The organism is Pseudoalteromonas sp. L23 (assembly GCF_021728455.1).
Lineage (GTDB): Bacteria > Pseudomonadota > Gammaproteobacteria > Enterobacterales > Alteromonadaceae > Pseudoalteromonas.
In genome coordinates, this window is the sequence record NZ_JAKKCW010000002.1 from 1 (window position 1) to 57,671 (window position 57,671).

General features: G+C 43.8%; 53 protein-coding genes (1 of these 53 running past the window's edge). 22 read left to right on the forward strand and 31 right to left on the reverse strand.

Features of this window, described 5'->3' with window-relative positions; genetic code table 11:
• Nucleotides 1-163: 163 nt before the first annotated feature.
• Complete coding sequence (locus tag L3V43_RS03895) at nucleotides 164-613, reverse strand: hypothetical protein (RefSeq protein ID WP_237115971.1); 450 nt, start codon at nucleotides 611-613, stop codon at nucleotides 164-166.
• Between the two features lie 116 nt (nucleotides 614-729).
• On the opposite strand from L3V43_RS03895, the gene L3V43_RS03900 reads away from it, so the two are divergent.
• Complete coding sequence (locus L3V43_RS03900; protein ID WP_237115972.1) at nucleotides 730-1,716, forward strand: hypothetical protein; 987 nt, start codon at nucleotides 730-732, stop codon at nucleotides 1,714-1,716.
• A 62-nt stretch (nucleotides 1,717-1,778) separates the two neighbouring features.
• On the opposite strand, the gene astB is transcribed toward L3V43_RS03900, so the two are convergent.
• Entirely contained in the window at nucleotides 1,779-3,119 is a 1,341-nt protein-coding gene (gene astB, locus L3V43_RS03905; RefSeq protein WP_237115973.1) for an N-succinylarginine dihydrolase, read from the reverse strand.
• Between the two features lie 344 nt (nucleotides 3,120-3,463).
• On the opposite strand from astB, the gene L3V43_RS03910 reads away from it, so the two are divergent.
• Both L3V43_RS03910 and L3V43_RS03915 read left to right on the forward strand, forming a co-directional pair.
• Nucleotides 3,464-5,359 (forward strand): DUF294 nucleotidyltransferase-like domain-containing protein, encoded by a 1,896-nt coding sequence (locus L3V43_RS03910; protein ID WP_237115974.1) that lies wholly within the window; start codon nucleotides 3,464-3,466, stop codon nucleotides 5,357-5,359.
• 9 nt (nucleotides 5,360-5,368) lie between these two features.
• Complete coding sequence (locus L3V43_RS03915; protein WP_266067922.1) at nucleotides 5,369-6,070, forward strand: 3'-5' exonuclease; 702 nt, start codon at nucleotides 5,369-5,371, stop codon at nucleotides 6,068-6,070.
• A 61-nt stretch (nucleotides 6,071-6,131) separates the two neighbouring features.
• Here the strand turns inward: L3V43_RS03915 and L3V43_RS03920 are convergent, their stop codons facing one another.
• The 9 genes from L3V43_RS03920 to L3V43_RS03960 all read right to left on the reverse strand — a co-directional run bounded on the left by L3V43_RS03920 (nucleotide 6,132) and on the right by L3V43_RS03960 (nucleotide 16,666).
• Nucleotides 6,132-7,706: a BCCT family transporter gene (locus tag L3V43_RS03920; RefSeq protein WP_237115976.1), complete on the reverse strand. Its 1,575-nt coding sequence runs from the start codon at nucleotides 7,704-7,706 to the stop codon at nucleotides 6,132-6,134.
• A gap of 697 nt (nucleotides 7,707-8,403) precedes the next feature.
• Entirely contained in the window at nucleotides 8,404-9,069 is a 666-nt protein-coding gene (locus tag L3V43_RS03925; protein ID WP_010604942.1) for a CoA transferase subunit B, read from the reverse strand.
• Between the two features lie 9 nt (nucleotides 9,070-9,078).
• Complete coding sequence (locus tag L3V43_RS03930) at nucleotides 9,079-9,777, reverse strand: CoA transferase subunit A (RefSeq protein ID WP_211857689.1); 699 nt, start codon at nucleotides 9,775-9,777, stop codon at nucleotides 9,079-9,081.
• A gap of 27 nt (nucleotides 9,778-9,804) precedes the next feature.
• Entirely contained in the window at nucleotides 9,805-10,713 is a 909-nt protein-coding gene (locus L3V43_RS03935; protein WP_237115977.1) for a hydroxymethylglutaryl-CoA lyase, read from the reverse strand.
• Nucleotides 10,713-12,656 (reverse strand): acetyl/propionyl/methylcrotonyl-CoA carboxylase subunit alpha, encoded by a 1,944-nt coding sequence (locus L3V43_RS03940; RefSeq protein ID WP_237115978.1) that lies wholly within the window; start codon nucleotides 12,654-12,656, stop codon nucleotides 10,713-10,715. Before L3V43_RS03940 ends, L3V43_RS03935 begins: the two co-directional genes overlap by 1 nt.
• Nucleotides 12,657-12,664: 8 nt before the next feature.
• Nucleotides 12,665-13,447, reverse strand: a complete 783-nt coding sequence (locus L3V43_RS03945; RefSeq protein WP_010604939.1) for an enoyl-CoA hydratase-related protein — start codon at nucleotides 13,445-13,447, stop codon at nucleotides 12,665-12,667.
• 9 nt (nucleotides 13,448-13,456) lie between these two features.
• Nucleotides 13,457-15,064 (reverse strand): carboxyl transferase domain-containing protein, encoded by a 1,608-nt coding sequence (locus L3V43_RS03950; protein ID WP_237115979.1) that lies wholly within the window; start codon nucleotides 15,062-15,064, stop codon nucleotides 13,457-13,459.
• A gap of 9 nt (nucleotides 15,065-15,073) precedes the next feature.
• Entirely contained in the window at nucleotides 15,074-16,249 is a 1,176-nt protein-coding gene (locus L3V43_RS03955; RefSeq protein WP_010378622.1) for an isovaleryl-CoA dehydrogenase, read from the reverse strand.
• 24 nt (nucleotides 16,250-16,273) lie between these two features.
• Nucleotides 16,274-16,666 carry a MerR family DNA-binding transcriptional regulator gene (locus L3V43_RS03960; protein ID WP_010378624.1) on the reverse strand — a complete coding sequence of 131 codons (393 nt, stop codon included), beginning with the start codon at nucleotides 16,664-16,666 and terminating at the stop codon, nucleotides 16,274-16,276.
• 314 nt (nucleotides 16,667-16,980) lie between these two features.
• On the opposite strand from L3V43_RS03960, the gene L3V43_RS03965 reads away from it, so the two are divergent.
• From L3V43_RS03965 to L3V43_RS04035, 15 genes are all read left to right on the forward strand, one after another.
• Nucleotides 16,981-18,159 carry an acetyl-CoA C-acyltransferase gene (locus L3V43_RS03965; RefSeq protein WP_010378626.1) on the forward strand — a complete coding sequence of 393 codons (1,179 nt, stop codon included), beginning with the start codon at nucleotides 16,981-16,983 and terminating at the stop codon, nucleotides 18,157-18,159.
• Between the two features lie 96 nt (nucleotides 18,160-18,255).
• Nucleotides 18,256-19,746 carry a CoA-acylating methylmalonate-semialdehyde dehydrogenase gene (locus L3V43_RS03970; protein ID WP_045988107.1) on the forward strand — a complete coding sequence of 497 codons (1,491 nt, stop codon included), beginning with the start codon at nucleotides 18,256-18,258 and terminating at the stop codon, nucleotides 19,744-19,746.
• A 107-nt stretch (nucleotides 19,747-19,853) separates the two neighbouring features.
• Nucleotides 19,854-21,011, forward strand: coding sequence for an acyl-CoA dehydrogenase family protein (locus L3V43_RS03975; protein WP_237115980.1), 1,158 nt, complete (start codon nucleotides 19,854-19,856; stop codon nucleotides 21,009-21,011).
• Nucleotides 21,012-21,021: 10 nt separating this feature from the next.
• Nucleotides 21,022-21,798 carry an enoyl-CoA hydratase gene (locus L3V43_RS03980; RefSeq protein WP_045988106.1) on the forward strand — a complete coding sequence of 259 codons (777 nt, stop codon included), beginning with the start codon at nucleotides 21,022-21,024 and terminating at the stop codon, nucleotides 21,796-21,798.
• On the forward strand, nucleotides 21,798-22,937 hold the full coding sequence (locus L3V43_RS03985) for an enoyl-CoA hydratase/isomerase family protein (RefSeq protein WP_235368162.1): 1,140 nt from the start codon (nucleotides 21,798-21,800) through the stop codon (nucleotides 22,935-22,937). The genes L3V43_RS03980 and L3V43_RS03985 overlap by 1 nt, the downstream gene beginning before the upstream one ends.
• Before the next feature lie 12 nt (nucleotides 22,938-22,949).
• A complete protein-coding gene (gene mmsB, locus L3V43_RS03990; protein ID WP_235368161.1) occupies nucleotides 22,950-23,837 on the forward strand; it encodes a 3-hydroxyisobutyrate dehydrogenase in 888 nt (295 codons plus the stop codon).
• 6 nt (nucleotides 23,838-23,843) lie between these two features.
• Nucleotides 23,844-24,605: an SDR family oxidoreductase gene (locus tag L3V43_RS03995; RefSeq protein ID WP_102056916.1), complete on the forward strand. Its 762-nt coding sequence runs from the start codon at nucleotides 23,844-23,846 to the stop codon at nucleotides 24,603-24,605.
• Nucleotides 24,606-24,723: 118 nt separating this feature from the next.
• Complete coding sequence (locus L3V43_RS04000) at nucleotides 24,724-25,113, forward strand: VOC family protein (RefSeq protein ID WP_010604930.1); 390 nt, start codon at nucleotides 24,724-24,726, stop codon at nucleotides 25,111-25,113.
• 25 nt (nucleotides 25,114-25,138) lie between these two features.
• Complete coding sequence (locus L3V43_RS04005; RefSeq protein ID WP_102056915.1) at nucleotides 25,139-25,435, forward strand: DUF1330 domain-containing protein; 297 nt, start codon at nucleotides 25,139-25,141, stop codon at nucleotides 25,433-25,435.
• Nucleotides 25,436-25,535: 100 nt separating this feature from the next.
• Complete coding sequence (locus tag L3V43_RS04010; protein WP_237115981.1) at nucleotides 25,536-26,933, forward strand: hypothetical protein; 1,398 nt, start codon at nucleotides 25,536-25,538, stop codon at nucleotides 26,931-26,933.
• 130 nt (nucleotides 26,934-27,063) lie between these two features.
• Nucleotides 27,064-27,603: a heme NO-binding domain-containing protein gene (locus L3V43_RS04015; RefSeq protein ID WP_010604927.1), complete on the forward strand. Its 540-nt coding sequence runs from the start codon at nucleotides 27,064-27,066 to the stop codon at nucleotides 27,601-27,603.
• A gap of 4 nt (nucleotides 27,604-27,607) precedes the next feature.
• Nucleotides 27,608-28,558 carry an ATP-binding protein gene (locus L3V43_RS04020; protein ID WP_237115982.1) on the forward strand — a complete coding sequence of 317 codons (951 nt, stop codon included), beginning with the start codon at nucleotides 27,608-27,610 and terminating at the stop codon, nucleotides 28,556-28,558.
• Between the two features lie 119 nt (nucleotides 28,559-28,677).
• Nucleotides 28,678-29,694, forward strand: coding sequence for a biotin/lipoyl-containing protein (locus tag L3V43_RS04025; protein ID WP_237115983.1), 1,017 nt, complete (start codon nucleotides 28,678-28,680; stop codon nucleotides 29,692-29,694).
• Between the two features lie 63 nt (nucleotides 29,695-29,757).
• Nucleotides 29,758-30,273, forward strand: a complete 516-nt coding sequence (locus L3V43_RS04030) for a hypothetical protein (protein WP_237115984.1) — start codon at nucleotides 29,758-29,760, stop codon at nucleotides 30,271-30,273.
• A 400-nt stretch (nucleotides 30,274-30,673) separates the two neighbouring features.
• Complete coding sequence (locus L3V43_RS04035; RefSeq protein WP_010604923.1) at nucleotides 30,674-31,123, forward strand: DUF4826 family protein; 450 nt, start codon at nucleotides 30,674-30,676, stop codon at nucleotides 31,121-31,123.
• Here the strand turns inward: L3V43_RS04035 and L3V43_RS04040 are convergent.
• From L3V43_RS04040 to cspD, 8 genes are all read right to left on the reverse strand, one after another.
• Entirely contained in the window at nucleotides 31,107-31,565 is a 459-nt protein-coding gene (locus tag L3V43_RS04040; protein WP_029215775.1) for a GNAT family acetyltransferase, read from the reverse strand. The genes L3V43_RS04035 and L3V43_RS04040 overlap by 17 nt on opposite strands.
• Nucleotides 31,566-31,698: 133 nt before the next feature.
• Entirely contained in the window at nucleotides 31,699-32,886 is a 1,188-nt protein-coding gene (locus L3V43_RS04045) for a cupin domain-containing protein (protein ID WP_237115985.1), read from the reverse strand.
• Nucleotides 32,887-32,973: 87 nt separating this feature from the next.
• A complete protein-coding gene (gene purB, locus L3V43_RS04050; RefSeq protein ID WP_102056909.1) occupies nucleotides 32,974-34,344 on the reverse strand; it encodes an adenylosuccinate lyase in 1,371 nt (456 codons plus the stop codon).
• 275 nt (nucleotides 34,345-34,619) lie between these two features.
• Nucleotides 34,620-35,222: a high frequency lysogenization protein HflD gene (gene hflD, locus L3V43_RS04055; protein WP_010604919.1), complete on the reverse strand. Its 603-nt coding sequence runs from the start codon at nucleotides 35,220-35,222 to the stop codon at nucleotides 34,620-34,622.
• Entirely contained in the window at nucleotides 35,222-36,322 is a 1,101-nt protein-coding gene (gene mnmA / locus L3V43_RS04060; RefSeq protein ID WP_010604918.1) for a tRNA 2-thiouridine(34) synthase MnmA, read from the reverse strand. Before mnmA ends, hflD begins: the two co-directional genes overlap by 1 nt.
• A 114-nt stretch (nucleotides 36,323-36,436) precedes the next feature.
• A complete protein-coding gene (locus L3V43_RS04065; protein ID WP_237115986.1) occupies nucleotides 36,437-37,105 on the reverse strand; it encodes a pseudouridine synthase in 669 nt (222 codons plus the stop codon).
• A gap of 111 nt (nucleotides 37,106-37,216) precedes the next feature.
• A complete protein-coding gene (locus tag L3V43_RS04070) occupies nucleotides 37,217-39,436 on the reverse strand; it encodes an NADP-dependent isocitrate dehydrogenase (RefSeq protein WP_237115987.1) in 2,220 nt (739 codons plus the stop codon).
• 491 nt (nucleotides 39,437-39,927) lie between these two features.
• Nucleotides 39,928-40,146 (reverse strand): cold shock domain-containing protein CspD, encoded by a 219-nt coding sequence (gene cspD / locus L3V43_RS04075; RefSeq protein ID WP_010379294.1) that lies wholly within the window; start codon nucleotides 40,144-40,146, stop codon nucleotides 39,928-39,930.
• 199 nt (nucleotides 40,147-40,345) lie between these two features.
• Here cspD and clpS point away from each other — a divergent pair, with 199 nt between their 5' ends.
• Together clpS and clpA are read left to right on the forward strand one after the other, a co-directional pair.
• Nucleotides 40,346-40,663 carry an ATP-dependent Clp protease adapter ClpS gene (gene clpS / locus L3V43_RS04080; RefSeq protein ID WP_010379297.1) on the forward strand — a complete coding sequence of 106 codons (318 nt, stop codon included), beginning with the start codon at nucleotides 40,346-40,348 and terminating at the stop codon, nucleotides 40,661-40,663.
• Between the two features lie 28 nt (nucleotides 40,664-40,691).
• A complete protein-coding gene (gene clpA, locus L3V43_RS04085) occupies nucleotides 40,692-42,956 on the forward strand; it encodes an ATP-dependent Clp protease ATP-binding subunit ClpA (RefSeq protein WP_010604915.1) in 2,265 nt (754 codons plus the stop codon).
• A 755-nt stretch (nucleotides 42,957-43,711) separates the two neighbouring features.
• Here the strand turns inward: clpA and infA are convergent.
• The 4 genes from infA to trxB all read right to left on the reverse strand — a co-directional run bounded on the left by infA (nucleotide 43,712) and on the right by trxB (nucleotide 46,718).
• Nucleotides 43,712-43,930: a translation initiation factor IF-1 gene (infA, locus tag L3V43_RS04090; protein ID WP_002962494.1), complete on the reverse strand. Its 219-nt coding sequence runs from the start codon at nucleotides 43,928-43,930 to the stop codon at nucleotides 43,712-43,714.
• Between the two features lie 304 nt (nucleotides 43,931-44,234).
• On the reverse strand, nucleotides 44,235-44,966 hold the full coding sequence (locus tag L3V43_RS04095) for an arginyltransferase (RefSeq protein ID WP_235368154.1): 732 nt from the start codon (nucleotides 44,964-44,966) through the stop codon (nucleotides 44,235-44,237).
• Nucleotides 44,959-45,675, reverse strand: a complete 717-nt coding sequence (gene aat / locus L3V43_RS04100; RefSeq protein WP_237115988.1) for a leucyl/phenylalanyl-tRNA--protein transferase — start codon at nucleotides 45,673-45,675, stop codon at nucleotides 44,959-44,961. Before aat ends, L3V43_RS04095 begins: the two co-directional genes overlap by 8 nt.
• A gap of 89 nt (nucleotides 45,676-45,764) precedes the next feature.
• Nucleotides 45,765-46,718, reverse strand: a complete 954-nt coding sequence (gene trxB, locus L3V43_RS04105; RefSeq protein WP_174168783.1) for a thioredoxin-disulfide reductase — start codon at nucleotides 46,716-46,718, stop codon at nucleotides 45,765-45,767.
• 286 nt (nucleotides 46,719-47,004) lie between these two features.
• Here trxB and pssA point away from each other — a divergent pair, with 286 nt between their 5' ends.
• Nucleotides 47,005-48,330: a CDP-diacylglycerol--serine O-phosphatidyltransferase gene (pssA, locus tag L3V43_RS04110; RefSeq protein WP_235368153.1), complete on the forward strand. Its 1,326-nt coding sequence runs from the start codon at nucleotides 47,005-47,007 to the stop codon at nucleotides 48,328-48,330.
• A gap of 52 nt (nucleotides 48,331-48,382) precedes the next feature.
• Here the strand turns inward: pssA and asnB are convergent, their stop codons facing one another.
• The 8 genes from asnB to L3V43_RS04150 form a co-directional block, all read right to left on the reverse strand.
• Entirely contained in the window at nucleotides 48,383-50,053 is a 1,671-nt protein-coding gene (gene asnB, locus L3V43_RS04115; RefSeq protein WP_237115989.1) for an asparagine synthase B, read from the reverse strand.
• 188 nt (nucleotides 50,054-50,241) lie between these two features.
• Nucleotides 50,242-50,904, reverse strand: a complete 663-nt coding sequence (pcp, locus tag L3V43_RS04120; RefSeq protein WP_237115990.1) for a pyroglutamyl-peptidase I — start codon at nucleotides 50,902-50,904, stop codon at nucleotides 50,242-50,244.
• The gene (locus L3V43_RS04125; RefSeq protein ID WP_235368151.1) at nucleotides 50,904-51,914 is read right to left on the reverse strand and encodes a DUF979 domain-containing protein; all 1,011 of its coding nucleotides are present in this window, start codon (nucleotides 51,912-51,914) and stop codon (nucleotides 50,904-50,906) included. Before L3V43_RS04125 ends, pcp begins: the two co-directional genes overlap by 1 nt.
• The gene (locus L3V43_RS04130) at nucleotides 51,911-52,669 is read right to left on the reverse strand and encodes a DUF969 domain-containing protein (RefSeq protein WP_010372454.1); all 759 of its coding nucleotides are present in this window, start codon (nucleotides 52,667-52,669) and stop codon (nucleotides 51,911-51,913) included. Before L3V43_RS04130 ends, L3V43_RS04125 begins: the two co-directional genes overlap by 4 nt.
• Nucleotides 52,662-53,600 (reverse strand): biotin-dependent carboxyltransferase family protein, encoded by a 939-nt coding sequence (locus tag L3V43_RS04135; protein WP_235368150.1) that lies wholly within the window; start codon nucleotides 53,598-53,600, stop codon nucleotides 52,662-52,664. The genes L3V43_RS04130 and L3V43_RS04135 overlap by 8 nt, the downstream gene beginning before the upstream one ends.
• Nucleotides 53,594-54,244 carry a 5-oxoprolinase subunit PxpB gene (gene pxpB, locus L3V43_RS04140; protein ID WP_266068018.1) on the reverse strand — a complete coding sequence of 217 codons (651 nt, stop codon included), beginning with the start codon at nucleotides 54,242-54,244 and terminating at the stop codon, nucleotides 53,594-53,596. Before pxpB ends, L3V43_RS04135 begins: the two co-directional genes overlap by 7 nt.
• Nucleotides 54,245-54,386: 142 nt before the next feature.
• Entirely contained in the window at nucleotides 54,387-55,901 is a 1,515-nt protein-coding gene (locus L3V43_RS04145; RefSeq protein WP_237115991.1) for a leucyl aminopeptidase, read from the reverse strand.
• An 86-nt stretch (nucleotides 55,902-55,987) separates the two neighbouring features.
• On the reverse strand, nucleotides 55,988-57,298 hold the full coding sequence (locus L3V43_RS04150) for an MFS transporter (RefSeq protein WP_237115992.1): 1,311 nt from the start codon (nucleotides 57,296-57,298) through the stop codon (nucleotides 55,988-55,990).
• Nucleotides 57,299-57,517: 219 nt separating this feature from the next.
• On the opposite strand from L3V43_RS04150, the gene msrA reads away from it, so the two are divergent.
• A protein-coding gene (gene msrA / locus L3V43_RS04155) for a peptide-methionine (S)-S-oxide reductase MsrA (RefSeq protein WP_039497723.1) crosses the window boundary here: on the forward strand, nucleotides 57,518-57,671 show its start. 1,100 nt of this gene lie beyond the right edge of the window; 154 of the gene's 1,254 nt are visible here — the first part of the coding sequence; the start codon lies at nucleotides 57,518-57,520; its stop codon lies off the right edge, out of view.

Sequence of the window (57,671 nt, forward strand, 5' to 3'; positions counted from 1 at the left end):
CCAAATCACAATAATTAGCCTAGCCAACACAAAAAAACAGCGCTGAAACTTACGGCAGAGAAAACTGCTCCAACAACTGGGAAAAATAAACCCCGCTTAAAAAAGCGGGGTTTATCATCAATCTGAAGCCCCGACAACGGGGCTTTCCTTTCTTATTCTTGAGTTAACGTGCAAAGGGGTCGGCTAGTACCTTGTCTACGTACCATTTGCCTTTTTTGCGCACCATACTGACACTACGCATGTCGTCTACTTGCTCACCGTGGAGCTGACCTGTAAAAATTAAATTAATTTTTGCGCTGTCGCCATACTGTTCGCGCAGACTTTGATTGGTCATATCAACTTCTATGGTGACTTCATCGTATTGCATATTCACTAAATTTCTGGCGAATTGCGACGCAGTACCGTAAGAGCGCATGATACGCGCGTGACGGGGAGTGGCGATTTTCATTGCAGCGTCTAGATTTTTTTTATTATAGAGTGCGTCAAAATACATTGTTGCGGCATATCCAGGAGTGTCCTTGTCACCACTGACATTATCCTCTGAGCCGCACGCTGAGAGTAAAATCATTGCGGCTAAGACAACGAAAGTTTGCTTAATAAGTGACTTTGTCATGCTAAAATACATCATATGCAGTCTAAAATTATTCACAATAAGTTAAGTTTGTCTGCTAACGGCCGATATGTAAAGCCAGTAAATGAAATAAATGTATTATGTGCTAAGGGTTTAAGATGTCTCGTTTAATATCACTAGCTTGGTTCGCTTTATTTTTAGTAGGGTGTGGATCGCAACCTGAAATTAGTAAAGGGGTAACAAGCCAGTTGACGCAAAATGGCATAATACTTGGACACTTTTCTAAAGATGGAAAGTGGAGCGTAACATTAGACAGTAAAGCTGAAATCCATATTTATGATAATGCCAATCAGTCTGTCATATTCTCAGTACCCAAAGACAAAATAAAAACACCAGTCAAAGAAGTTTTATTGTCAGATGATAAGGAAATGCTCATCGTGGCAGGTGAAAACCTTATCTCAATTTGGTCTGTTCCAAAGCAAAAGTTGATAACGAACGTACCTTTTGCTGGGGTGAGTCCACTTGCTTCAATCTCTGCTTTAGCGCTTTCCCATAACAACCAGCGTTTGCTTGTTGCGATGGATGATGGCTCACTCAATATGGCGGATCTATTCACTAAGTTAAACAATCGTTTTATGCCACATACTCGACCGATAGAGCATTTGGCGTTTGACAATAGTGGCGACTATTTTGTTACAGGCGCGCAAGATGGGTTGGTTGCCCTTTGGCAATTTGCCTCACCAGAACCTTTATATGAGCATCAATTTAGTCATCGTGTTACCAGTTTAACAGTGAGTCATGATGGCAAGCACTTATTCGTCTCAGATGGGTTGAATGCGCAACATGTACTAGACTTTGAGTCTGGAAAGCAGCTCAGTGAGCTAAAGTATATGGCGCGTTTTAAGATGTTTAGAAAGGCCAAGTTTATTTCTGACTCAGGCTTACTTGCGACATCATCGTCAAAGTCTCACCTCTCCATCTGGCGCTATGAGAGCGGGGAAGAATTAGGTACTTGGTCTATTCATACTGAGAATGAGGGGGCAACGGTAGTCGATATGTATGTCCCAAACCCAGACACCTTAGTAACGCTAAATAGCGACGGTATGCTTGAGACGTGGGCGGTTAACGTACTTGCTAAAAAGTAAGGGAGTGAAATCACTCCCTTTAAACCTCAGATTAATTGCAGTTTGACAAGCAAAACTTGAAATTAGGCGCGTTGGAAGTCATAAACGCTACCAAGATTAAGTAGTTGGGTGAGTTCATCTAGTGCAGCATAGGACTCTTGCAGTAGGCTCGGATCAGCTAAATCCTGCTCTGTGACTTTATCGCGATAGTGTTTATTGACCCACGCGCTTAGTTGAATAAATTTGTCTTCACTCATCATCACTTCTGGATTTACCGCTTTTAGCTCATCTTCATTGAGTGCTACACGTAATCGCAAACATGCAGGTCCACCACCATTTTGCATACTTTGGCGTAAGTCAAAAAAGCGTACTTGCGAAATCGGATTTTTTGCACCGAGCATATATTCGATATACGCGGCAACGTTATCATTCTTCGCACATTCCTCCGGTGCAACCAGCATCATCTCGCCTGATGGCAAGGTGATCAATTGTGAGTTAAATAGGTAGCTTTTTACTGCGTCTTCAACACTCACTGCATGCGTCGGAACTTCTACAATATGTAAAGGTTTTTCGCCGATATACGCTTGTCTAATTTTAGTTAGACTGGTGGTCTGATCGATGAAGGCTTGATCATGGCAAAACAGCACATTCTCATTGCCCACTGCAATGACGTCATTATGGAACACGCCTTGATCAATCACATTTGGGTTTTGCTGGATAAAAATTGCTTGCTTATCATCTAATTGATGTAGTCTTGCAATCGCTTGGCTTGCTTCTAATGTTTGCCGAGCAGGATATTTAGTAGGACCCTTTATATCGCTGTTAAAGCCACTTGAACCGTACACAAATAATTGTAGACCTTTACTGCCATGACTATCGGCGAGGCGAGTGTGGTTTGCCGCACCTTCATCGCCAAAAAAAGGCTGCTCAGGCAAATGCTGGTGATGTGCAAAATATTGCGCATTGGCGAACATAGCACGAAGTAAATTCGTGGTGGTTTCGGGCTCTATTGAACGGTGGAATTTGCAGTTTAAATTAGCACTTGTGAAATGTACTTTACCATCGCTGGAATCAATAGAAGGCGATACAGTCGCCGCATTAGCCGTCCACATTGCAGAGGCAGAGTAACAAGCTCGAAGCAAAATAGGGTCGTGTTTATACGCTTTTTCAAGTACCTGTGCATCGGTGCCTGAAAAGCCAACGCGGCGTAGTGGGGTTAAACTCGGGCGTGCATGAGGTGCGAATACCCCTTGTTTTAGACCAATATCATGCATTGCTTTCATCTTTTCAAGACCTTGCAATGCCGCTTCTTTTGGATTAGAGACGCTGGTAGCGTTAGAAAGTGACGCGACATTACCATAAGATAATCCGGCATAATTATGTGTTGGCCCTACTAAGCCGTCGAAATTGACTTCATAAGTCATGAGTGCGGTTCCTGTTGCGAATAGTTATAGATAACTAGTATGAGGCGGTTTTGCTGGTTTTTAAAGTGACTTAGGTCAAATTTGGCGTTTGTACTTATTTAGCTTTAGCACGCAGTCATAGTAAAATAAACTAATTAGGGATTGGAATTAACCTATTACAACGCAATTCCTCAGTTTTACTAAATTCGATTGCATCCTAGTGAGTCTTCTGCGCGTAGTGGTGAACAGCTGAAAAACTATGACTGCAGCCTTAGTTTATTACCCTAGTTAAACCAGCTTTCATTGCAAATTTATCCCTCGTTGCCCACAATAGGGTTAAATTCCTTTTTATATCAAGGCAAACCATGGAAGTTGAACATCAGGAAATTGCCAATTTTTTAGTAGCTTACCCGCCGTTTTCGGATTTGCCTCAAGAGGCACTACATAAACTCGCAAGCCAAGTTGAAGTAGGTTACTACCGAGCGGGCAGCGGCATTTTGGAATATGGAGAGCAGATCACCTACCTGTATGTGATCCGATCTGGTGCTGTCGAGCTCTATCGGCGCTCAGGTGAGTTATACAATCGTATTTCCACAGGTGGGATCTTTGGCCAGCGTGGTTTATTGATGAATCGCAAAGTTCGTTTTGGCGCTCAAAGCCTTGAAGATACACTGGTGTACTGTATTCCTGTAGGCATTTTTGATGAGTATTGCGACGTTTATGAAGCGTTTGCTGATTATTTTGAAGCAGACGATAATGCTAGACTAAAAATCACGGTTTCTGAGCAAGCCGACAGCAACGATTTGACCACGGCCAAAGTGCGTAAACTATTGCTACGCGATGTGGTATACGTTGAACGCAACGCCACGGTACAGCAGGCAGCTCAAGTGATGGCAAAAGAGCATGTGTCATCACTACTTATCTACGATCCCGAGAAACCAGTTGTCGAAGATCCAGATGAAGATGATGGTCAGGTGGTTGGCCTTATCAGTGACAGAGATCTTCGCACAAAAGTAGTCGCTGAGGGGCTGAATTATCAAACTCCGGTCTCTGAGATTATGTCGACTGACCTTATTATTGTTGACTCTAATGCCTACGTCTTCGAAGCCATGATGCTGATGCTAAGAGACAATGTGCATCACTTGCCTGTTGTTCATAAGCGTAAACCGATAGGAGTGGTCGCGCTATCCGATATTTTGCGCTATGAGTCTCAAAGCAGCCTGTTGTTTGTTAGAGGGCTAATGGACCAGCAAAGTGTTGAAGACTTGAGCAGTTACGCCAAACAGCTTCCTGCAATTTTTACGCGTATGGTGAATGAAGACGCCAATTCACACATGATTGGTTCTGCGATGTCGATTATAGGTAAAACGTTTAAACACAAGTTACTCGAACTCGCGGAAGCAAAAGTAGGTCCACCACCAATTCCTTACTGCTTTATTGCCCTTGGCTCAATGGCTCGGGATGAACAATTAATTGTGACCGATCAGGATAATGCACTGATCTTGGATGACAGTTATCAACCCGCTGAGCATGGCCCTTACTTCGAAAAGTTGGCGAAGTTTGTGTGTGATGGTCTAGCCAATTGCGGCTATAAATATTGCGATGGTGGGATCATGGCAAGCAACCCAGCTTGGCGTCTAACTTATAGTCAATGGTTAGCACAATTTGAAGACTGGATAGAAAACCCCAGTCCTGAGGCTTTGCTTAATAGTTCGATTTTCTTTGATCTGGAAGGCGTATGGGGTGAAACAAAATGGGCTGAGAAACTCACTGCTTTTATCAGTAAAAAGGCCAAAAGCACCCCTAAATTTTTGGCTGCGATGGCACATAATGCGCTAAGAAGAACACCGCCTTTGGGCTTTTTTAATGGTTTTGTCCTTGAGCAAGACGGTGAGCACAGGCGTTCGATGAACATTAAACGCCGTGGCACAGCACCGCTTTCAGACTTGGTTCGAGTGCATGCCCTTGGTGTTGGCTCTAAAAAACAAAACTCCTTTGAACGATTAGAAGATATTGATGAGGCAAATATACTGCCAAAGGGCAAAGTGTTAGATCTGCAAGCTGCCCTTGAATACATCGCCATCATGCGTATTCGTCACCAAGCATGGCAAATTGAGCAGGGCGAAAAGCCTGATAACAGCTTGCCACCAGAAACACTCTCTGATTTTGAACAGCGTAATCTTAAAGAAGCTTTTGGCGTGTTAGATAAAGCACAGAGCTTTTTAAAGTTTCGCTATCAAAACAAATCCATGATGAAGTAGCGGTGTAATATGCAAGGCGAGATTATGTCATGGCCAAATCGCTTTCAGCATTTGGTAGAAACGTCGAAAGACCCGAGAATTCAAGCATTTTACCAGCAAGGCGTGGTAGATCCTTACCAGCAATTGAGTCAGTGTGAGTTTGTTGCCCTTGATTTTGAAACTACAGGACTCGACCCAAACACCGATGATATTGTGAGCGTTGGCGTCGTACCATTTGACTTACGACGGATCCGCTTGGCTCAAGCGAAGCATTGGTTAGTGAAGCCAACCAGTCCGCTGGCTGAGGAGTCTGTGGTACTGCACCGGATCACACACTCACAAGTTGAAAGCGCGCCAGATCTGCAAGATATTCTTGAGGAAGTGTTTGCTTCGCTGCATGGTAAAGTCATAGTGGTGCACTATCAGTTTGTCGAAAAGTCATTTTTCGATTCTGCGCTAAAAGCGAGATTGGGTGAGGGTATTGAGTTTCCAGTGATTGATACGATGGAAATTGAAAAGTCAGCGATAAACAACGCCAGAAACTGGCTTGATAAGCTCAAATGTAAACCTATACCTTCGGTACGCTTAGCTGACTGTAGAAAGCGCTATGGGCTTCCCTATTATCAGCCACATCATGCCTTGTCCGATGCGTTAGCAACGGCGGAGTTATTTCAAGCTCAAGCTCAATATTGTTTAGACCCATCAGACATGGTGAAACGCTGGTGGAGCTAATCCCAAATAACAAAAAGGCGGAGCATACAGCAAGCTCCGCCTGTAATGAGATTAACGACCGTTAGCTTTTAGGCTCAGTTCTAAGTCCGAGGATCAAACTTACACACATCAGTAGTAGTACAAAAGTAAACGGTAAACCTGTTGAAATAGCACCAGCTTGCAGTGCTTCAATTGCTTCTTTACCGCCGATCCACAGTAGTGCCGCCGCAATTGCACCCTCAATACTCGCCCAGAATATACGTTGTGGTACTGGAGCGTCTATTTTACCACCAGCGGTAATACTATCGATAACCAAAGAACCAGAATCCGACGAGGTAATAAAGAAAACCAGTACAAGTACAATCGCCGTGAACGAGAGTAAATCGCTCATAGGTAGGTTTTCAAACATTTGGAACATCGCCAGTGGCACTTCAGTCAAGCCATCAGTACCTAGAGCGCCAATGCCATTTTTTACCTGATCGATAGCAAGGCCACCATAGATTGACATCCAGATCACGGTTACCAATGTCGGGATTAATAATACTGCGGTAATAAACTCGCGTATGGTGCGACCCTCAGAAACGCGTGCGATAAACATACCGACAAACGGTGACCAAGAAATCCACCATGCCCAGTAAAATACGGTCCAACCTTGGAACCATGCTTCATCATCACGACCATGCGGATTACTTAGTGGAATGATATTTTCAACGTAGGCCATCAAAGTCGTCGGAATATTACCCATGGCAATCGCAAAACCTGCAATACCAACGAATACTAATAACACAAATGCAATTAACATATTAACGTTACTAAGTATCTTTACACCGCCATCAATACCGCGAACAACCGAAATAATCGCAAGGGCAGTAACGCCCACAATCACGGCAATTTCTAGACCTAGACCTGCTTCTATGCCAAATACATGTTGGATCCCAGCACCAGCTTGCTGTGCGCCCAGACCGAGTGATGTCGCAAGGCCAAACAAGGTAGCAAGAACGGCGAGAATATCGATGATATGGCCCGGCCAACCCCAAGCTCTGTCTCCTAAAATAGGATAAAAGATTGAGCGGATCGACAGTGGTAAGCCTTTATTGTAGGCAAAGAATGCTAAAGAAAGCGCGACTACGGCGTAAATAGCCCAAGGATGCAAACCCCAATGGTACATGGTCGCACCCATAGCAAGTTCAGCCGCTTCAGGTGTGTTTGCAGCAACATTTAACGGAGTTTTGTACCAGCCAGTGTAGTAGGCGACAGGTTCCGCTACCCCCCAAAACATCAGACCAATACCCATACCTGCTGCAAATAGCATCGCTAGCCATGACGCCCGAGTATAGCTTGGTTTGGCGTTTTCACCACCTAAACGAATTTTACCGTAAGGCGATAAAACGAGCACCAAACAAAATAGCACAAAGAAATTACCAGACCACATAAATAGGGCATCAAAGTTACCTATGATATCCCACTTTATGCCGTCTAAAGTGGTTTTAGCTGTGTTTGCATCAACTAATAATACGGCGATTAAAAACGCCAGTATTAATCCTGCACTTACACCAAATACAGGGTTATGTACGTCAAACCCCCACTTTTGAACATTGTCTTGTCCAACGGTGTAGTCTGTATTATCGATGCTGTACTTATCGTGGTGATTGCCCATGATATCCTCTTGTTGTTCTCATCGTGATACGACACCAAGCTGATATACTGAATTAATCGCTAGACAATGGTTGATAACAATTCGACATAAACTAACTATGCAACAAAGCAAAATGTAATCTCGCTATTAATGCTAATCATTAGCGGCTTAGAATGACTTTATCTGCCATACAATATGCTCGCCATAAGCCACAAAAATTACTTAGTCTAGTTTAGATTATTTAGCGTATTCATTCGATTTATGCATTTCAATCACACCAGCCGAATGACTATCTAAATATATGATGGGTTTATGTTAGTTACAGCGACAGTATACTGCCTCAATACTTGTAATTAAGATAAACCAACCGAACTGTTATGCTACTAAGCTATGGTATCAATATATTGTGTCAACTTGATATTCAGTCGATGCTTCAAAGCAGCAACTTTTTAGTTTTAAGTTGTACTGACAGGTGAATATTCAATGCCAACCAAAACTATCTCTACTAGTTTAGGGGGTGAGATTGAAAAGTAAATGGCTACTGAATTTTTTATTTAAAAATCATCACATTCATCAACTAGACATAAAGAGTGATGTAAAGTAAAGAGTTTTCCTTTGATGGCATGTGAAAAAAAACCCCTCTTGCGAGGGGTTTTGGGTAACTCAGCGCCTTTGGCACTGGGAATGAGGTCGGTACATTTGTAAGTTAGGGTGTGTCTTACGACGCCTCAAACTGCATTTCGGGGATCTCACCGTCGACGATAAGCTTGCCTGCAGTTTTGCTGATTATTTCATCAACACTAACACCCGGTGCGCGTTCTAGCAAATGGAATGCGCCGTCTTTTACTTCTAACACAGCTAAATCTGTTACGATTTTCTTTACACAATTTACGCCGGTCAGTGGCAATGTGCATGATTCAAGCAATTTAGAATCGCCGTGTTTGCTAGCATGGGTCATGGTCACTATGATGTTGCGTGCACCAGCAACTAAGTCCATTGCACCACCCATGCCTTTGATTAATTTTTTCGGGATCATCCAAGACGCGATATTGCCTTGTTGATCAACTTCAAAAGCACCTAGTACCGTCAAGTCTACATGACCACCACGGATCATGGCAAAGCTTTCCGCACTATTAAAAATTGCTGCACCTGTCGCTGCTGTCACGGTTTCTTTACCCGCGTTGATCATATCGGCATCAACTTGGTCTTCAGTTGGGTAGGGACCCATACCCAACAAGCCATTTTCCGATTGCAGCATCACTTCAATGCCTTGTGGTACGTAGTTAGCCACTAAGGTTGGAATACCTATGCCTAAGTTAACGTAGTAACCGTCTTCAAGCTCTTGCGCCACGCGCATCGCAATTTGTTCACGATTTAAACCCATGATTGCCTCCTATTTGCGCGTTGTGACACGTTCAATACGTTTTTCAAAGTCACCTTTGATCACGCGATTGACATAAATACCTGGGGTGTGGATTTGACTCGGCTCAAGTTCACCCGGTTCTACGATTTCTTCAACTTCCGCGACGGTGATTTTTCCGGCTGTCGCTGCCATTGGGTTAAAGTTCATTGCTGTGTGGCGGAACACCAAGTTGCCATAGCGATCTGCTTTCCAAGCCTTAACAATAGCAAACTCACCGGTAATTGATTCTTCCAAAATATATGGTCGGCCATCAAATTCTTTTACTTCTTTACCTTCAGCAATGGGAGTACCGTACCCTGTTGCCGTGTAAAAAGCTGGGATCCCAGCGCCACCAGCGCGCATCTTCTCTGCAAGCGTACCTTGTGGTGTTAATTCAACGTCAATAATGCCATCGAGTAGTTGCTGTTCAAACAGCGCATTTTCACCAACATAAGAGGCAATGATCTTCTTAATTTGACGATCTTTAAGCAAAATACCTAAACCAAAGTCGTCGACCCCACAGTTGTTTGAAACCACGGTAAGCTCTTTTGTTTGCAGGCGCTTAATTTCTGCAATTAAGCCTTCTGGAATACCACACAAACCAAAGCCACCTGCGATGATGGTATCGCCGTCTTTAAGACCCGCCATCGCATCGCTGTAGCTTGATACGACTTTATCGAAACCGGCCATAAGCCCACTCCTAATAATGTTATTGTTTTAAGATTGACAAGTTTGTTTGAGTGCTAACGACACTTTACTGCTTGGTGTCTTACCTAGCGCATCACAAATTGTCCATCCTGCTTTTGCTAGCCTTTCTAAATCAATTCCACACTCAATGCCAAGTCCTTGCAGCAAGTAAACTACATCCTCAGTGGCAACATTTCCTGACGCGCCTTTGGCGTAAGGGCAACCACCGAGACCTGCAACGGCGCTATCAACAGTTGCGATCCCCATTTGCAGGGCCGTGTGAATATTCGTTAATGCTTGTCCGTAGGTATCATGGAAATGCACCGCAAGCTTGTCAGCAGGGATATGTTGCAGTAACAAGGTGAGCAGCTGCTGGACTTTTTTAGGCGTACCAACACCTATGGTGTCGCCTAGGCTGATTTCATAACAACCAAGTGACAACAATTGTTTACATACCGCTAAAACTTGCTCTGGTTGTACTTCACCTTGATATGGGCAACCAACCACGCAGCTAACATAACCTCTTACTTTTATGTTGTTTTTTTGTGCAAGTTCAACAACGGGACGAAAGCGTTCAATACTTTGTTCAATCGTGCAGTTGATGTTTTTTTGCGTAAATGCCTCACTGGCGGCAGTAAAAATGGCAAATTCGTCGACCTGATTTTCTAGTGCAAGCTCTGCGCCTTTAAGGTTTGGCGTTAGGGCGCTTATTTCAACGCCTTCACTACGCTCAAAGCCTTGGATCACCGCTGCAGAATCGGCCATTTGTGGCACCCATTTGGGTGACACAAACGCGCCTGCTTCAATGTGCCTGAGACCAGCGTCTTTTAATGCGTTAACCAGCGAGATTTTAGCTTCTGTGGCAACACTGACCTCATTTTGTAAGCCGTCACGTGCGCCGACTTCTACAATTTTGACGTTAGCCGGATACTGAGACATTAGTCTTGCTCCTCAACAATCGCCAGCATATCGCCATGACTGACCAGTTCGCCTTCTGCAAAGCAGTATGAAGTTAGCGTGCCATCAAATGGTGCATTGAGCGTATATTCCATCTTCATGGCTTCGATTATCACCACGGCATCGCCTTTATTGACTTGAGTACCGACGGTTAACAAATGCTTAACCACGGTGCCGTTCAATGGCGCTGCCAGCGGTGCGGCTTCGTGCTCATGATCGCTAATGTAATGCTTTGACTTGAGTTCAACGGTATGTTGATACGGGCCATACATAATGGTGATCGCGGCTTCGGTCACAATGGCACTGGCATGTACCCGTGCACCATCAATCACCACTGTCAACTGGTGTCCATTTAATTCACATTCAACTTGGTGGATTTGCTCGTTAAACGAAACCTTCCAACCACCTTGAGATTGATAGGCGCAGGCGACATGATCTGCAAATGGTAAATCCACTTTCTCGGTTTGGTTAAGCCTAAAGCCTAAGTTTCCCCACACCGTGTTTTTACATGGTTGTTGGTGGCTAAGATAGGCCGCACTTGCTAATAACACCATTTTATCCAGCGGCGTATTCGATTGAGTTAATACCTCAGTTTGCGTGTCAATAAAGTGGGTATCAGGCGCACCAGCTGTGAAAGTAGGGTGGCCTGCTAAGTGATGTAAAAATGCAATATTGGATTTTAAACCACACAGATGTACTTGCTCTAAACTCGATTTTAGCTTTAGTAACGCTTGTTCACGATTTTTGCCATGAACAATAAGCTTGGCGATCATAGGATCGTAAAATGGGCTGATCTCATCGCCTTGCTGCACGCCAGTGTCAATTCTTACGCCATCTTTGGCTTCTGGAAAGCTAAGGTGTGAAAGTACACCTGAAAACGGCATGAAGTTTTCTTCAGGGTCTTCTGCGTAAATACGCGCTTCAAAGCTATGACCAGATAACGAAACCTGCTCCTGGGTCAGCGGTAGCTGTTCACCCGCAGCAACCATCAGTTGCCACTCGACTAAATCGAGATCAGTTACCATTTCTGTCACTGGGTGCTCTACTTGCAGGCGAGTATTCATCTCCATAAAGAAGAACTCATCGCCACATAATAAGAACTCTACTGTACCTGCGCCGCGATAGTTAATCGCTTGCGCACAGCGTACTGCCGCTTCACCCATAGCTTTGCGCATAGCATCACCCAAACCTGGCGCGGGCGCTTCTTCAATCACCTTTTGGTGACGACGCTGTAGTGAACAGTCTCTATCACCTAGGTAAACACAGTTACCGTGACTATCGGCAAAAACTTGTACTTCAACGTGACGAGGCTTATCAACAAAACGCTCAAGCAGTACTAAGTCATTGCCAAAACTCGCTGCCGCTTCACGTTTAGCACCATGTAGTGCCGACAAAAACTCGCTGCTTTCTCGTACCACGCGCATCCCTTTACCACCACCGCCGTAAGCGGCTTTGATAAGTACCGGAAAGCCGATTTTTTCTGCTTCTGCTTGCAAGAAATCATCTTCTTGTTTGTCGCCATAATACCCCGGGACTAAGGGCACATTAGCGTCATGCATGATTTCCTTGGCACGGGTCTTAGAACCCATCGCTTCAATAGAGCTTGCCAGCGGACCAATAAACGCAATGTTTGCCGCTTCACATGCTTTGGCGAATACTTCATTTTCAGACAAAAAACCATAACCAGGGTGGATGCAATCGACGCCCGCCGCTTTGGCGACTTCAAGAATTCGGTCCGCAACCAAATAAGACTCTTTACTTGGTGCCGGACCGATATGATAGGCTTCGTCAGCTGTTTTCACATGCATCGCATTGGCATCTGCATCAGAATAAACTGCCACTGTGGTTAGGCCCAATTTCTTTGCGGTGCGCATCACGCGGCAGGCAATTTCACCACGGTTCGCGACTAGAATTTTAGTTAGCATGTTGACTCCTATTCGCTTGCGGCGGTTTGCCAGCGTGGTGCTCGTTTATCGAAAAAGGCGCTAAGCCCTTCTTGGCCTTCGTCACTTACTCTAATTTCAGCGATACGCTTTGCGGTATGGGCGATCAACGCTTCATTTATTTCTTTACCAGCAACTTCGCTGATCAGTGCTTTGGCACTTTTCACAGCAGCAGGGCCATTGTTAAGCAAGGTCTCGAGAAAATCCGCTTCGCTTTTTGCTAAATCATCGCTCAATTCGTGAATTAAACCCATTTCTAGCGCCTTTTCACCATCGAATACTTCGGCTGTTAAAAAATAGCGTCGCGCTTGGCGTTCCCCAATGGCTTTAATGACATAAGGACTAATTACTGCCGGAATAAGACCAAGCTTGACTTCGCTTAAACAGAATTTAGAGTTGTGCTCTGCAATGGCGATATCGCAACAGGCGATTAATCCGAGTGCACCGCCAAAAGCTGCACCTTGCACCAAACACAGCGTTGGGTGAGGGCAAGTGGCCAGCACTTGCATTAATTTAGCAAGTTCTAAAGAATCAGCGACGTTTTCGTCATAGTCGTTGTCTGCCATGGATTTCATCCACGCCAGATCAGCCCCCGCTGAAAAGTGTTTACCTTCGGTTTTTAATACCAGCGCTCTGACATCGAGGCCGCTGGCATATTCGATATTCTTAATGAGTTCGGCAATCACCTCCGCATTGAAGGCATTATGTTTTTCTGGGCGACTTAGCTCTAAAATCGCCACTTTGCTTTTTGTTATATTTAAAGTGACAGGCATAAGTGCTCCTTACATTCTGAAGACGCCAAATTTAGACTCTTTTTGCGGCGCATTGCTCGCAGCCTCTAAGGCAAGACCAAGTACTGTGCGCGTATCCGCAGGGTCGATAACGCCATCGTCCCAAAGCCTTGCGCTGGCATAGTATGGGTGTCCTTGCTTTTCGTACTGCTCGATAATTGGCTTTTTAAATTCGCTCACTTCGGCATCGCTCATGCTAAGGCCTTTACGCGCTAAACCATCTTGTTTAACCTGCGTTAATACGCCTGCAGCTTGTTCACCACCCATTACGGAGATCCGTGCGTTTGGCCACATCCACATCATGGTTGGCTCGTACGCTCTACCACACATGCCATAGTTACCAGCACCATATGAGCCGCCAATCAATACTGTAAACTTAGGCACATCAGCACAGGAAACGGCAGTTACCATTTTCGCACCGTGCTTGGCGATACCTTCCGCTTCGTATTTTTGACCAACCATAAATCCAGTAATGTTCTGCAAAAATAGCAGCGGAATATTGCGCTGTGCACAGAGTTGAATAAAGTGTGCGCCTTTTTGCGCGGATTCAGAAAAGAGAATACCGTTGTTTGCTACGATCCCTACAGGGTGACCGTAAATTTCAGCAAAACCAGTCACGAGCGTTTCGCCGAAGTAGCGTTTAAATTCATCAAACTGAGAATCGTCCACGATACGGGCAATGACTTCGCGTACATCGAACGGTTTTTTCAGATCCGTACCGACAATGCCATACACCTCACTGATGTCATAACGTGGTGGTTTGGCATCTTGCAGGAACGGGCGAGTAGGGCGCTGATGGTTAAGGCGTGACACGCACTGTCTTGCGATAGAAAGCGCATGCTCGTCATTTTCTGCATAGTGATCGGCTACACCTGAGACTCTACAGTGAACATCTGCGCCGCCTAAGTCTTCTGCACTCACTTCTTCACCCGTGGCCGCTTTAACAAGCGGTGGCCCTGCCAAGAAAATGGTGCCTTGTTCTTTGACGATAATACTTTCATCGGCCATCGCTGGTACATACGCGCCACCGGCGGTGCATAACCCCATGACCACTGCGATTTGTGGGATCCCCTTTGCAGACATACGGGCTTGATTGTAGAAAATCCGACCAAAATGCAATTTGTCTGGGAACACCTCATCTTGTTCTGGCAAGTTTGCACCGCCAGAATCTACTAAATAAATACAAGGAAGATGGCAGCGCTCGGCGATTTCTTGTGCTCGTAGGTGCTTTTTTACGGTAATAGGGAAATAGGTTCCCCCTTTTACCGTCGCATCATTTGCCACAATCATGCATTCAACGCCTTTAACGCGTCCGATCCCGGCGACCACACCAGCACAAGGAATATCTTGCTCGTAAACGCCAAACGCGGCGAATTGGCCAATTTCTAAAAATGGCGAGCCCTCGTCGAGCAAGGTTTCAATTCGGTCACGTACAAATAATTTACCACGACTTTGGTGACGGGCAATAAGCGCTTCACCACCACCTTGGCTCAGTGTGGCGACTTTCTCTTTAAGATCAGCAACTAGCGATGCCATCGCATCGTTGTTTGCCTTGAACTGGGGATCATGCGGATTAACCGCAGAATTTAGTACCGTCATGTAGCACTCCTAGCGACTTTCGTTGAATAGCTCACGTCCGATAAGCATACGGCGGATCTCAGACGTACCAGCGCCAATTTCATACAGCTTGGCATCGCGAAGTAGTCGACCTGTAGGATATTCATTGATATAACCGTTTCCGCCTAGTAGCTGAATGGCATCAAGTGCAAGTTTGGTTGCAAGTTCTGCGGCATATAAAATCGCACCAGCAGCATCTTTACGAGTGGTTTCGCCACGGTCACAGGCTTTTGCCACGGTATAAACGTATGAGCGTGCTGCGTTCATTTGCGTGTACATGTCAGCAACTTTGCCCTGCACCAGCTGGAATTCACCGATGGATTGGTTAAATTGTTTACGCTCGTGAATATAAGGTACTACCACATCCATACAAGCCTGCATAATACCAAGCGGACCGCCTGCTAACACCACACGCTCGTAGTCAAGGCCACTCATGAGTACCTTAACGCCTTCGTTGTATTCGCCAAGGATGTTTTCTGCAGGTACTTCGCAGTTTTCGAATACCAGCTCACAGGTGTTTGAACCACGCATTCCAAGTTTGTCTAACTTTTGTGCCGTTGAAAAACCAGGGAAGCTTTTTTCGACGATAAAGGCTGTGATCCCGCGAGGGCCTGCATTGGTATCCGTTTTTGCGTAAATCACAAAAACGTCGGCATCTGGACCATTGGTGATCCACATTTTATTACCGTTAAGGATGAACTTGTCACCTTGCTTTTCAGCACGCAGTTTCATTGACACGACGTCAGAGCCAGCATTGGGCTCACTCATTGCTAGTGCACCGATGTGTTCACCGCTGATAAGTTTTGGTAGATATTTTTCTTTTTGGGCTTGGTTACCGTTACGGTTAATTTGGTTTACACATAGGTTTGAGTGTGCGCCGTAGCTTAAGCCAATTGATGCACTCGCACGGCTTATCTCTTCCATTGCGATAACGTGTTCAAGATAACCCATGTTTGAGCCGCCAAATTCTTCAGCGACGGTGATCCCAAGTAGGCCCATTTCGCCAAACTTTGGCCACATTTCATTTGGAAATGCATTTTCTTGATCTGTTTTTTCAGCAAGTGGGGCAATTTCACTGGTCGCAAAGCTATTGACATGATCACGGATCATGTCTGCTGTTTCGCCTAGTCCAAAGTTTAATTCTTTATATAAAGATACTGTGCTCATCGGTCTTCATCCTGTTGTGAGAGTTTATTTTTCGAGCTCGTGTAGGGTGTCGCGACAACGGCGCTCAGCCGTCACCAGTTCCATTAAGACAACTTTAATGTCGTCCATCTGTTGGCTTAAATCGGCTTTTTTCTCTTCAATGAGTTGCAACATGGTTTTAAGTTGCTTTTCGCTCGATTTGTCGGCGTCGTAAAGCTCAAATAGTCGGCCAGTTTCAGCAAGTGTAAAACCAAGACGTTTGCCGCGAAGGATCAGTTTTAATCGAACTTTGTCACGTTTTGAGTAAATACGCGTTTGTCCTTGGCGCCTAGGAGAAAGGAGTCCTTGGTCTTCGTAAAAACGAATACTGCGAGTAGTAATATCAAATTCTTTAGCTAACTCGCTGATTGAATAGGTAGGTTCATTAATTTCTTGCATTTTTATTTACACTTACAACATCACTGATTAGACCAATATAAGTGAAGTTTACGTAAAGGTAAAGTAAGAATAGCAGATCCTTCTTTAGTCTTATAAAAGGAATAATCTGTCCGTTCGAATTGTCATCAAATCTTCATTACAGCTAGAGAAAATAAGCCTTGGAAACAAATTTGTGCAAGTTAGCTTTACACTTTCACTGATCTCGTTTGGCTTGATTTTAGATTTACGTTGGCGTAAACGTAAATATTATGTATGCTCGAATACAGAGTTAATTTTTAACAAGCCAAGATTGGCTTGTAAACAGGAGTTTTGCAATGAGTAACGAAGCTGTTGTCATCGTCGCTGCTAAGCGTACACCAATGGGTGGCTTTATGGGAAGCCTATCTGACGCAACCGCGACAGACTTAGGTGCGACTGCAATTAAAGCAGTAATGAATGAAACAGGCCTTAGTGACGCGAGTATAGACGAAGTTATCATGGGTTGCGTACTACCCGCAGGCCTAGGTCAAGCGCCAGCGCGTCAAGCGATGCTACATGCGGGGCTTGCACGCTCGACGGGAGCAACCACTATTAACAAGGTGTGCGGCTCGGGTCTAAAAGCGGCGATGTTCGCGCATGATCTCATCCGCTCAGGTAGCATTAATTCTGCTATCGCTGGTGGCATGGAAAGCATGACTAACTCACCTTACTTTATTCCAAAAGCCCGTGGCGGAATGCGCATGGGTCATGGCGAAATCAAAGACCATATGATGGCTGATGGCTTAGAAGATGCTTATGACAATAAAGCGATGGGTTGTTTCGCACAAGCTACTGCTGATGAATATGGCATTACCCGTGAGCACATGGATGAATTTGCACTTGGCTCACTAAGTAAAGCAAACGCCGCAATCGAAAATGGCAGCTTTGGCAATGAAATTGCCCCTCATGTAATGAGTACGCGTAAGGGGGATGTTGAGGTTAATACTGACGAGCAACCTGGTAACGCGCGTCCAGACAAAATTCCATCACTTCGCCCAGCATTTAAAAAAGACGGCACTATCACTGCTGCTAACTCTTCGTCTATTTCTGATGGTGCAGCAGCGCTGATTTTAATGAGTGAATCAGAAGCGAAAAAGCACGGTTTGACACCACTTTGTAAGATTGTTGCCCATGCAACTCACTCACAAGCGCCTGCTGAATTTACCGTGGCACCAGTCGGTGCGATGAATAAGCTGCTTGAAAAAGCAGGTTGGTCGACAGCAGACGTTGACCTTTGGGAAATCAACGAAGCGTTTGCCATGGTGACTATGTTAGCTATCAACGAAATGCAGTTAGATAGCAACAAAGTCAACGTCAACGGTGGTGCTTGTGCACTAGGTCACCCAATCGGTGCAAGCGGTGCACGCATCTTAGTTACACTTATCCATGCACTAAAAAACCGCGGCTTATCAAAAGGCGTAGCGTCACTATGTATCGGTGGTGGTGAAGCTGTAGCGCTCGCGGTAGAAGTGTAAGTTACTGCAATTTATTTCGTTCAAGGGGCGCTGCGTTTTCCATAATTCTAATCATTCACGCAGCGCATAAACTCGTTTTATGGGGAGGAGTGCTTCATGCACCAAGTACCTTTATACATCAACGGTGAATTTTCACAGTCTCAGTCTGACAAATGGTTAGACGTTGTTAATCCGGCTAATCAAGAAGTGTTAGCAAAAGTACCTTGTGCTACTAACGAAGAAGTACAAGCTGCAATTCATTCAGCTCAAGAGGCATTTAAAACGTGGCGTAATGTTCCGGTAACTGAGCGTGCGCGAATTATGATGCGTTATGCAGCGCTTCTTAAAGAGCATCAAGAAGAAATCGCAACCATCATTTGCCATGAACTAGGCAAAACTTTTGAAGATGCGAAAGGTGATGTATGGCGTGGTATTGAAGTGGTTGAGCAAGCATGTAATGCCCCTTCAATGATGATGGGCGAGACGGTAGAAAACGTTGCCCGAAATATCGACACCTATTCATATACCCAACCGCTAGGCGTTTGTGCGGGTATTACGCCATTTAACTTCCCAGCGATGATCCCGCTGTGGATGTTCCCAATGGCAATTGTATGCGGTAACACCTTTGTACTTAAGCCATCAGAGCAAGATCCACTAACGCCAATGCGCTTGGTTGAATTGTTTGAAGAAGCCGGTGCGCCAAAAGGCGTACTACAGGTAGTACACGGTAGTAAGGATCAGGTTGACCAGATCCTTGAAGCGCCGGAAATTCGTGCGATTTCTTTCGTAGGTTCTTGTGGTGTTGGTCAGTACATTTACAGCAAAGGTACGCAAAATCTCAAACGCGTTCAAGCGTGTGTCGGTGCGAAAAACCACATGGTTATCATGCCAGATGCGAAAAAAGAACAAGTGATCAATAACCTGGTTGGCTCTTCGGTCGGCGCGGGTGGTCAGCGCTGTATGGGGATCTCAGTTGCCGTGTTTGTTGGGCAATCACAACAGTGGGTAGAGGAACTAAGAGACGCAATGGCGAAGGTTCGTCCTGGCGTTTGGGATGATCCTGAAGCTGCTTATGGTCCGCAAACGACGCCGCAGGCCAAAGCGCGCATTCTATCGCTGATTGACAGTGGTAAGCAGCAAGGCGCAACGTGTTTGCTAGACGGTTCTGATTTTACAGTTGAGGGTTATGAAAATGGTAATTGGGTAGGTCCAACCCTGTTTTCAAATGTCACAACTGAAATGGATATCTACAAAGAAGAAATCTTTGGCCCAGTCCTTTGCTGTGTATTTGTCGATAGTTTAGATGAAGCAATTACGCTTATTAATAACAACCCATACGGTAACGGTACCTCATTATTCACTGCAAGCGGTGGCGCAGCACGTAAGTTCCAGCGTGAAATCGAAGTGGGTCAGGTAGGCATTAATATTCCTATTCCTGTGCCATTGCCGTTCTTCTCATTTACTGGTTGGAAGAACTCATTCTACGGCGACCAACACACCTATGGTAAGCAAGGCGTGCGTTTCTATACAGAAACCAAAACGATTACCTCACGTTGGTTTGACGATGAGGCTGTCAGTGGTCCAAATATGAGTATCAACCTTAGATAACTCATATTGCATAGCGTGCTCTGCAGGGGGAGCACGCTATTTTTTACCAAAACGATAAGAATTACCGACACACATTCAGGGTGTCAGAACAGCAAGAGAGGTCTAGCGTGGACTTTAACCTAAACGAAGATCAACAAGCATTTGCCGATATGGCGCACCAATTTGCAATGAGCGAGCTTGCTCCACATGCAGCAAAATGGGATCAAGAACACATTTTTCCAAAAGACGTAATTCAAAAAGCAGGTGAGCTTGGTTTTTGCGGTCTATATACGCCAGAAGAGGCAGGTGGCCTGGGTTTATCTCGCCTTGACTCAAGTGTTATTTTTGAGCAACTTTCTATGGGTTGTACAGCAACAACCGCTATGTTGACTATTCATAACATGGCAACGTGGATGATAGCGAGCTTTGCAACGGAAGAAACCAAAGCAAAATATATGGATCAGTTAGTAACAGGTGAGCTACTGGCTTCTTACTGTCTAACAGAGCCAGGCTCTGGCTCTGATGCTGCATCGCTGAAAACAAAAGCAATAAAAGAAGGCGACGAGTACGTTTTGTCTGGCTCTAAGATGTTTATCTCAGGGGCAGGTGAAACCGACGTATTGGTGGTAATGGCAAGAACCGGTGAAGACGGTCCAAAAGGTATTTCGGCCTTTGTTGTACCTGCCGATGCTGACGGCGTTATTTATGGCAAAGCAGAAGAAAAAATGGGGTGGAACGCTCAACCTACGCGCCTTATCACGCTTGAAAATGTCCGTATCCCAGCTACCAACCTGCTAGGCCAAGAAGGCGAAGGCTTCAAATTTGCGATGCAAGGCCTTGATGGTGGTCGTATTAATATTGCAACTTGCTCGATAGGTACGGCCCAGCAGGCGCTCAATACCGCCAAGCAGTATATGCAAGAGCGTTCTCAGTTTGGTAAACCGTTAGCGGCGTTCCAAGCACTGCAATTTAAAATTGCAGATATGAATACAGAACTTGTGGCTGCACGCCAAATGGTTCGACTTGCAGCATTTAAGCTGGATAGCAACGACCCAGAAAAGACCACTTATTGCGCAATGGCCAAGCGTTTTGCCACTGATGTGGGCACTAAGGTGTGTGATGATGCACTGCAAATTCATGGCGGTTATGGGTATATCAAAGAATATCCACTTGAACGTCATTTACGTGACGTACGTGTTCATCAGATCCTTGAAGGTACAAACGAAATCATGCGTGTAATTATTGCACGTCGGATCTTAGCTGAAGGCGCGGCAAGCGTCCTATAAGGAGAGTATCATGACTGCACAATTAAAACTCGAAAAACAAGGCCATACTGCCGTTGTTACTATGTCAAATCCACCTGCGAATACGTGGACAAAAGACACACTAATTGCACTTAAAGATCTAGTTATCGAATTGAACGCAGATAAAGAAATCTATTCGTTAGTGATCACTGGCGAAGGTGAAAAGTTCTTTTCAGCAGGTGCGGATCTAAACGTATTTGCCGACGGTGACAAAGGAGTCGCTGCGGATATGTCTCGAGTATTTGGCGAAGCGTTTGAAACACTCAGCGACTTTAGAGGCGTATCTATTGCTGCTATCAATGGTTTTGCAATGGGTGGCGGTTTAGAAGTAGCACTAGCATGCGATATCCGCATCGCCGAAGCTCAAGCACAAATGGCACTCCCTGAGGCGAAAGTAGGGTTGTTACCTTGTGCTGGCGGCACACAAAACTTGTCGTGGCTTGTAGGCGAAGGCTGGGCAAAACGCATGATTTTATGCGGTGAGCGCTTAAAAGCTGATAAAGCACAGCAAATTGGCTTAGTTGAAGAAGTGGTCGAGCAGGGTAAAGCACTGGAAGCTGCGCTTGAACTTGCTAAGAAAGTAGAAGATCAAAGTCCAGTTGCGGTCACGGCTTGTAAGGCTCTAATTCAAAAAGGCCGCACTGGCACAATCAATAGCGCATTGCCGCTTGAACGCGAACTTTTCGTAACACTATTCGATACGCAAGATCAAAAAGAAGGCGTAAACGCGTTTTTAGAGAAGCGCAAAGCGAATTGGGTAAATGGCTAATGATTGAATTTGAGCTAATAAATCACGAAGAGGCGCCGGTTATATTTGAACAGGCAACGTGCCATAACGGGATGAAAATAGCGCTGGCGACATTAAATGCGCCAAAAGCGTTAAATGCCTTAAACCTCGATATGATCCGTTTGCTCGCGCCACAACTAGACGCTTGGGCAAACGACCCGCAAATAGCAATGGTTATGCTAAAAGGTGCTGGAGAGAAGGCGTTTTGTGCCGGCGGCGATGTCGTGAGTTTATATCGCGAAATGTCGTCTGATACGAGTAACGCATTAATCGAAACCTTTTTCAGTGAAGAGTACCGGTTAGATTATCAAATCCATAACTATGATAAGCCAATCCTACTATGGGGTAATGGCATCATCATGGGGGGCGGACTGGGCTTAACGGCTGGCGCAAGCCATAAAGTGATGACCGAAACGTCGCGCATCGCGATGCCGGAAATCACCATTGGCTTATACCCTGATGTGGGAGGGAGCTATTTCCTCAATAAGATGCCAAAAGGCGTTGGACTATTCTTGGGTCTCACCGCTGCAAACATTAACGCTGCGGATGCCAAGCTGGTTGGGCTCGCCGATCATTTTATGGACTCAGAAAAACTGAGCTTACTGTTACAAAACCTAGTTGAAGTGAACTGGGGCAAAACCAATGTATTAAATCATGAAAAACTTACTCAGTTGCTGTTGTCACTAGATGAAGCGTCTCATGCACCGCCAAAAAGCGAAATTAAACCGCTTATCAAGGTATTCGAAGCGCTCGATGAGAAAGATACTTTATCAGAGCAGGTTGAGTTTATTTTGGCGTTGGATAGCACTGACAACAAATGGCTAAGCAAGGCACAGGCTGCATTAAAGCATGGTTCACCATTAAGTGCTGCATTGGTTAAAGCGCAGCTCACTAGAAGTGCAGGCAAAACACTAAGAGACTGTTTTAAGCAGGAATTAGGAATGTCGGTAACGGCTGGCGAGTTTGGTGAGTTTCAAGAGGGTGTACGTGCGTTGCTTATCGATAAAGATGGCAAGCCCAATTGGCGATTTAAATCTGTCGCCGAGGTTACAGACGATGCAATAGAGCGCTTTTTTGCACCTCGCTGGGATGAAAACGATCACCCATTGCGTGACTTATAAGGAGTGACTTAAATGGCACAAGTAGGATTTATCGGCTTAGGTAATATGGGTGGTCCAATGGCCATTAACCTATTAAAGGCTGGCCACCAAGTATGTGTATTCGATTTGAACCCAGAGGCCGTTGCGACGCTTGAAGCAAGTGGCGCGACGAAGGCGACGGTTGTGAGCGATGTATGTCGCGAAGCTGATTATGTGATCAGTATGCTGCCTGCAGGCAAACATGTTCGAGCAGTGTATACCGGTGATGACGGATTAATTAATTACCTTAGCAAAAACACACAAGTAATTGATTGCTCGACCATTGATGCTGGATCTGCTCAGTTTGTTGGCAACAAGTTGGCAGAATCGGGTATTTCATTTGTCGATGCGCCAGTGTCTGGCGGTGTGGCAGGTGCAGCGGCCGGTACCTTAACTTTTATTGTCGGTGGTAATAAAGCGGACTTTGAACGTACGCATGTGGTACTGACCAATATGGGTAAGAATATCTTCCATGCTGGAGATATTGGTGCCGGACAAGTCGCTAAGATATGTAACAATATGCTGTTATCAATACTAATGGCGGGCACAAGTGAAGCGCTGCAAATGGGTGTAGATCATGGCTTAGATCCTAAGGTATTGAGCGAAATTATGCTAAACAGCTCTGGTCGTAACTGGACGCTAGAGCTATACAACCCATGTCCTGATGTACTAGAAAATGTGCCTTCTTCGAACGGTTATAAGCCGGGCTTTATGGTTGATTTAATGGCTAAAGATCTTGGCCTTGCGATGCAATCTGCGCAGCAAACGAATTCTGCGACGCCCATGGGGGCGCTAGCGAAGAATCTGTATAACTTGATGCAAAATCAAGGCAAAGGCAGTGAAGACTTTAGTGCGATTTTTAAGCTTTATTCAGAGAAATAGGACACTATGGATATTAACAATAAAACAGTTGTGATCACTGGTGGTGCGCAAGGCTTAGGTCTTGCTATGGCGACTGAAATGGCAAAGCATGGGGCAAAACTTGCCCTGATTGATATGCAAGAAGAGGTTTTGGCAGAAGCAAAGCACGAACTTGCTCAATTCGGCACACAAGTTAACACGTATGTGGCTAATGTTAGTCAAGAATCAGACGTGGAAAATGTGTTTAATACCATCGTAAATGACTTCGGCGATATTTCGGTATTAATAAATAATGCGGGTATTTTGCGTGACGGTTTGCTACTTAAAGCAAAAGATGGGCAAGTCATCGACAAAATGTCGCTTTCGCAATTTCAATCCGTTATTGATGTCAACCTCACGGGTGTTTTCCTGTGCGGTCGCGAAGCTGCTGTCAAAATGGTAGAAGCGGGTAATGGTGGCGTGATCATTAATATGTCGAGCGTTGCACGCGCTGGTAATATGGGACAAACCAATTATTCAGCGGCAAAGTCTGGAGTCGTTGCGATGACTACCAGTTGGGCTAAAGAATTAGGTCGTTTTGGTATTCGCGTGGGCGCAATTGCGCCAGGTGTGATCCGTACAAAAATGACCGATGCAATGAAGCCTGAAGCCAAAGAGCGCCTAGTGAAAATGAAGCCAGTAGGGCGTCTTGGCGAAGCGCAAGAAATTGCCCATACTGCAAAATATATCATTGAAAACGATTTCTTTACGGGACGTGTCGTTGAGATTGACGGCGGCATTCGCTTGTAATGAAAAAATAGGCTTGGTTTTACAACTTGTAGTCCAAGTTCCTACTTGAGTGTGTGAAGCGGCAATGCAAATTGCCGCTTTTTTATTTGAAAGACATTAAATTAGTTAGGAGAAGTGCTTGAAGTTATCTGGAATACATCACGTCGCTGTTATTTGTTCTGACTACCAAAGATCAAAAGTGTTTTATACCGAAGTACTTGGTTTGCACGTACTCAGGGAGAACTATCGAAAAGATAGAGCGTCCTATAAATTAGATCTTGCGCTGCCTGATGGGAGCCAGGTTGAGTTGTTTTCGTTTCCAAATCCTCCCAAGCGACCCTCACATCCAGAGGCGCAAGGGCTGAGGCATTTAGCATTTAGTGTATCAGATATTGATGCTTGTATTGCACACCTTGTGCAGTATCAAGTTGCTGTAGAGCCTGTTCGAATAGATGAATATACAGGCAAACGGTTTACCTTTTTCAGCGATCCTGATGGTTTGCCGCTGGAGCTTTATGAGCAATGTTAGTTAACTACTCTAAAAGGGTTAAATTATGTATGAGATGTTAGTGGCGATGGAAATTCATAACAGCGAGCGATATGCCAAATATCGTGAAGCGATGAAGCCAATTTTAAGACAATATGGTGGTGGATTTAGTAACGATTTTCATATCGCAGAAACCTTGCTAACAGAGGGACAGTGTCAAGCTAATCGACTTTTTACCATATATTTTCCTGATCAAGCTTCAATGGAGTCCTTCTTCAGTGATGCTGAATATGTAGAGGTAAAAGCGCGATACTTTGAAGATAGCGTCAGCGGGTTTGATATTTTGGCGAGCTACACTAGATAAAGCTCAAATAAGGAGCAAAATTGGGTAAAGTTTATTCTAATTGAGTCGATAAGTAACAAAGCGCCAGAGCTAGCCGATTTTTGTAACAAGGATTTAGGTTATGAATATAAAGCCACATTTTCACACCAACCACGGCAGTGTTGGTGCTCCATCTTCGTCGAAAGAAATGCAAGACGCACTCAAAACGCTCGCAAAAGATAGACCTGATGAAGAGATATCCCAACTTCCAGATGTGAATAGTGAGTTCACAATTGATTTTTCCTACACCGAATCACCTGTCTCATATGATAGAGACTTTATGCGTAATTTTGAATTCAGAATGTTAGGCATGAAAAGTTACGGTATTCACCGAGAACACATAGGGACGGATGAAAATGGTCGTATCTATAAGGATACTTACGGTGAGTTTGAAGGCCGAGAAAAAATTGATGAATTTTTAGCAATCTTTGACCGTTTGAATGAAGAACAACAGATTAAATTTGCACACTTCAAGCCCACAGAATCGCTTCTAGACGTGGCTAACAGATTAACTGATGAAGAGCTTGGTCAGCTCACCGATTTTATCGTTCAGTCACTTAGTGTTAACAGCTTTGGTCAAAGGGGTGAAGACTACTCAGAAAAGTTGATTGATAAACTGAGCAGTATGTCTGATGACTTATTAAAAGATACCGTAAAAACCATGTCTAGCTTAATGGAACAGGCTGAAAATAAAGTTTTTTCCGATCCAGCGTTGCCCGCTTATTTATTGGATGAAGACGGTAGAGCAGACATGGACTTAACTGTGCGAGAGGCAGATCTTTTCGACCAATTTAATGCATATGGAGACATGAACAACCAGTTATTAAATGACTATGCAAAATTTGTCATTGATAACAAATTCTCAGACGGTGATCTTTTAGACCTGAACACGCATATAGCAAATTCTGATTTTGATACGAGTCGTGGCATGCTAGATATGGCAACCTTGGTTAAGGCAAATGACCGAACCACTTTTATAGAAATGTTAAACGAAGTGGATACGCGGGAGCCGAATAACCTGTTCGCAAGATTGAGCAAACTCAATTACGAAAATGAGAACACAGAATACTTTAGAACTGACAATCGAGAATACGTTAAATTTAAAGGTGCACCAGCTGACGATAACGAAAAAAGTAGGTTATACAATCAGCTGATAAAAGCCTATGAAAATCAGGGGCTCGGTTGGATGAATGACGTAATGGAGCAGTCAGAAGGTATGCCAGTGCGAGCTGAACTCAATATGTGGCTATCTATTTTAGAAGATGTTGAAGAAAACCCCGGTGCGTTTAAACGCTCAGATTCTGTCGAAACTTGGATGGAGCGCAATTTAGCTGGAATTGTAAATGACTACTATCAAGGCATAAAAGAAAAGGTATTTGCGCATAATGAGGAACTAGATAACTTTCTCAATATGTCTATGCTTGAAAGAATTGAACTCGATACAACTGAACTTGACGAACAAACTCCTATAGCTGAATAGAGAAAGATCTATTACATCCCAAATATTGTTCTACACTTAATTAAGAACGAAACAAGCTAGTTAATTCAAAGGCTTGTTTCGAGTTGAGTCTTGACTATATAACGCAGCAACTTTGTTAAGGGAGGGTTTAATGCGCGGCGTGATATTTAGAGGTTTAGAAGAATTAGTTGTAGAAGCGATTGGCATGCAAGCTTGGGATGAGTTACTCGAAGCACATGCACCTGAGGGAAGGGTTTATGTTTCCCCTACATCCTACCCAGATGCAGAGTTATTTGCGTTAGCGCAAGGCGTTGCTGACAAATTGAATAAGCCATTGACAGATGTATTGGCCATTTTCGGACAGTCGTTATTTGGATTTTTAGCGGAAAAGCACAAAGGTATTTCATCAAAATTTACGTCGTTTGAAGAATTGGTTTTATCTATCGATAGCGTGATACACATGGAGGTAAAAAAGCTTTACGATGAACCGAATCTCCCCTCAATTGCGGCGATAGTGAAAGATGACAAAACTATCGTATTAGAGTATTGCTCGAATCGTAAATTGTGTTTTTGTGCGGAAGGGCTTCTTTATGGTGCCGCCCAATTTTACAGTCGCAAACTAAAAATTGAACATCCACAGTGCATGCACAGCGGCGCTAAACATTGCGTACTCATTCTTCATTTGGATTAATTCGATGTCTGAATATAACGACTATAAAAAGGCGTATCTAAGAGAGCGTCGTGCACGTGATGAAGTCGAGTCATTACTTGAAGAGAAAACGCGAGCGTTATATCTAGCCAATCAAACACTTGAACGTCAATTAGCGCAACTTAAGAATCAACAAGCCGTATTAATAAACAACGAACGTATGGCGACGTTAGGGACACTATCAGCAGGCGTTGCGCATGAATTAAATAACCCGTTGGCATATGTGGCAGGTAACCTAGAGTCACTTAATTACTATATCTCGCCCATATTACAGTTGCTTGAGACAGTAAAATTACTTGAGCAAAATGAATTGAGAGGAGATCAATTGGAAGCTCGCCTTATTGATATATATTTAAGGCAACGTATTGACGAAATTACGAATGATTTGCCAGATCTCGTTCACGATACGCTGCACGGCTGCGAGCGAATTAAAACCATAGTAAACGATTTAATGAATTTCTCCCGCTCCAATAATGATAGTCTCGGTAGGGCGTCTCTAAAGTCTATTGTTGAAGACACGCTTCGCTTACTCCATGGTCAACTTAAGGGATACGAGCTGACCGTCGCGGTCGAAGATGTGCCAACTATCTATTGCAAGGAGGGAGCGCTAAAACAAGCGATCATCAATCTTTTGGTGAATGCTAAATATGCGGTAGACATGAGCCATAAATCGCATAAATCAATAGAAGTGTTACTCGCACCGGGTAACGATCAAGATATTATCTTAAGTGTTAGCGACAACGGAATTGGAATTGATGCTGATGTGCTTCCTAGATTGTTCGATCCTTTTTTTACGACTAAGCCTGTCGGTGAAGGTACGGGCATGGGACTTGCCATTACTCATGCGATTGTAAAAGAGCACAAAGGGAAAATTGATGTTCAGAGCCAAGAAGGAGTGGGTAGTCAGTTTACTATTTCCTTTCCTCTGGAACAGTGAAAAGCTTGCGCCTGTCCCTATTTTATAATACGTTAATCGACTAAATCAGATATATCTCAGTGATTTTCATCTGAGGTTTCGAGCCTCATCTTTTAATACTCAAACGTAATAGGGAAATTATGACGGTTGAAATGAAAGTACCCGTGTTGCCTGAGTTAATAGATACTGCAAAAATTGCAACACTCTATGTAGCCGAAGGACATCAAGTTGCAAAAAATCAAGTCTTATGTGATATCGAAACGAGTAAGGTCGTATTGGAGCTACGAGCGCCAGAAGCCAGCCGTATCGGTAAAATCGTGGTGAACGAAGGCGATGTTTTGAAAGCCGATGCGCTTATTATGTCAATCACTCCAGATCCAGAATTAAACCACTTAGTTGCACTTGAACCGAAGAGAGTTCATCGGCTGCTCAGTAATGAAGGCATCACAACTGACCATAAGTTGAAAGGAAAAGGTAATATTGACGTGCAGATCGATGTATTACCCGATTTTGTCGATAGCGCAACGATTATTGAAATCTATGTCAAAGAAGGAGATAAGGTTGCTTGTGGCGATAGGCTTTGCGATGTTTATACTGACAAGGTCATCCTCGAAGTTTGTGCTCCCAATGATGGCGTAGTGTGCGATTTTATCAAAAAGCTTGAGCAAGCAGTCGTTGCAGGTGAAACGATCGTCACTTTGTATCACCCCGAGTATATTGGGCCTGAGACTACACTTCCTGAATCGAAAGAAGATAATATTGATGCCTTAATAGCTCAAGTATTGTTAGATCCAGCTTTGGATAATGAACCTTCTACGCTGGTCGAGTTCAATAGGCCTTCTCATCAGGCTACATGCGATAATTTAGAAGCGCATAAAGACATAGCGGCAGTTGAAGCAATCGATAGCACGGTTATTGACACACAGCTTAAAAATGAATCTCCCCCTCTTAGTACTCAAACTGGCGATAGCTATGTTGATTTAACAAATGACCATGTTAGTTCAGCTTCAACGCCTTTACGAGCAGAGTCTACAGTTATTGAGCGCATAGGGGAGGGTAACAACAGCGGAGTCGGAGGGGCAAGCTCTGGCAAAGTGTTTACGTTTGCAGCCAGTGTAATCGTTATTGCGCTGGCGGGTTATTTTTTGCTGATATAGCTTCGCGCTTGTAGCATCTGCAAAGAAGTTAACCAGCTATTTTACTCAAAAAGGAGATTTTTAATGAGTTATAATGTCATTGTATATCAAGTCGATGCAGAAAAAGTAAAAGCGGTGTGGGGAAGTAAAGATCAGCAATTTTTGCAACGATTTTTATCCAAATACCGAGATGAAATCGCAGGACAAGAAGACGAGCTGGATGTTAAGGGATATGCCGCTTGCATAGCGAATATTATAAATGGAACGAGTACGGATGAGGACGACGAAGACAACTTTATTTACGGTTATCTATATGAAATGCTGTGCCAAGAATTTGGTGAGATGGTTCGCCATGATGACTTTCTAGACATAATGGAAGATGTGACGCCATCTAATCATAAAGCATTTATTCCTATCCCCAGAAATGATGATTGGCCTGAATTCTACAGTGTCCCTTTTGAAGAATTAGAGTTGGGTCGACAGGTTTTTCTTGGTAGTGACGAACCATATACTAAGGAAACTTCCTATATAGAAACGGTGAACTTCATTTTCGATACAGCAGTTCAAAACCACAAAGCTTTGGTTTTCTTTGGTTATTGATTTGAGGTTTCAATCTACCGATTAAAATTTTTGACAATAAATACGGCGCTGTTTGGTGCAGCGTTAATTGCCTCTACATGAAAAGACGATAAGTAACAATAATCTAGCCATAGTCAGTATTCCTTGAGTTTAAGTAATCATGTTGATATGGCTAGAATAGAGAAAGAAACTTTCTCGAAACTTACAGTTCAGTAATTAATCATATAAACTCAAAATTCCTTCGTTCGTATTGCCGTTATGACTGCAAAAGCTTAGTATCAGGTAACTTCGCAAGCGTTTGAGTGCTTGGTGTATAAGAATCAAAACCGATTTGCTGAATAATTTGCTTTGAAACACACCGCGTAAATAACGATAAAGTAAAATGCTATTCGGTAATCTAAAAAGAATAAAAGGGTGAACAATGAGTGAAGAACAAAACCAACCGCAGCAAGAGACGTTGACACCAGAACAACAGCAGCAAAGATCAATACAATGGCAGCGTAGCTGCGTACAAGCTGCACAAAAACACCTCGCGGATAAAGGAGTGCTACCGCAAAGTATAATTGAAAAAGAATGTCGTTATATTGAGCCATTGGTTGCGCTTTGGAAAATCAAAGGTCAAAACGGCAAAAAGTATTGGGTGATCACAGGTAATCTACCGACGGATCATATTGAGGCTTCCGCTGCAGCGACAGCACGTGAAGCACTACGCTATTTTTCATTCCATTGGCAAATGAAAGCAGAAGAAATTATGTCTGCAAAGCCAGTAGAAAAAACACAAGCCCAGTTTGCTAATCTACTAGTAAACCGAGCTCACGGTCTATATGACCTTTTCGCTAAAGATGAACTTTGGGCTAATGAAGCATCGTAAACGGTTCCATCTTGAGTGATTGAATAGGGCATTTCAAGCGCTGTCTTGGAATGCCAGCTTCCATAAATACGTGCCCATGCGTGGAAAACCCCGACTGTAAAAATTCGGGCACTTCATCCAAAATGCATTGGATAAAAACATCTTCAAAGCCTTTGTCTTTTGCCAAGTCAACAAGTCCCCCGATCAACGAAGCATAAGCATCTCGATTACGGTGAGATTTGAATATGGCAATGCGGCTTAATAACCCGTCTTCGCATAGTCTCCCTGTGCCAACTGGCCCATCGAATTCGTCAATAATGATTAAGTGCTCAGCAGTGATATCCTGCTGATCAAATTCGACTTCTTTAGGAATATGAAGTTCATACACAAATACGCGCTCGCGTATTGCTTTGAGCTCCAATTTTTTGGTTTGCCAAGTTACTCTACTGATCCTATAACTCATACTGCCCCCATCTACAGATTGCACCTGCATTCCCTGTTTAGCGACAAGCTAGAGCTTGCGAAAACCTTGAAGATAAAGGATTTCGCGGCATATTGTTATTTTTGTGAACGCGGCTATCTTGTTCTAACAGGCTCTACTCCCAGCCCTCATCGAAGTCAGCATCGGCTGGATCGCTGTCTTCAACGAAGTAGGTCCCATCATTAATCAGTTTAGTTAACGTTTGTTTAAATTCCAAACTATTTAATGCAGGAATTATTGCATTAAACTCAAACACAACATGATCGCTTAGCTGCTTTACGGCATCTAAACAATGATGGTCTAATTCATAGTTTTCACCATTAACACTGAACAAAATATGATCGTCACAGATTTGGTAAATAGCACGTACTCCACCAGCGCGATAAACCAATGGGTTATCTTTGGCGATCTCGAGAAGCTCCTGAGGATCAATTATGGGTTCTAATGGCGCGAGATCCATCTCATGTTTTGGTTCGCTGAGTGTCTTTCCAAGCCATTGACTGTATAGTGCCTTATCTTCAAGTAAAGCATTGAGCAGAGACTTTATCTGTTGTTGGTCGCTGCAGGTGACTTCGCCAATAGACGCTCTGAGTTGTAATTCTGGATCGCTAAAACGGCGTTTGCCAGCTTCCATATCAATTACGTGATCAGCAAAGCTTGAAAGTAAGTCTTTTTGATCAGGCGCTCTAAAGCCAACTGAGTAGTTTAAAGCATTCTCAACTGCATAACCTTCGTGAGGACAAGCTGGCGGAATATATAAGATATCACCCGGTTCAAGAACTGCATCAATGACCGCTTCGAATTGCTCTACTTGTAATAGACTCTTGTTGCGCGCAAATTGCTTTAGGCTGTTGTCCCGTTCGCCAACTCGCCAATGACGTTTACCTTGTCCTTGAATTATAAAAACATCATATTGATCTAAGTGCGGACCAACGCCACCACCAGGAGTCGAAAAGCTAATCATCAAATCGTCTATGCGCCAATTTGGTATAAATCTAAACGCTTCTATTAATTGTGCGGCTTGTGGGTGCCAGTGATCAACGGCTTGGACCAATAGGGTGCTGTTGCTATCGGTGAGTAAATCAAATTGTTCAAAAGGGCCGTGATGGGCTTCCCAGTTATTATTGTGATTAGTGACAATTCGAGATTCTATGCATTCTTCAGTTGCAAGGCCGGCAAGTTCTTCTGGCTCAATTGGGTCTTCAAAGTCTCGGAATCCTTGTTTGATGAGTAATGGCTTCTTTTGCCAATACTGGGCAAGAAATTGTTCGAAGGTAAGGTCATTAATTTGCAGTTGATACATAGGGAAATTCCAGTAATAAAAAAGCGAAAGAGTGCACTCTTTCGCTTATTCTATACCAAGTAGTAAAAAGCTGGTGTCGCTTTATACTTAGTTTAGTTCGTCAATGAACGCTTCAGCACGACCGATATAGTTTGCTGGCGTCATTTCTTTCATTTGTGCTTTTACTTCATTTGGCAAGTCTAGGTTATCGATGAAGTCAGCCATGATTTCTTTGTTTACGCGTTTACCACGAGTAAGATCTTTTAGCTTTTCATATGGCTTTTCGATACCGTACTTACGCATTACCGTTTGGATTGGCTCTGCAAGTAGTTCCCAGTTATCATCAAGCTCAGCAAGCAAACGATCAGCATTGACTTCTAACTTGCTAACGCCTTTTAGCGTTGCTTGATACGCGATAAGCGCATAACCCATACCAACACCTAAGTTACGTAAAACCGTTGAGTCGGTTAGGTCACGTTGCCAGCGTGAAACAGGTAGTTTTTGTGCAAGATGCGCAAAGATAGCGTTAGCAATGCCAAGGTTACCTTCAGAGTTTTCAAAGTCGATAGGGTTAACTTTGTGAGGCATTGTTGAAGAACCAATCTCACCAGCAATGGTTTTTTGCTTGAAGTGGTTTAGCGCGATATAACCCCAAACGTCACGGTCAAAGTCAATTAAGATAGTATTGAAGCGTGCAATCGCATCGAATAGCTCAGCGATATAGTCATGCGGTTCGATTTGTGTTGTGAACGGGTTCCAAGTCAAACCTAGGCTCGATACAAAACGTTCACTGTGTGCATGCCAATCGTAATCAGGGTAAGCGCTTAGGTGAGCATTATAGTTGCCAACGGCACCATTGATTTTACCAAGCATTTGTACGTTAGCGATTTGCTGGCGTTGACGTTGCAGACGAACATACACGTTTGCAAACTCTTTACCCATGGTTGATGGTGAAGCAGGTTGGCCGTGTGTACGAGTCATCATTGGAATTGACTTATACTCAACCGCTTTGTCTTTGATTGCGCTCAGTAGCTCATCACAGTATGGCAGTAATACCGTGTCACGCGCTTCAGTTAGCATTAGGCCATGAGAAAGGTTGTTGATGTCCTCAGAGGTACATGCAAAATGAATAAATTCATTGACGGCATTTAGCTCGGCATTGTCAGCTACTTTTTCTTTAAGAAGGTATTCTACAGCTTTAACGTCGTGGTTAGTGGTGCGCTCAATCTCTTTTACGCGTGCTGCGTCTGCTTCGCTGAAGTTTTCAACGATGCTATCAAGAAGTGCGTTGGCTTCATCGCTGAAAGCAGGTACTTCTTTAATGGCGTCGCTGCTCGCTAGCGCTTGTAGCCAACGAACTTCTACGATGACGCGGTATTTGATCAAGCCAAATTCACTGAAGATGCTTCTCAGTTCTTTGGTCTTGCTACCATAGCGACCATCCACAGGAGAGATAGCGGTTAACGCTGAAAGCTCCATAATAACTCCTAACTATTTGTTTTTGAACGATACTTAGATAGTGGTATTAGAACCACTACGAATTTTATACCAACTTGATTAATTAAGTGGTCTACTTTGAGGCGATAAAATCTAGTCGATAACACCGCTTCCGCATCCTGCTCACGCCAAGGTACCTACATCCATATAGGCAAGGCGAAAATTTTGCTATTTAGTTGTTCTAAATAAGAAATTCTTAGCCCTGTTAGCGTCAGATTTGCTCCTTCAAATTGAGCAAGTATTAAGACAAATTGGTATTACATATAACTTTTTGCAGCAGTAATGATTTTCTTTTTCGCAAAAAAGAAATGACGACGTTTACCGCCGAGCTGGCGCCACAATACTGCACTACGGATCCCCGCAAGTAATAGCGCCCGAATTTTTTGTTGTGTTGCTGTTTGTTTTAATAGCTCAGGCTTACCGAATACTTGGATCTTAGGGCCAAGAGGGCTTATTACTTGACCGTAAATGTCGGCAAGTGCGGCAACAACTTGGCTTTCACAGATATCAAAGTGTAATAACTGGCGCTCAACTTGCTGAATTTTTTGTGCTAACAAATCAAGAGATTTGCTATCGTTACTTAGCACTCGCTCTAATTGCATCATCGCGCCAACATATTTAACCATTTCAACGTCTTTTTCGCCGCCAGCCGAAAGCTGCTCAATTAGCGTTCGACAGCCTGTTTTGATGGCAAATTTGTCTGGGTAAACGTCCTCTGGGCGTTCAGGAGAAGTATTAATAATGCTTTTTAAAAAGCCCTCAACTTCATTTTCATTGAAGGTGCCGTAACGCGCACATTTTTGTACCAGTTTACTGATCTGACACATTGCCGCCAGAGGCATTACGTATTGGTTTTGCATTATTTAATCACCGACTCAATAATACCGCCGCCAAGGCACACGTCATTTGCGTAGAATACCGCAGATTGTCCGGGAGTTACGGCTTTTTGTGGCTCATCGAATAGCACACGTGCCATACCATCTTGGCCAACTAATAACGTACAAGGGATGTCGGTTTGGCGATAACGTGTTTTTACCGTGCAGCGAGTTGTACCTTGCGGACCTACGCGGTCGACCCAATGTAGTTGATTTGCGTTTAGACCATTGCTGAACAGGCGAGGGTGGTTTTTACCTTGACCAACAACCAGTACATTACGTTCGATATCTTTATCTACCACATACCAAGGTTCGCCGTTGCCTTCTTTAGAACCACCAATTAATAGACCCTTACGTTGACCTAGCGTGTGGTACATCAAGCCTTCATGTTCACCAACATGATTACCTTCGCAATCTTCAATCACACCAGGCTGCGCGGGCAAAAATTTGGCAAGGAAGTCTTTAAATTTGCGCTCACCGATAAAGCAGATCCCGGTTGAATCTTTTTTATCGTGTGTGATTAAGCCTTGGTCTTCTGCAATTTTACGCACTTCTGGCTTTTCAATTTCACCCACAGGGAAGAGTGTTTGCGCAATATGTTCATGGCTTAATGTGTAAAGGAAATAGCTTTGATCTTTGTTCTCGTCATCTCCACGAAGCATAACGAATTTACCGTCACGCTCTGCGCGACGAACATAGTGGCCAGTTGCGATATAGTCTGCCCCCAACGCTTCTGCTGCAAACTGTAAAAAGGCTTTAAATTTGATTTCTTTGTTGCACATGATGTCTGGGTTTGGTGTACGGCCAGCCTTGTATTCTTCAAGGAAGTGTTCAAACACATTATCCCAGTATTCAGCAGCAAAGTTTACGGTGTGTAGCTCAATACCTAGCTTATCACACACTGCCTGGGCATCTTTTAGATCATCAGCTGCTGCACAATACTCATCATTGTCATCTTCTTCCCAGTTCTTCATAAACAGGCCTTCTACTTGGTAGCCTTGTTGTTTTAAAAGGTAGGCAGATACAGAAGAATCTACACCGCCGGACATTCCGACAATGACTTTAATGTGACTATTATCGCTCATAATTTCGCTATTAATCTTAATGCTCAGATAGAAAGCGCTTATTATACTCAAATCTCTTTAAATTGCACGTCCGTGAGGCGTTCAAGCGCAGGAGAAAAGTCCTAGTAGGAAATGCTAAAGCACTCGATATTCACCGTTTTTAAGATCGCCCAGACTATATTTACCTATTTGTGCGCGAATAAGTCTAAGCGTGGGATGACCAATATGCGCCGTCATACGACGAACTTGTCTATTACGCCCTTCTTTGATGGAGATAGAAAGCCAGGTTGTTGGGATATTTTTGCGTTCTCTTATCGGCGGGTTACGCGGCCAAACATTGGGCTCAGTTATTACTTCCACTTTGGCAGGTAAAGTTGGACCATCTTTTAGTTCTACACCGCTTCTTAGCGCGTTTAGGCATTCGCTACTTGGCTCTCCTTCGACCTGAACCCAGTAGGTTTTATATGTCGATTTTTTAGGAGAAGTCAGGGTGTTTTGTAATTTTCCGCAGTTGGTAAGTAGCAATAACCCCTCACTATCTCTATCCAAGCGACCTGCAGCATACACATCTTTGATATCAATAAAATCAGCCAATGTTTGACGATTTTGATCATCAGTAAACTGACACAAAACATCAAAAGGCTTATTAAATAGAACGACTTTTACTTGCTCTGGCAGTAGGGCGGGTTTTGACAGCCGATTAGCTATTGGCTTTTTCCGTGCTGTGTTGTGTCTAGAGAATGCGGGCTTATTAGCATGTGATTTTCTTTTGTTATTTGTATTGGCTCTACTACTTGTGTTCATCGCCACATTCCTAAGGTTCACGAAAAATGGCATTTTAGCGCAATTGCTCCTGAGTGTCGCCTGCAAGCAAAAAAGCGACCCTCAGGCCGCTTTTTGACTGTTATCCGAAGATTACAGTGACGCTAGTACGTCGTTAAATACCACAGAAGGACGCATAGCTGCGAACGCTTTGTCATCTTCAGGCTGGTAATAACCACCAACATCCATTGCTTGACCTTGTGCTTCATTCAGTGCAGCAACAATGTCAGCTTCTTTTGCTGTTAGTTCCGCAGCAACATTTTCAAACTTAGCTTTAAGCTCTGCATCTTTGTCTTGTGCAGCCAGCTCTTGAGCCCAGTACATTGCAAGGTAAAAATGGCTACCGCGGTTATCAAGCTCTTTCACTTTACGTGAAGGTGACTTGTTTTCATCTAAGAATTTAGCCGTTGCTGCGTCTAGTGTGTCTGCAAGTACTTGTGCCTTAGCATTACCCGTTGTTTGGCTCAAATGCTCAAAAGAAGCAGCAAGTGCAAGGAACTCACCTAGCGAGTCCCAACGCAAGTGGTTTTCTTTTTCGAACTGTTGAACGTGTTTAGGCGCAGAACCACCCGCACCAGTTTCAAATAAGCCACCGCCATTCATTAGTGGAACGATAGATAGCATTTTTGCACTCGTACCAAGCTCTAAAATTGGGAATAGGTCAGTTAGGTAATCACGTAACACGTTACCCGTTACTGAAATAGTATCTTCGCCCTTTTTCATGCGCTCTAGAGAGTATAGTGTTGCATCCACTGGTGCTTTGATTAAGATTTCAAGGCCATCAGTGTCATGCTCTGGCAGATATGCGTTTACCTTTTTGATAAGTTCAGCGTCGTGAGCACGGGCTTCGTCTAACCAGAAAACGGCAGGTGTATTCGTTGCGCGAGCACGGTTAACCGCTAGTTTTACCCAGTCTTTGATCGGTGCATCTTTCACCTGACACATACGCCAGATGTCGCCTTCTGCAACAGTGTGCTCAAGTAAAGTGTTGCCCGCCGCATTTACAACGCGGATTGTGCCAGCTGATGGCGCTTCAAACGTTTTGTCGTGTGAACCGTACTCTTCCGCTTTTTGTGCCATTAGACCGACGTTAGGGATCGTACCCATAGTACGTGGGTCAAATGCACCGTTTTCTTTACAGAAATCAATCGTTGCGCCGTACACACCTGAGTAACAACGATCTGGGATCACAAAAGCCGTATCTTGTTGTTTACCTTCAGCATTCCACATCTGACCGCTTGAACGAATTGCAGCAGGCATTGATGCATCAATGATCACGTCACTAGGTACATGCAGGTTTGTAATACCACGGTCTGAGTCTACCATCGCGATATCAGGTGCTGTCTCGTAAACGGCTGCAAGGTCTGCTTCGATTTCTTTGCGCTTCGCGTCGTCCAACGACTCAATTTTTGAGTACACGTCGCCAACACCGTTGCTTGCGTCAACACCGATTTCAGCAAATGTCGCCGCATGCTTTTCGAATACGTCTTTGTAGAATACTTTTACAGCATGACCAAAGATGATTGGATCTGACACCTTCATCATGGTTGCTTTCATGTGTAGCGAGAATAAAACGCCTTTATCTTTTGCTTCTTGTACTTGTACTGCTAAGAATTCACGAAGTGCCTGTACACTCATACGAGAGGCGTCAATGATTTCACCCGCAAGTAGTGGCGTGCTTTGTTTTAGTATGGTGATGTCACCATTGTTCGCTACGTGCTCAATACGAACATCAGTCGCTTCAGCAACCGTTACCGACTGTTCAGAACCGAAGAAGTCACCGTCAGCCATTGATGCAACATAAGACTGTGAGTCTTTAGACCAAGCACCCATTGAATGCGGGTTTTTACGAGCATAGCCTTTGACTGAAGTTGGAGCACGGCGGTCTGAGTTACCTTCACGAAGTACAGGGTTTACTGCACTACCTTTGATTTTGTCATAACGCGCTTTAACATCGGCTTCTTCGTCTGTTTTTGCTTCAGAAGGGTACTCTGGAAGCGCGTAACCTTTAGCTTGCAATTCTTTAATTGCTGCACGAAGTTGTGGAATTGAAGCACTGATATTAGGTAACTTGATGATGTTAGCTTCAGGCGTTTTAGCAAGTGCACCTAGCTCAGCGAGTGCATCACCAATACGTTGTTCTTCTTTTAAGTACTCAGGGAAAGTCGCAATAATACGTCCTGCAAGTGAAATATCGCGAGTTTCAACTTCGATATTTGCAGGCTTAGTGAATGCTTGGATGATTGGCAATAGCGAGTAAGTTGCGAGAGCCGGGGCTTCATCTGTTTTGGTATAGATAATTTTCGATGTCATCATCATTCCTAGATAGTTGTGGGCTTTTACGCCGTTCAACAATTGCTAATAGGACTAAGCAACGCAATTTTCACACTCAACAACGTGTCGTTGTCGCTGGTTAAAACGGGACCAGTTCACTAAGCGATTAATGAAAGGTGCAAAAAACCTCGACAATCCTCGTTAGAATCGATGCCTAGGTAGCGCAGCATTAGCAAGTTTGTTAGGTATTTATACTTTTGGCTTATTACAATAACTGGTATTCATTCAGCATTGAAATGCATCAAGTAGCAATATCTAATCAACCTGAAATTGACTTTGCAAGCGTGCTTTAGTCTAACAGTGTTTGCATATGGGGGCTAATTATTAAATTTAAAGTGTAAAAGTGAAAAGTTATAACAAACGTGATAAGGAGAGATTGAAGATTTCTTTTAGTTATTGTGCAGATATTCAAAAAAGAGGAATAAGCGAGCACTCATGTAACCCGCTTTAGCCAAAAACTACGTTAACACTTAAACAACATCTTCCGTAATTGGAGCGATGTTGGTTGCGTGTAGACCCTTAGGTCCTTGTTGTAGCTCGAATGATACATCCTGACCAGCTTTAAGCGTCTTGTATCCATCCATTACAATCGTTGAGTAATGAGCAAAGATATCTTCGTCACTGCCGTCTTCTACGATGAAACCAAACCCTTTGGCGTTATTGAACCATTTGACTTTTCCGCAAGCCATACTTCTACATCCTTCTATAAGTTGACTAAATTAATGTTAATCTACTCTTTTAATTTTGCTAAACTGCCCATAGATTAGACAGTCATGTAAGACTGTAGTTTATATGAGCAAGCAGTCAAGTTTTTTGCTCTTTTTTTTAACATTTTATTTATTTCTCAAATCTATTTGCTTGAGTATATAAGACAAGACTATATTTATTATGAGTGGGACAAAAGATTCGGGTGTATTGGACGCCGTTCGCGAGGAACAGAAGCAGCAGCTTCAACCGCCGCGAAAATATAAAGTGATTTTAAACAATGATGATTACACGCCCATGGATTTTGTTGTCGAGGTATTGACGACATTCTTCAATATGGATAGCGAGAGAGCAACTGAGGTGATGCTTGAAGTGCATCACAAGGGAAAAGCGGTATGTGGAGTATACCCTGCTGACATAGCCCATACCAAGGCTGAGCAGGTAAACCGATATGCTCGTGACAACGAGCACCCGCTGCTCTGTAGTTGTGAGCAGGAATAACCTATAAATTTCTTGTTGGGGGTTGCCAATGCTAAACAAAGACTTAGAACTTACTCTTAACGCCGCGTTTCGCGAGGCCCGTTCTCGCCGTCATGAATTTATGACGGTTGAGCATTTATTACTTGCATTGATCGATAACCCCTCTGCTAGTGAGGCGCTTGATGCCTGTGGTGTCGATATGGATACCTTGAAGCGCGAGTTATCAGAGTTTATTGATGAAACAACGCCTGTTATTCCTGATTTAGAGGAAGACAGAGAAACACAACCAACACTTGGTTTTCAGCGTGTATTACAACGCGCTGTATTCCATGTTCAATCATCTGGTCGCTCAGAAGTAACAGGGGTAAACGTGCTTGTCGCGATTTTTTCTGAGCAAGAAAGCCAAGCTGTTTATTTACTTAAGAAAGCCGACGTTAGTCGTCTAGATATTGTTAATTTCATTAGTCACGGTATCTCTAAAATTGAAGATGATCACGAGCGAGACGATCATGAAGAGATGCAAGACGATAGCGGTGAAATGCAACAGGAAGAGAAAACCAAGCTGGAAAATTTCACTTCTAATCTAAATATTCAAGCGGAATCTGGACGTATTGATCCGTTGGTTGGTCGTGATGAGGAAGTTGAGCGTACGGTTCAGGTGCTGTGCCGTCGTAAGAAAAATAACCCGTTACTCGTTGGTGAAGCGGGGGTTGGTAAAACCGCGATTGCTGAAGGTTTAGCTTATCGGATCGTCAATAATCAGGTACCTGATGTAATTGCTGACGCTGTGGTTTACTCACTGGATATGGGAGCATTACTTGCGGGTACAAAATATCGCGGTGACTTTGAGAAACGTTTTAAAGCGCTACTGAAAGAACTTCAGTCAAAGCCTCATGCGATATTATTTATTGACGAAATCCATACCATTATCGGCGCTGGCGCTGCTTCAGGTGGTGTGATGGATGCATCTAATCTAATTAAGCCACTGTTATCGAGTGGACAGCTTCGCTGTATGGGTTCGACAACATATTCTGAATTCAAGAATATCTTTGAGAAAGACAGAGCATTAGTGCGCCGCTTCCAGAAAATCGACGTGGTTGAACCAAGTGTTGAAGATACCACGAAGATCTTACATGGCTTGAAAGAGCGTTATGAAGAGCACCACGGTATTCGTTACACGCAAAAAGCGTTAAAAGCGGCAGCTGAGCTGAGCGCTAAATATATTAATGAGCGTCATTTGCCTGACAAAGCAATCGATGTCATTGATGAAGCGGGTGCAAGTCAAAGGCTACAGCCAACTTCAAGACGGAAGAAAACGATTAATGTGTCGGACATTGAAGCTATTGTGTCTAAAATGGCGCGTATTCCACAGCAAAGCGTATCATCTAGTGATAAAGAAACGCTTAAGAATCTTGATCGTAACTTAAAGATGTTGGTGTTTGGCCAAGATGAGTCGATTGACGCGTTAACATCAGCTATTCGCTTATCACGCTCAGGTCTTGCTAATGAAGACAAGCCTGTAGGTTCATTCTTGTTTGCAGGTCCTACTGGGGTTGGTAAAACCGAAGTAACCAAGCAACTTGCTAAGTGTATGGGCATAGAGTTTATTCGCTTCGATATGTCTGAGTACTCTGAGCGCCATGCCGTTAGCCGCCTAATTGGTGCGCCTCCGGGATATGTTGGCTTTGAGCAGGGTGGACTGTTGACCGAGGCTGCAATCAAGCATCCTCATGCAGTGGTGTTGCTCGATGAAATAGAGAAAGCACACCCAGACATCTACAACATTCTATTGCAGGTTATGGATCATGGTACGCTAACAGACAACAATGGTCGTAAGGCAGACTTTAGAAACATTGTTTTGGTGATGACAACAAATGCGGGTGTGCAAGAGACTGTTCGTCAATCGATTGGATTCCAGCAGCAAGACTACTCTCATGATGCCATGGTAGAAATCAATAAGGTGTTCACACCAGAGTTTAGAAACCGCTTGGATAACATCATTTGGTTCAACCACCTAGAGAAAGAAGTTATCTTGCAAGTTGTTGATAAATTCATTGTTGAATTGCAAGCGCAGCTTGATAAGAAGTCTGTTAATCTGGAACTTACGGCGCAAGCACGAGATTGGCTGGCAGATCTTGGTTACGACAAGGCAATGGGGGCTCGTCCAATGGCGAGGGTTATTCAGGACAACTTGAAAAAGCCTCTTGCCAATGAAATCTTGTTTGGTCATTTGTCTGATGGTGGGACGGTAAAAGTCACAGTGAAAGACAACAAGTTGTCCTTTGATTACCAAACGGAAGCGGTGTCAGCATAAGAACTTTGAACTATAGGATAAAAGCCCAGCACTGCTGGGCTTTTTGTTATCACTCAGTTTGATGCGGCATTACCGTCTTTTAAACTCAGTGTTAGTCGTTCGTGTATACTAATTGCTTGAATGAACTTGGTATACCTAAGTAACATCAGTATGTTGAAGTCGCTTGGGTATCAACGAGTTTACGGCATCAACTTAGTATAAATCTACACACGCAGATTAACGAGCACGGAAGACCATGGTGCTCCCTTTGAACGCTGAGGTTAGGGCTAGATAATAAATCCAAACGACAAAAAGCCCAGAATAGCTGGGCTTTTTGTTATCACTGAGTTTGATGCGGCATTACCGTCTTTTAAACTCAGCGTTAGTCGTTCGTGTATACTAATTGCTTGAATGAACTTGGTATACCTAAGTAACATCAGTATGTTGAAGTCGCTTGGGTGTCAACGAGTTTACGGCATCAACTTAGTATAAATCTACACACGCAGATTAACGAGCACGGAAGACCATGGTGCTCCCTTTGAACGCTGAGGTTAGGGCTAGATAATAAATCCAAATGACAAAAAGCCCAGAATAGCTGGGCTTTTTGTTATCACTGAGTTTGATGCGCATTACCGTCTTTTAAACTCAGCGTTAGTCGTTCGTGTATACTAATTGCTTGAATGAACTTGGTATACCTAAGTAACATCAGTATGTTGAAGTCGCTTGGGTATCAACGAGTTTACGGCATCAACTTAGTATAAATCTACACACGCAGATTAACGAGCACGGAAGACAATACGTCCCTTTGATAGGTCGTAAGGCGTCATTTCAACAGTAACTTTGTCACCAGTCAAAATACGGATGTAGTTTTTGCGCATTTTTCCAGAAATATGTGCAACAACCACGTGACCATTTTCTAGTTCAACACGGAACATTGTGTTTGGTAGCGTGTCAAGGACCGTGCCTTGCATTTCAATTACGTCTTCTTTCGCCATGTGTAGCGTATCACCTCTTGGTTAAATTAAACGATGCAGATTTTGCCCAAAAGCGGGGAATAAGTAAAGTTACAAGCTGATTTTTTGTTAATTTGGTCGTTTATTCAGCCAGTTTTACTAAAGTTTTTCGCTTCTATTCCTAACGCATCTCAAAATCTGGAGCCATATTACTAGGCAAGGGCGCTATTCTAGCATAGGAAAGTCTGCTAGTAACGCATGTTTTTTGTCCATGCAACGGGATAATAAGGGTGTAAAAGGAGAAGTATTCCTGCATTTGAGCTTAAGCATGCAGGAATACTAAGCACTAATCACAAGATTGCGGGGGAGCGGGATCAATATCTTGCCAAATATCTTTAACTAACTTTTGTGCTGGAATAAATTGGGTTTTGTAACGCATTTTCTTGCACTCGTCGATTTGATAACCTAAGTACAAGTACGGTTTATTCTGTTTCGCCGCCTGTTCTAATTGAGCCATGATCATGATAGTACCGATACTTAGTGATTCATACTCAGGATCGAAAAAGGTGTAAATAGCAGATAATGAATAAGGCATTGAATCTGTGACCGCCACTGCAATTAATTTATCTTTGTGCCATAGCTCGATAAAGACGATGTTCATCCAACGACAAAATAAGAAGCTTTCGTACTGGAGACGGTTAGGTGGGTACATAGAGCCATCGCTGTGGCGTAGACTGATATATTTCTCGTATAACGGATAGTATTCAGGCCGCTCCTGATGGCTAATAATAAGCTGATAATCTTGTTTTAATTTATTACGTTTGCGTTTTTGAGATTTACTCGGTTTAAATTCTTGAGTTAATACTCTTACTGATTGACAAGCAGAGCATGCGGGACAGTGCGGACGATAAATCTGGTCTCCACTGCGGCGAAACCCTAATGCTAACAATTGTTCAAATCTATCTGGGCTGTAACAATTTGGGTCTAGAATAACCAGTAACTGTTCCTTCTGCTCAGGTAAATAACTACAACTAAATTGTTGGCTCAGTCCGATTTTAGAAGGAAAGTGTTCATTCATAGATAGCTTTCAACTCCTGAGGCTGCCACATTGATGATGGGATCTCAAATCGATCCGCCAATCTAAGTCTAGTCAAAAACTCGCTCCTTAGTACAACTTTTAATCCCAAACTTGTTAAATAAGGATTTTCGAGTTGGCAATCAATAAAATGTGCTTGATGGGCTTTGAGCCAATTAACCAGTGCCCACATCGCCATTTTGGACGTATTAGGTAAGGTGTGGAACATAGATTCACCACAAAATACACCGGACTGCATGATGCCATAGAGCCCGCCAACGAGGTTGCCTTTATCCCATACCTCCACACTATGTGCTAATCCCTGAATGTGCGCTTGCTGATACGCAGCCAACATCGCATTCGTGATCCAAGTTCCTTCAGCGGCCATTCGTTGATTTCTACAAGCTTGAATCACTTGTGAAAAGGCGGTATTGATTGTGACGGTCGGACTGAGTTTGCGTTGGGCTTTTCTTAGCGTTTTACCACAATGAAAATCTTGAAGCTCCAAGATCCCGCGTTCGCTTGGGCTCCACCACATGATTGGCTCACCTTCATTAAACCAAGGAAAGATCCCATTGGCATAAGCGTTTTTCAGTCGTTTTACCTGTAAACACCCGCCAATGGCAAGCAGTCCATCTGGTTCAGACAAGGCATAGTGATTTGGCGGAAAGCGAAAGTCATCGCGGGCGAGATGGAACAGTTGTTGGATCATTGAACAAACTACAAGATTGTTATTTATTTCAATATAGCAAATTAAGGCAAGGAGGGAAGAGGGCCAGTCTAGACCGACCCATTTATCTATTATTTTTGGCTGTCTAAGAAGCGCTCTGCATCTAGTGCTGCCATACAGCCTGTACCAGCTGAGGTAATTGCTTGACGGTAAATGTGGTCAGACACATCACCTGCTGCAAATACACCTTCAACACTAGTCTGTGTTGCATTACCATTGAGGCCTGATTGCACTACCAAATAACCATCTTTCATCTCTAGCTGGCCCTCAAACATATCTGTGTTTGGTTTATGACCAATCGCGATGAAAACACCAGCAAGATCAAGCTGCTCTGTCGCTTCTGAATCAGCATCTTTGATACGAATACCAGTAACACCCATCTCATCACCTAGCACTTCATCTAGTGTGCGATTTAGGTGTAATACTACGTTACCATTCGCCGCTTTATCCATTAAGCGATCGGCAAGAATTTTCTCACTACGGAAAGAATCGCGGCGGTGAATAACATGTACTTCTTCAGCGATATTTGATAGGTAAAGTGCTTCTTCAACCGCGGTATTACCACCACCAACAACCGCAACCTTTTGACCACGATAGAAGAATCCATCACAAGTTGCACAAGCAGATACGCCACGGCCTTGGAACGCTGTTTCAGACTCAAGACCAAGGTATTTAGCAGATGCACCTGTTGCGATGATTAACGCATCACAAGTATAAGTGCCTTGATCGCCAGTGAGTGTGAAAGGGCGCTTCGTCACGTCAACTTTGTTGATGTGATCGAAAATGATTTCAGTTTCAAAGCGCTCTGCATGCTCTTTCATACGGTCCATAAGAGCTGGACCCGTTAAACCATGTGCATCACCAGGCCAGTTCTCGACTTCAGTAGTTGTAGTCAGCTGACCACCTTGCTGCATACCTGTGATTAGTACTGGGTTTAAATTTGCCCGTGCTGCGTATACCGCGGCAGTGTAACCCGCAGGACCCGAACCTAAAATCAACAGTTTGCAGTGTTTTGCATCGCTCATGTAATTTTCCTAACTAAATTCTAAAAAATGCTATTAAGCAAAAGTTTGTTCGATTCTATGTAATTCAATAGGGAAGTAAATAAAAAACCGTAATCTGATTTGGTATAAATTGGCAAGTTGTCAAAAAATTTGTACTGTTTTGTTTTAAATCGACTACAGATTGAGCAATCTTGTTCGGGACTAGCAAAAAACAGCAGTATTTCATGACCTCAGGTTTTTTTTTTGATATGTTTTAGAGAATTTTGTTTTGCTATCAAGAGTTGATAGCCTAATTGAAAAGGTACATATGGCATTTTGGCAGAATACCCCAGGCTTCGGGTTAAGTGCACAAGATTGTGAGGTGTTAACTGATGCTAAGCAATATCATCAGACACTTTTACAACTGATCTCACAGGCAAAAACGCGTATTTATATCACCGCACTTTATTTACAAGATGATGAGGCGGGTCGTGAGATATTGCACGCATTGCACGAGGCTGCACAGCAAAATCCAGACTTAACGGTAAAAGTGTTGGTTGATTTTCACCGTGCGCAACGCGGCCTCATTGGCGCTGAAAAGTCAGAAGGCAACGCCAAGCTATATTGTGATTTAAAAGAGCAGCTGGACACTCAAGTTGAAGTGTATGGTGTGCCGGTAAAAGCAAAAGAACTTTTTGGCGTGTTGCATTTAAAAGGCTTTGTTATTGACGATATCCTGCTTTATAGCGGTGCTAGTTTAAATAATGTCTATTTGCATCATGATGAAAAATACCGTCTAGACCGCTATTTTGTGATTAAACAAGCACAGCTCGCGGATAGCTTTTGCCACTTTACCGATCAAGTGCTGATAGCGTCTGACGCAGTACCTAGACTCGACATCCGTCCATTACCTACTTTACTCGACATTCGTACTGAGCAAAAACAGCTGATGAAACAGTTGAAAAAGGCCAGTTATGATATTTCAAAGGCGAACAGTCGAGAAGGTCTTACGGTTCGTCCATTTTTAGGTTTTGGTCGTAGAACTAATAAGCTAAACCGTCTTATTAAGGCGCTTTTCGATACCACAGAACAAGAGTTAGTGCTTTACACCCCTTACTTCAATTTTCCGGCTCCTTTACTTCGCTCATTACGTCGTTTACTGAAAACAGGTAAAAAGGTGACAATAGTGGTGGGGGATAAAACGGCAAATGATTTCTATATCAGTCCAGAGCAGCCATTTAGCCGAATTGGAGCGCTTCCGTATTTGTACGAAACCATTTTGTATAAATTTATCAAGTCGCAACGCCGCTTCATAACTGCCGGATTGCTGGATGTGTATCTGTGGCAAGATGGCAACAACTCGTTTCACTTGAAGGGAGTGAGCAAAGATGGCGATACGCATTTAATGAGTGGTCATAACCTCAACCCAAGGGCATGGGGGTTAGATATTGAAAATGGCATTCTAATAGAAGATCTCGATAAAGCATTGTTGCCTCAAATCGAGTTAGAAAAGCAAGAGATCTTAAAACATTGCCGTCGCATCGAAAGCCACGATGATCTCGAGACATTGGCGGATTATCCTGCACCTGTGAAAAAACTCCTTGGCCAGGCTAAGCGTGTGAAAGTCGACTTTATTATCAAGCGTTTTATTTAATTCAAACACTGTCAGTTTTTTAAAAAGGGACGAGCGTCCCTTTTTTACTTTCTTATTTTTGATTATACGCTTCGTTGTGTGAGCTTGCTGCGCGACCTGATGGATCGGCATTGCGCTGGAAAGACTCGTCCCAAGCAAGCGCTTCGGGCGTTGAACACGCCACAGACTTGCCGTGAGGAACACACTTAGCTGCCGCTTCTCCTGGGAAATGCGACTCAAAAATGGTGCGATAATAATAGGCTTCTTTGCTATCCGGTGTATTGATTGGATAGCGGTAGTGGGCGTTTTCAAGATCCGAATCGCTCACTTGCTGATTGACATACTCTTTTAGCGAATCGATCCAGCTATAGCCTACGCCATCAGAAAATTGTTCTTTTTGGCGCCACAAAACGTCATCGGGTAAATAGCCATCAAACGCCTCGCGGATAATGTGTTTTTCGATACGGCCATCTTTACACATTTTATAGTCTGGGTTGGTACGCATGGCAATATCGATAAATTCTTTATCTAAGAAGGGAACACGTGCTTCAACTCCCCAAGCTGCCATCGACTTATTTGCACGTAAGCAATCAAACATATGCAGTTTCGAGACCTTTCGGTTTAGCTCATTGTGAAACTCCTCTGCATTTGGTGCTTTGTGGAAATACAAATAGCCGCCAAATAGTTCATCTGCCCCTTCACCGGATAGCACCATTTTAATGCCCATTGCTTTAATGTAGCGTGCCATGAGGTACATAGGAGTAGAAGCGCGAATGGTTGTGACATCGTAGGTCTCTAGGTGATAGACCACTTCTTTAAGGGCATCAATCCCTTGTTGTACGGTAAAGTGAATGGGATGGTGAACTGTGCCGATTTTATCCGCTACCTTTTGTGCTGCAGCGAGATCGGGTGAACCTTCTAGGCCAATGGAAAATGAGTGAAGTTTTGGCCACCAAGCATCGGAAGCATCATCATCTTCGATACGCTTTGCTGCGAACTTTTGTGTGATAGCGGAAATCACAGAAGAATCGAGACCACCAGACAACAACACGCCATATGGCACATCGCACATCAATTGGCGTTTTACTGCGGCTTCTAGCCCATTTTTAACCGCTTCGGGGCTGGCCTCATTGTCTTTTACAGCACTAAACGCTTGCCAGTCGCGTTGGTAATACTCTCTTGGACCCCCTTCTTTTGAATACCAATAATGGCCAGGAGGAAACTCTTCAATTTGTGTACAAATAGGTGTGAGCGCTTTCATTTCGCTGGCGACATAGAGGTTACCGCTTTGATCACGGCCAGTGTAAAGTGGAATGATACCGATATGATCACGACCAATTAAAAAGGCATCTTCCGTTTCATCGTACAAACAAAATGCAAAAATTCCATTGAGATCATCTAAAAACTCAGGGCCTTTTTGCTTGTATAGCGCCAAGATCACTTCACAGTCTGACTCTGTTTGAAATTCAAATGGAACGGTCAGTGCTTTTGCAAGCTCTTTATGATTATAAATTTCACCATTTACCGCCAAAATATGTGTTTTTTCAGGGTTAAATAATGGTTGTGCGCCGCTAGAAACGCCGACAATTGCCAAACGTTCATGAACTAGGATGGCTTTTTCACTTGAATATACCCCTGACCAGTCGGGGCCACGGTGTCTTAATTTTTTTGACATTTCGATCGCTTGCTCACGAAGAGCAAGGGGGTCGGTCTTGATGTCAAGTACGCCGAAAATTGAACACATATTTCCTCATTCCTATTTATGTGTTGATAATATCAACAAATTATTATTGCTCACGGAAGCATAGTTACCATGAGATAGTTTAAGTTCTACCAAAAATAATTTGATAAGTCACACAATGAAATAGAGAAAATGTGAATTTTTTGTGATGTGCAATGGTGCAATCTTGCACCATTGTAGGGCGATTCTTATTAGTGTGTCGTTCCAGCGACAAGCTTAATATCTTGCTTTTGTGTAATGGCACTGGTTAATAGGATTTTTATTCCTTTAGCTAGGGTGTCAATGTCCATACTGGGTGCACCAGGGTGGTGCGCCGCTTGGGAGGGCAAGTATGGAATATGCACAAAGCCACCACGGCACGCTAAGTCATGTGTACTAAGATAGTGCAGTAATCCATACATCACATGGTTGCACACGTAAGTGCCCGCAGTATTAGAAATACTTGCAGGAACTCCCGCCTGAATCGCACTACTTAGCATACTTTTTATTGGTAAAGAGGCAAAGTAAGCATCGGGTCCGTGTGTAACGACTGGTGTATCTATCGGCTGGTTTCCTGCGTTGTCGGCTATTCTGGCATCGTTGATGTTAATCGCGATACGTTCGATGGAGATATCACAGCGTCCACCAGCCTGGCCTAAACAGATCACGATGCTTGGGTGATACTTATCTATCGCTTGTGTTAAAGACTCAATACTTTTGTCAAATTCACAAGGTAACTCTTTTGTGTGGATCAGGTGGCCTTCAATGGTCTCACCTTCTAATAGCTGAGCTAATTGCCATGAAGGGTTGATGGACTCACCACCAAATGGGGTGAACCCAGTAACGAGGACACAAGGTTTACTGTAACTGGACATTAAAAAACGACTCCGTACATAAGAAAAATATTAATCACCAATAACGTTATAGCGGTTGGTATTTGCACTTTAATGACTTGGTATTTATCTTTTAAATCTAACAGTGCCGCTGGCACTATGTTGAAATTAGCGGCCATCGGTGTCATCAGTGTTCCGCAATAACCCGAATACATGCCAATTGCGACGAGCGGCGCAGGATCAGCGCCATGCCCCTGGATCAAAAATGGCAGCGCAATACCCGCCGTCATTACCGGAAATGCGGCAAAAGCATTGCCCATAATCATGGTAAAGAGTGCCATGCCCACACAATACAGTACAACGAGCATAAAACGGTTATCTGGCGAAATAAATAATGTCACTAAGTCTTGGATTGCAGTGCCTGTGTTGGCGACGATAAATACGCCGCCAAGCATTGCAAGCATCTGTGGCAATATTGCTGCCCAGCCTATTGAGTCGACCAAGCGACGAGACTCAGAAAGTGCTTGTAGTGGACTGCCTTTGGTTATTTTCCAGCTCACCAGCAATGCGATGGTGCAAGCGAGTGTCAGTGCTGAAAGCGTCACATGTTCCTGATCGAATAGATAAAAATCGCCGAGCTGGATCTCACTTAAGATGATAGTGCAGATAACGGTAACTATTGGAATAAGTACAGCAGGAACAAACAATTTATTACCAAACCGATTTGCATCTTCTGTTTTGGCTCGTTCGCACGGCATTTCGTAATTTCCCATGGAAACCATATTCATACCTGCAAGTAGTGCGATGATCACCACGTTGATGCCAATCCATAAATAAGTATTTCGCTCACCAATCAACGCGATAGAAGCATCACCAAAGATAAAGACAGAGCCAAATAAAAACCAAAATAGTGCCGTAGTGAAACGCTTAGGATGGGCCTTATCTTGTAGCGTTTTCACCACTAAAAACATCACAATAAAGCCAATTAATAAATAGATGTTGTCAATTGAAAGTAAGCTAGATTGCGCGTCAGGAGTGTTCATTAAGCTCATAATGACTCCTCCTTAAGCGCTGAATTTGTATTGCTAGGTGTTTGCTCTTCTTCGCTTTGTTGCTGCTGACAGCGCGCAATTTCTGCCCGGATTTTTGCTTCAAATCGCGCTAAACGGAAGAGATGAACAATGAGCGCGGCAATTGCAGTTGGTATTGCCCAAAGTCCGATATGTAGCGGTTCAATCCCGGCAATGCCGTTTTCTTTTAGAAATGCATCCATCAGTAGTACAGCACCAAAGGCGATAAAAATATCCTCGCCAAAGAACACGGCAATGTTATCGCAGGCGGCAGCATGTGCGCCTATCATGTCTTTTACATCTTGTGGCAGGTCGCCGTATTGGTTTGCCGCAGCGCCGATCGCCATCGGAGCAAGCAGTGGTCTAACGGTTTGCGCTTGGCCCGCTAAATTGATTAACCCCAGCGCAGCGGAGCACTCACGGACCACAAAATACATACTTAAAATTCGAGAAGTGGTTGCCCCTTTTATGCCCGCAACCCAAGCTTTAGCGCGTTGCTGTAAACCGTAACGCTCTAAAATCGCAATCACGGGTAAGATAAGTAGAAAGCTTGCAAGCTGGCGAGAGTTCATAAACTTTTCGCCAAAGGTGGCAATTAAGTCGACAAAGTCTATCCCAACGGCAAAACCAGTAACTAGACCTGCCGAGGTGACAACCAACAAGGGATTAAACCTCAGAGCAAAGCCAATAACAATCACAGCAATGCCCGAAAGAGGAAGGAGATTTAGCTCAGTCATTTTGTTGTTCTTTATTTTTAAGCGCTAGCCTTAGCTGATTGAGATGCGCCTGTACTCGGTGAGATTCCTTTGCTGCATCTATAAGGGATGTTGATTTTAAATGGATACAATCGCCCGCGCCCAATTGGCTCAAGTGGCGCATATCGGCTTGAATGATGGTACCAATAATTGGATAACCGCCTGTGGTTTGGCAGTCATTCAATAGGATAATGGGCTCGCCACTAGGGGGGAGCTGAATAACGCCTGGGTGGACAGCTTGGGTTGCAATATTATGTGCATGCACTAGGCTACTATGGCCACTTAGGCGAATACCCATACGATTACTGCTGGGATTTACTTTCCAAATGGTGTCGTTTAATACACTCAGTGTCTGTTTGGAAATTAACTCAAGATGTGGGCCTGGGATAAAATGAATGAGCTTTTCGTAGCTGGGCTGCAGGCCACCAACGGCGTCCTTGGCAGTGCTTGGCGTGTAGCTCAGCTTGTCCCCTTGTTTAAGAGCTCGGCCGCTTATACCCCCAAAGCCTGTCATGAGATCGGTTGAATAACTCCCAAGCAGCTTGTCTATGTTGGTAAATCCACCTTCGACCACCAAATAAGCGCGTAAACTATCGCGGTTTTGTTTAAATGTTAGCTTATCTCCAGCTTTAGCACTGTAGCGCCAGCAAGGGTATATCACTTCATCGTTTAAAGCAGCATTGAGATCTGCCCCTGTGATAACAAAGTTAGTGGGGGCGTGGAAGTGAAATTCACATAAGCCAATGGTCACTTCAATAGCTGCATTATCGTCGTCATTTGACAAGAGTGTATTTGCAAGTTTAAGCGCAACAGGGTCGATGACACCTGCTTGACTTACTCCTAAGTGGCGAAGTCCTTGACGGCCAATGTCTTGAATAGTTGAAAGTGGCCCAGGTTTAATAACTTCTAGCATGATTTCTCCACAAAACGCACGATATCTCCTGGTTGCAGCAAGCTTGCTGATGCAGAATTTGGGTCAAATAGCGTAGTATTGGTTTGTCCAAGTAAATGCCAACCACCGGGAGATTGGCTCGGGTAAATTGCACTGTAGCTGTCTGCGATGGCAATACTGCCTTTGGGGACCTTGGTAATTGGTGTGGATTTTCTGGGTAATTGAAGTGCGGTTGGTAACCCTGATAAGTAAGCAAAACCGGGTAAGAAGCCAATAAATTGTACTTGATAATCAACGCTTGAGTGTAGCTCGATAAGCTGTTTTGGTGTCAGTTGTAATTCGTCCGCTATGCGTTCAAAATCCTGTCCGAATTCTTTGCCATAAAACACCTCAATATGATGGTGTGTTGGCTTTACCTCTGCCACTTCTAGGTCTTGCCAATGTGCTTGGATTTTGTGTTGCCACGGATCGGCTTTACGGGGGTCTTTTAAATAGGCAGTAACGGAAGATTTGGCAGGCACCACATCAATAAAATCACCGCTACTATCAAGCCATTTCTTGAGGGCGAATAATCGTTGGTTAATTGGATTCTTGCTATCAGGCAAACATATTGCATTTATAACAATTGCTTGCTCACCTAATAGATAACAACTCACATCGGACATAGACAATAACAATTGGTTGCTTTGGTAAACGTAATATTTCTTATAACACACCTCGCAATTGAAACGAAGTTATTGCTATCAGTTGCCATTTTGTTGCAGTCACAAAAAAGCCGTGTTTAAACACGGCTTAAAATCTGAGGATTTATTTAGCAGTTAATAGCCACTCGCTTAAGAGGCGAACGCCATAGCCTGTACCACCAGTTGGTACTTCGTCTTTGGCTGAGCTTGAAAGTGCATTACCGGCAATATCGATATGAACCCAACGGGTGTCACCTGCAAATTGTTGTAGGAAAGTCGCAGCAGTTGTTGCACCTGGACCACCTGAACCTACGTTTTGGAAATCGGCGATGTCAGATTTTAGTTTGTCCTTATAGCCAAGCGGTAGACGCCATACGTTTTCGTTCACAACCTTACCTGCGTTGGTAAATTCTGTAATTAAGCTATCATCTTCAGAGAAAATTGCTGAATATTCATTACCAACAGCACGAATTTTAGAGCCCGTTAATGTCGCGACGTCAATCATGATCTCAGGGCTGTAATGTTTACGTGCATACCACATCGCATCAGACAGCACCAAACGGCCTTCAGCATCTGTGTTGACCACTTCTACGCTAATACCTTCTGCAGTGCGCAGTACATCACCCGGTGCAATTGCATACTGAGACACCATATTTGCCGCCATACCCATGACTGCTACCACGTTTACGTCTGCTTTGCTTAGCGCCATTGCTTTTACTGTACCAAGCACGGCAGCTGCGCCCGCCATGTCAGATTTCATGCGTGCGATCGAAGCGCCGGTTTTGATGCTATAACCACCAGAATCGAAAGTAATACCTTTACCGATCAGGGCAATTGGTGTCTCGCTGTTACCTTTATAATGTGCAACAACTAAGCGAGAGCCGTGCTCACTACCACGGCCAACGCCCTCAAGCGCGCCCATGCCAAGTTCTTTAAGTTCAGCTGGTGCTAGTACTTTTACTTCAACGCCATATTGTTCAAGTTCCTTTGCCGCTTTTGCAAAGTCTACTGGAGTCATTTCTGTTGCGACTTCAGAGGTTAAGTCGCGCGCTAAAAACACGCCAGCTTGAATGTGTTGTAGTGCTTTATACTGAGCCTGTGTTGCTTGTTTATCGGCAACGTCGAAGTGATAGCTTACGTTAAAAGTGTTTGGCTCTTTTTTGTATACTTCGAAGGTGTGGTCACGAAGGTTTGCACCGTGTGCAAATTGTGCTGCTAGTTCTGCATTTGAAAGCGCTCCCTCAACGTCTTCGAATGCAACCGCAACATTCTCCAGCTTTTTACCTTCGAATTTAGCGTGTAGGTTACCACCAAGTTTGGTCATTTTGCTGGCGTTGAGTTCGCCTGCGTCACCTAAACCAACAATGAAGATACGCTTATAATCAGAGTCTACAGGTGCTAATACTTCAACTGTTTTGCCATACGCGCCTTTAAAATCTTCAGCAGCAATTGCGCGCTCCAATTGTTTACGAGTGTCTTTATCTAGGAACTTTAGGTTACTTTGGTTTTCACCAGCTTGAAAAAGTACCAGTGCATCAGCGTCTGCAAGCTTGGTATTGAACTCAAAGTCAGCGGCATTTGCAAAAGTCATACTGGCAACCGCCAGCGCTAAAGCAGAAAAACGCGTAGTCAATGACATAATTTTATCCTCAGATAACTAAAATTGCGGCGTTTTTACCTCATTTGGAGAAATTTAGACACAGTTTGTCGGTGAAGTAACAGCTTTTACCGTTCAGTGACATTAGGTAAGCGGCTTGTCAGCACGATGCCTAATATCGTGACCATAATGTAGAGTGCAAGTAACACATTAATTGAAAATACCGAGGCGACGACACCAAGTGCACTTGTTAATAAAAGTACAATACCGATAACTGTGTTACTGAGCGTGACGTAACTGGTGCGTTTGTTTCCTTCGGCCATATCGACCACGTAGGTTTTGCGGCCCACGCGCACGCCTTGGTGAGCGATGGCAATGACAAAATAGCAAAGTGGAATAAACCAGATTTTTTCTAGCAGTGAAGAATAAAATAAAGAAGTTGCCAGTAGTACAGCAGTGATAGCAACGGTGATTGTAGCACCATAAATCATTACGTGTTTACTGGATTGATCGGCAAGGCGACCCCAAAATGCACCACTGACTAAACTAGCAAGTCCAGATACCGCTAACAAAGCTGCCAACACCCATGCACCGTTGCCAATATTCTGCTGCGCCAGCACGGTGAAATAGGGCGGAATAAGCGCAGAACTTAATAGCAATCCACGGGCTAAAATGAACTTTTTAAGTATTGGATCGGTGTTCAACAGTGCTAAATCTTCCTTTATTTTATCTAATCCGCTTTCACCACCTTCGGTTGCCCCTTCATATTCTTTGATTTTTGAGAACGTTAACGCACCAATCAGCCAAAAGATTGCAGCTAGTACCAGTGTGATCACAAAGTTGACGTTGTTTACTTGAGTGGCAGCGATAAAAAGCCCAACACCAAATGTAACGGTTATAAGTCCACTGACAGAGGCGGCTTGGCCGCTAAGCTGGCCGCGCTTTTGTTTAGGGATAGTTTTACCGATGACATCTTTTGACGACACGGAACTTAAGCTGCGGGCGATGCTAAAAATCGCCAGTAATCCAAGTACCAACCAAGCGTATAATTGATTTTCAGTTTGCTGCCATGCAAGCAGTGCCATAAGTAGTACACAAATAGCTTGAGTAAGTGCGCCGAGAGACCAAAGGTGCTTTCGTTTAGCGTGCTTACGCACCCACTGGCCAATAAACAATTGTGGGATCAGTGAACCAGACTCGCGAATGGGGACTAGAGCCGATATCAAATAAGCAGGAGCACCGAGTGATTGCATCAGCCAAGGTAGCGTGATCTTTGGGTTGAGTAGGGCATCTCCCAATTTGCTAAATAGTTGACTCAATAAAATAAGCACGTAGTTACCTGGAACTTCTTTACACGCCTTATCATCAATTGCCTTACAGGCACGCGCTTCGTCATCATTGGTTAGCTTTTGATAGAGATTCTCACTTATTTTACTCACACCTATTCCTTTATTTTGCGGTTTTGCAGACAGCACTACTTCACTATCATGAACGACTTTAGATGAAATGATAATTAACCTTAGACGGTCTCATTTAATACGCAGTAAATCATATTAAGTTCAATAAGTATGAAGTGATAATCATACTTAGTTGTGACATACAGTATTGAGAGGGTAGTGATGAGAACATTACAGGTAGCCGCATCGATAGGATTTATCATGATGTTAGGTGTAGGTGTTTCGGCGCTCGCGGGGACAGATATGCCCAAGCCTAAAGTTGATGGCGCAAGTAACCATATTAAAACGTTAGTGTTGGGCTCCGGTTGTTTCTGGGGTCCCGAAAAACGCTACGAGAAAATGACGGGCGTGATAG

Excerpts from the sequence above, each read along its gene's own strand:
- L3V43_RS03895 (WP_237115971.1), bottom strand. The coding sequence starts at position 613 with ATGACAAAGTCACTTATTAAGCAAACTTTCGTTGTCTTAGCCGCAATG.
- L3V43_RS03900 (WP_237115972.1), top strand. The coding sequence starts at position 730 with ATGTCTCGTTTAATATCACTAGCTTGGTTCGCTTTATTTTTAGTAGGG.
- astB (WP_237115973.1), bottom strand. The coding sequence starts at position 3,119 with ATGACTTATGAAGTCAATTTCGACGGCTTAGTAGGGCCAACACATAAT.
- L3V43_RS03910 (WP_237115974.1), top strand. The coding sequence starts at position 3,464 with ATGGAAGTTGAACATCAGGAAATTGCCAATTTTTTAGTAGCTTACCCG.
- L3V43_RS03915 (WP_266067922.1), top strand. The coding sequence starts at position 5,369 with ATGCAAGGCGAGATTATGTCATGGCCAAATCGCTTTCAGCATTTGGTA.
- L3V43_RS03920 (WP_237115976.1), bottom strand. The coding sequence starts at position 7,706 with ATGGGCAATCACCACGATAAGTACAGCATCGATAATACAGACTACACC.
- L3V43_RS03925 (WP_010604942.1), bottom strand. The coding sequence starts at position 9,069 with ATGGGTTTAAATCGTGAACAAATTGCGATGCGCGTGGCGCAAGAGCTT.
- L3V43_RS03930 (WP_211857689.1), bottom strand. The coding sequence starts at position 9,777 with ATGGCCGGTTTCGATAAAGTCGTATCAAGCTACAGCGATGCGATGGCG.
- L3V43_RS03935 (WP_237115977.1), bottom strand. The coding sequence starts at position 10,713 with ATGTCTCAGTATCCGGCTAACGTCAAAATTGTAGAAGTCGGCGCACGT.
- L3V43_RS03940 (WP_237115978.1), bottom strand. The coding sequence starts at position 12,656 with ATGCTAACTAAAATTCTAGTCGCGAACCGTGGTGAAATTGCCTGCCGC.
- L3V43_RS03945 (WP_010604939.1), bottom strand. The coding sequence starts at position 13,447 with ATGCCTGTCACTTTAAATATAACAAAAAGCAAAGTGGCGATTTTAGAG.
- L3V43_RS03950 (WP_237115979.1), bottom strand. The coding sequence starts at position 15,064 with ATGACGGTACTAAATTCTGCGGTTAATCCGCATGATCCCCAGTTCAAG.
- L3V43_RS03955 (WP_010378622.1), bottom strand. The coding sequence starts at position 16,249 with ATGAGCACAGTATCTTTATATAAAGAATTAAACTTTGGACTAGGCGAA.
- L3V43_RS03960 (WP_010378624.1), bottom strand. The coding sequence starts at position 16,666 with ATGCAAGAAATTAATGAACCTACCTATTCAATCAGCGAGTTAGCTAAA.
- L3V43_RS03965 (WP_010378626.1), top strand. The coding sequence starts at position 16,981 with ATGAGTAACGAAGCTGTTGTCATCGTCGCTGCTAAGCGTACACCAATG.
- L3V43_RS03970 (WP_045988107.1), top strand. The coding sequence starts at position 18,256 with ATGCACCAAGTACCTTTATACATCAACGGTGAATTTTCACAGTCTCAG.
- L3V43_RS03980 (WP_045988106.1), top strand. The coding sequence starts at position 21,022 with ATGACTGCACAATTAAAACTCGAAAAACAAGGCCATACTGCCGTTGTT.
- L3V43_RS03985 (WP_235368162.1), top strand. The coding sequence starts at position 21,798 with ATGATTGAATTTGAGCTAATAAATCACGAAGAGGCGCCGGTTATATTT.
- mmsB (WP_235368161.1), top strand. The coding sequence starts at position 22,950 with ATGGCACAAGTAGGATTTATCGGCTTAGGTAATATGGGTGGTCCAATG.
- L3V43_RS03995 (WP_102056916.1), top strand. The coding sequence starts at position 23,844 with ATGGATATTAACAATAAAACAGTTGTGATCACTGGTGGTGCGCAAGGC.
- L3V43_RS04005 (WP_102056915.1), top strand. The coding sequence starts at position 25,139 with ATGTATGAGATGTTAGTGGCGATGGAAATTCATAACAGCGAGCGATAT.
- L3V43_RS04010 (WP_237115981.1), top strand. The coding sequence starts at position 25,536 with ATGAATATAAAGCCACATTTTCACACCAACCACGGCAGTGTTGGTGCT.
- L3V43_RS04015 (WP_010604927.1), top strand. The coding sequence starts at position 27,064 with ATGCGCGGCGTGATATTTAGAGGTTTAGAAGAATTAGTTGTAGAAGCG.
- L3V43_RS04020 (WP_237115982.1), top strand. The coding sequence starts at position 27,608 with ATGTCTGAATATAACGACTATAAAAAGGCGTATCTAAGAGAGCGTCGT.
- L3V43_RS04025 (WP_237115983.1), top strand. The coding sequence starts at position 28,678 with ATGACGGTTGAAATGAAAGTACCCGTGTTGCCTGAGTTAATAGATACT.
- L3V43_RS04030 (WP_237115984.1), top strand. The coding sequence starts at position 29,758 with ATGAGTTATAATGTCATTGTATATCAAGTCGATGCAGAAAAAGTAAAA.
- L3V43_RS04035 (WP_010604923.1), top strand. The coding sequence starts at position 30,674 with ATGAGTGAAGAACAAAACCAACCGCAGCAAGAGACGTTGACACCAGAA.
- L3V43_RS04040 (WP_029215775.1), bottom strand. The coding sequence starts at position 31,565 with ATGAGTTATAGGATCAGTAGAGTAACTTGGCAAACCAAAAAATTGGAG.
- L3V43_RS04045 (WP_237115985.1), bottom strand. The coding sequence starts at position 32,886 with ATGTATCAACTGCAAATTAATGACCTTACCTTCGAACAATTTCTTGCC.
- purB (WP_102056909.1), bottom strand. The coding sequence starts at position 34,344 with ATGGAGCTTTCAGCGTTAACCGCTATCTCTCCTGTGGATGGTCGCTAT.
- hflD (WP_010604919.1), bottom strand. The coding sequence starts at position 35,222 with ATGCAAAACCAATACGTAATGCCTCTGGCGGCAATGTGTCAGATCAGT.
- mnmA (WP_010604918.1), bottom strand. The coding sequence starts at position 36,322 with ATGAGCGATAATAGTCACATTAAAGTCATTGTCGGAATGTCCGGCGGT.
- L3V43_RS04065 (WP_237115986.1), bottom strand. The coding sequence starts at position 37,105 with ATGAACACAAGTAGTAGAGCCAATACAAATAACAAAAGAAAATCACAT.
- L3V43_RS04070 (WP_237115987.1), bottom strand. The coding sequence starts at position 39,436 with ATGACATCGAAAATTATCTATACCAAAACAGATGAAGCCCCGGCTCTC.
- cspD (WP_010379294.1), bottom strand. The coding sequence starts at position 40,146 with ATGGCTTGCGGAAAAGTCAAATGGTTCAATAACGCCAAAGGGTTTGGT.
- clpS (WP_010379297.1), top strand. The coding sequence starts at position 40,346 with ATGAGTGGGACAAAAGATTCGGGTGTATTGGACGCCGTTCGCGAGGAA.
- clpA (WP_010604915.1), top strand. The coding sequence starts at position 40,692 with ATGCTAAACAAAGACTTAGAACTTACTCTTAACGCCGCGTTTCGCGAG.
- infA (WP_002962494.1), bottom strand. The coding sequence starts at position 43,930 with ATGGCGAAAGAAGACGTAATTGAAATGCAAGGCACGGTCCTTGACACG.
- L3V43_RS04095 (WP_235368154.1), bottom strand. The coding sequence starts at position 44,966 with ATGAATGAACACTTTCCTTCTAAAATCGGACTGAGCCAACAATTTAGT.
- aat (WP_237115988.1), bottom strand. The coding sequence starts at position 45,675 with ATGATCCAACAACTGTTCCATCTCGCCCGCGATGACTTTCGCTTTCCG.
- trxB (WP_174168783.1), bottom strand. The coding sequence starts at position 46,718 with ATGAGCGATGCAAAACACTGCAAACTGTTGATTTTAGGTTCGGGTCCT.
- pssA (WP_235368153.1), top strand. The coding sequence starts at position 47,005 with ATGGCATTTTGGCAGAATACCCCAGGCTTCGGGTTAAGTGCACAAGAT.
- asnB (WP_237115989.1), bottom strand. The coding sequence starts at position 50,053 with ATGTGTTCAATTTTCGGCGTACTTGACATCAAGACCGACCCCCTTGCT.
- pcp (WP_237115990.1), bottom strand. The coding sequence starts at position 50,904 with ATGTCCAGTTACAGTAAACCTTGTGTCCTCGTTACTGGGTTCACCCCA.
- L3V43_RS04125 (WP_235368151.1), bottom strand. The coding sequence starts at position 51,914 with ATGAGCTTAATGAACACTCCTGACGCGCAATCTAGCTTACTTTCAATT.
- L3V43_RS04130 (WP_010372454.1), bottom strand. The coding sequence starts at position 52,669 with ATGACTGAGCTAAATCTCCTTCCTCTTTCGGGCATTGCTGTGATTGTT.
- L3V43_RS04135 (WP_235368150.1), bottom strand. The coding sequence starts at position 53,600 with ATGCTAGAAGTTATTAAACCTGGGCCACTTTCAACTATTCAAGACATT.
- pxpB (WP_266068018.1), bottom strand. The coding sequence starts at position 54,244 with ATGTCCGATGTGAGTTGTTATCTATTAGGTGAGCAAGCAATTGTTATA.
- L3V43_RS04145 (WP_237115991.1), bottom strand. The coding sequence starts at position 55,901 with ATGTCATTGACTACGCGTTTTTCTGCTTTAGCGCTGGCGGTTGCCAGT.